Consider the following 57292-nt stretch of genomic DNA (forward strand, 5'->3'; position numbering starts at 1 on the left):
TACTACCTGCTCAAGCTGACACCCGCCAACTGACCCTTGCTTCCTTGGGCCTTGGGCCTTGGGCCTTGGTCCTTGGGCAGCTCATTGCCTTGGCGCCAGGACTGCCTTGCTAACCTGTGATCTGCGCAGGACGTGTCTCACGACCGTCCTGCGTTGTCGTTTTTGTGTCTGGCCGGCGCATCTCGCATCGCAAGCCGATGACCCGTCGGCGTCTCCCTGCACGCAACACGTAAACTCGCCATACATTATCCGCTTTATCCGGATTAACCTTGCGGGTGAGGGCTGTTTTTACGACAAGGCCAGAGAGTTAACATGCTGTCATCGCATCACGGCAAGGCCTTTCAGCGCTGCCGTGACTGACATGATCTTTAGGAGAGACTCTGATGAAAGCCATTGGTTACTACGCTGCCGGTTCCGTTGATCGTGACGACGCCCTGGTCGATATCGAACTCGAGACACCGGTCGCCACCGGTCACGACCTGCTGGTCAAGGTTGCCGCGGTGTCGGTGAATCCGGTGGATTACAAGATTCGTGAGAGCCGCGAGCCGGCCGCAGGCGAAGCTGCCGTCATCGGATGGGACGCCGTGGGCGAAGTCGTCGCCATCGGTGACAAGGTCACGGCCTTCGCCCCGGGCGACAAGGTCTGGTATGCCGGTGATCTCACCCGCGCCGGCACCAACAGCGAATTCCACCTGGTGGATGAGCGCATCGTCGGCCATGCGCCCAAATCCGTGGCGGCCCATGAGGCGGCTGCGCTGCCGCTGACCACGCTGACCGGCTTCGAGATGCTGTTCGATCGTCTGCGTGTCACCGAGCCGGTGCCGGGTGCTGCACGTGCCATCCTGATCATCGGCGGGGCCGGTGGCGTGGGCTCCATCACCATCCAGCTGCTGCGTGAGCTGACCGACCTGACCATCATCGCCACGGCGTCACGTCCCCAGACCCGCGAGTGGGTGAAGTCACTGGGCGCGCATCACGTCATCGACCACAGCCAGCCGCTGCCGGCCCAGATCGAGGCGCTGGGCATCGGTGCCCCGGCCTTCGTGTTCTCGACCAACTTCTCCGAGCACTACGCGCCGCAGGTCGCCGAATTGATCGCACCGCAGGGCCGGTTCGGCATGATCGATGACCCGGAGACCCTCGATGTGGTGCCGTTCAAGCCCAAGGCCGTTTCCATCCATTGGGAGCTGATGTTCACTCGTTCACTGTTCACCACCGCCGATATCACGCGTCAGGGCGAGATCCTCACCAAGGTGGCGGGTCTGCTGGACACTGGCAGAATCACCTCCACCGCGACGGAAACCTTCGGCACCATCAATGCCGAGAACCTCAAGCGCGCGCATGCCTTGCTGGAAAGCGGCAAGGCCAAGGGCAAGATCGTCCTCGAAGGCTTCTGATCGAAGCCACTGTTGAGGCGGTGATGTGAAAGGAGTGCGGCCGGGCAACCGGTCGCACTCCTTTTCGTGAAAGACACTCTCATTGCCACCCAGCACTTACAAGCCACCTTGTCTGCTGGTGAGTGCCGAGTGGCTGATACAATGATGGAACCCTGTCATGGGCATACAGCGCCTTGATCATGTGAACCTGCGAACCGGACAGCTGAGTGCCATGCTCCAGTGGTATGGCGATGTACTGGGGCTGCACAGCGGGCCGCGACCCGATTTCCCCTTCGCCGGTGCCTGGCTTTACGCCGGAGAGGTGGCGGTCATCCATCTCATCGACATCGGTTGCCTGCCAGCGATCAGCAGTGATGCCAGTCTCCGGCTTGAGCATTTCTCGCTTGCCGCCACGGATATCGAGGCATTCGAGGCGCGCCTGGCGGCGTCCCGTACGCACTATCAGCGGATCGCGCTCGCGGGGGGCGGGCTTGTGCAACTGCACATGCGAGACCCGGACGGCAATCATCTGCATCTCGATTTTGCCACCGCACCCTGCAGCGCCGTGGCCTGATCTGGCTCTTGGAAGTCATATTTGGCTCTAGGAGGTCATATCTGGCGCCAAGTGGCTGCCAGACTTGAGGAAAGCGTGTAGATCGTGCGTTATCCAACCGCAAATTGCGCCGCTGACGCGATAAGCTGATGGTAGGGAATGGCGATCTGGAACGCAGGGTGTCCAGCCGTCAGCAGGATGGCCTGAGCTGGACTCAGCACATCGCACGCATACGCAATCTGCCGAGGAGGCCAACATGGCGAAGCGGTCATTTGCGGTACTGACCCTGGTGTTGTCGTTGCTGGGTGCTGGCCTCGTGCAGGCTGACTCGGCGGGTGATGGCAATGATGACAAGGACGAGGAGCGTCTGCGCCAGAAGCATCATGATCTGGAAGGTCAGGTAAAGGCGCAGCGCGTTCAGGCGCAACAGATGCGGGAATTGAAGAAGATTCAGCACCAGGAAAAGCTGGCTGAGAAGAAAGCGGTGGCAGAGGCTTCGCCGGCACATGTCTGGAAGCGGGGCGGCAAGGTGCCGGACACAGTCGCCCGGGATGATGGCCTTCGGGTCGAGAACTGGCAGCAGCACAAGCTCTCGGAACCGGGCGCCAACCAGCGCTGGCTGCAGCTCAAGGATGCCTTCGTGCTGATGAATACCGAAAGCCAAGTCATTGATGAGATCGTGCTCGAGCAGTGATGCCTCGGGTAGCGATGACATTAACTATCACCGATGCAAGCTGTCCTCATCTGGCGACGCTCTGATGGGGCGCCCACCCCCTTGTGACCATGGAATGCGCAGGTATCAATGCTTGCCACGCGCCATGGTGCGCCATATCAGCCATTACGAATATCTGCTTCTCGATGTTGTCATTGCGCAACAAGGATGCGTCAACTGGCGACAAGTCGTTGCGAATTGTGCGCAAAAGTGGAGGTTGGCGCGCTGGCTTGCCGTGGCGAACACGAGGCGATAGTGTTCTCTCATACCGTTTGTTAACACTGTTTCTTAACTCTGTTTCATGACCCCGTTTCATGACCCTGTCTCATGACTCCGTTTCATGACCCTGATTCACAGCCTCGGCATCCCTTGATGCCGAGTACGACGAGGAGGCCAGACATGCGCAATCGCACCCTGACCGTAATGATGATGATCTTCACCCTGATGACCGCGTCGCTGGCGCAGGCATCGCCCAACGACCGCGATAATCGTGGCGGTCAACACAATAGCCAAGGCAACCAGCACAACAGCCACGGCAACGGGCATCAGAAGAAAAAGCAGCAGACGCGTTACGACCAGTCTCAGCGTCATAATCAGCAAAAGCATCAGGCGCAGGCCAGGCATCAAGGTCAGAAGTCACACAACTGGCGTCGCGGTGACCATGTGCCGCGCAGCTACTACTCCAACAAGCGTTACTGGGTGAGTGACTGGCGTGCTCACAAGCTGTCTGCGCCGCCGCAGGGGCATCGCTGGTTGAACATCGATGGTCGCTATGTGCTGGCGGCCGTGGCGGGCGGTGCCATTACCGCGATCATTCTCAATCATTGAGGACAGTCAGACTGTCCGCGTCATGAAAAAGGGGCCTCCATCTGGAGGCCCCTTTTGCGTTTTGCGCTCGGCCGCTGCTGAGCTAAGCCGTTGCTGTGGCAGCCATTGCTGCGGTCAGCCGTTGCTGCGCTAAGCCGGCACAGCACTATTGCGCGAGCAGTGTCTCCAGCGCCTGGGCGACGCGCAGCAGCGCCACATCCTGACCCTGAGGGCGCGACAGCATCAGGCCCAGCGGTTCTTCGTTCTGTGGTGCCGGCGCCGGAATCGAGATCGAGCTGGCATCCAGGTAGTTGAAGACGCTGGTGTTGCGCAGCGCGCGCTTGTTGAGCTGGGCGAAGAGCGCGCCATCCTGCTCCAGCAGGTCACGACGCGGGGCACGCATGGCAACGGTCGGCATCAGCACCGCATCGACGTCCTGCACCTGCTGAGCGAAGCGTTGCTGGATGGCGGTGCGCGGCCACAGGCGTGCCAGATACTCGCTGGAGGTGATGTCGCGCCCGCCGTTCAGGCGTTCGGCGATCAGCGGATCATACTGGGCTTCGTGGGCGGCCAGCAGTTCGTGATGCACGGCGGCCGCTTCCGGAATGACCAGCCCGCCGCGCTGATTGATGGCGTAAGCGGCCTCGATGGCCTCGACCGGCGCACGCTGGAGGCGAACCCCCAGCCCCTCGAGCCGTTCCAGCAGGGCGGCGAAGTCGGCGGCCACATCGGCGTCCACTTCACTGACCAGCTCGCTCTCCGGCACCAGCAGCGTCAGCGGGCGGGTGAGCGGCGTCGGGTCAGCGATCTCACCGCTCAGGACTTCCCACAGGCTGCGACAGCAGGCGACGCTGGGCGCGATGGGGCCGATGCAGTCCAGGCTGGGTGACAGCGGGAAGGCGCCATCTCCCGGCACGCTGGCCTGTGACGGCTTGAAGCCGGTCAGGCCACAGAAGGCCGCCGGAATCCGCAGCGAGCCGCCGGTATCGCTGCCCAGGGTCGCGGCTGCCAGTCCGAAGGCGACGGAGGCGGCGCCGCCGGAGGTCGAGCCGCCGGTGATGCGCTCGCCGTCGAAGGGGTTGGGCGGCGTGCCGACATGCGGGTTCAGGCCCAGGCCAGAGAACGCGAATTCACTCATGCTGGTGCGGCCGGCATGCAGGATACCGGCGGCTTTCAGGCGACTCAGCGCCACAGCGTCCTGTTCGGCTGGTTGGCTTCCTGCCAGTGCACGCGAGCCTGCCAGCGTCGTCATGCCGGTCTCGTCGAAGAGGTCCTTGATCGAGACCGGAACCCCTCCCAGCGGCAACGACGTCGCAGCCGCCTTGAGTTGCTGCTGAGCGGCAGCCTGCACGCTCATGCCTGCATCATCGCGGCTGATGATGCTGTGGCTGGCGCTCTCGCCCAGGGCCTGATGGCGCTCGGCAAGCACCGTGGCGGTCTGCTCGGGGCCGAAACTGCCTGTCTGATAGGCCTCCAGCAACTGCGTCAAGCTGCGCTGGCGGGGCGGGCGCGCCCAGAATTCACGCGCCTGTTCAAGGCGCTTGTTCTCATCACTCATGCCACCACCTCAAGTTCTTCCACCTCGTAACGGTGCTCGATGCGACGACCGGTCTGCGGGTCGATCAGGCGCATGGTAAAGCTCGGGCTGGGGCGGATGCCACCGATTGCCGGCACGGTGCCGCACAGCAGCACGCTGTTGGGGGTCAGGCTGCCGTCCTTGGCGATGCCGGCCGGCAGGCGCTCCATCAGGGTGGCGACCGGCAGCAGCTCGGCGAGGGTGCCCTGCTGATAGCGCACGGTCGTGCCGGCGTCTTCGATCTCGCTTTCGATCTCGAGGCTGTCCCAGTGGTCGATGACCTCACTGAGCTTCCAGGCGTGGCGGGCAATCGGCTTGGCGCACAGCTGCTTGGATTCGGCGACGCCGACGGCTTCGAGCTTGCGGTCGGTGTGGTCCGAGGCGATCGTCACCCACAGGGTGCCTTCGGCGTCGCTGACCAGACAGGTCTCGACCTCACCGGAGCCTTCGCCGCCGAGCATCGCGACCTGAGAGGCCTGGGTCAGGGTCTCGCGGGTCACGCGATAGAACAGCGGGGTCTGGGAGGGCGGCGCCACGCCCAGCAGCTTGAGCTCGTCGATATGGTGCTGCACGCCCGCCTGGTCGCGTCCGGCCCAGCCGGCAATCGCGACGCGCTGGACATCAAGGGTGAATTCGCCGTTGTCATGGGTAAAGGTCAGCATGGGAATCGCTCCGTTATCGGGGGTTGTCGTTGTTCTGTGCAGGAAGTCTTGAATGAACGGTGTTGCGTCAATGACACCTGCCGGCTTGCCAGCAGGTGTCAGGCAAAAGCGGCTTTACAGTGCCGAAGGCAGCCACAGCGCGATCTGCGGGAAGGCCACCAGCAGCGCGGCCATCACCAGCATCGCGCCCAGATACGGCAGGGTGCCGATGATGACGTCGGCGAAGGCTTCGCCACGCCGTGAGGCCTGCACGATGTAGAGGTTAAGGCCGACTGGCGGGGTGATCAGTGCCAGCTCGACGAACAGGATCATCACGATGCCGAACCACACCTTGTCGTAACCGGCCGCCGCGATCAGCGGGGTGACGATGGGAATGGTGATGACCATCAGCGACAGGGTCTCGATGAAGAAACCGAGCACGATGAACAGTGCGATCACCGCCATCAGCAGCGCGAAGGGCCCCAGGTCATAGGCTTCGAGCAGACCGGTGACCTGCTGGACCATGCCGGAGGAGGCCAGCGCGAAGTTGAGGAAGGAGGCCGCCATGATGATGAACAGGATCATCGAGGTGGTCTTGACGGTGCCGTCCAGCGCGCGGCTGATCATCGCCATATTCAGCGAGCGGTTGATGGCGGCGAGGCCCAGCGAGGCCAGCACGCCGATGGCAGCGGCTTCGGTCGGCGTCGCCCAGCCCAGATAGATGGAGCCGACGATGACGATGAACAGCACCAGCAACGGCAGCAGGAATGACAGGCTCTTGATGCGAGTGCTCCAGCTGGCGCTCTGGCGCGGGCCGCCCAGTGACGGCTTCCAGACACACAGCAGCAGCGAGGCCAGCATGAACAGCGCCGCCAGGCCGAGGCCCGGCACCAGGCCGGCCATGAACAGCTTCGGGATGGAGGTCTCGGTCAGGAAGCCATAGACGATCAGGTTGATCGACGGGGGAATCAGGATGCCCAGGGTGCCGCCCGCGGCGATGCTGCCGCAGAACAACTTGGCGTCATAGCCGAGCTTCTTGCCCTGGGGGAGTGCCACGGTCGAGACCGTCGCCGCCGTTGCCACCGAGGAGCCGGAGGTCGCCGAGAACAGCGCCGAGGTGGTGATGTTGGCGTGCAGCAGGCCGCCCGGCAGCCACGACAGCCAGTGGTCCATGGCGCGGTAGGCCTTCTCGGCGATGCCGGCGCGCACGATGATCTCGCCCATCAGCACGAACAGCGGAATCGCGATCAGCAGGAAGGAGTCCGCGGCAGACCACAGGTTCTGGCCTAGCGCCTTGGTCAGCGGGAAGAAGGAATAGAACTGGTCGATCCCGAAGGCGAGCAGGAAGAGGGTGACCGCAACGGGAATGCCGGCCAGCAGCAGGGTGAGGATACCCACCGAAAGAAAGCCCAACATCAGCGAGTCTCCTTGGTCGTGGAGGCAGCCTGGGCCAGAGCCCCTTCGCTTTCTCCGTGATCGGGGCCGGCCAGTGTCTCGAGCGTGGTGGTATCACGCAGACAGGCGGCAACGAGAACGCGCAGTCCCAGCACGCTGGTGGTGATCGCGAACCAGGCATAACCGGACAGCCACAGCAGCTGCGGAATCCACAGCGGTGTCGCCAGCGGGGTGTTGGCGGTGGAACCGTTGCTCAACGACTTGCCGAGCACCGGCCAGGCATTGATCAGAATCACCCAGGCCACCAGGTTCAGCGCCAGCATCGCGAGGATATCCAGGGTGTGGCGCGAGAAGGCCGGCAGCTTGCCGTGCACGACATCGATACGGATATGGGCGCGCTCCATCAGGGTGTGGGAAAGGCCCCACGCCGAGAGCATCGCCAGCACATACCCGGCATATTCGTGCACGCCGGGCAGCGGATGATTGAACAGTTGGCGCATCAGGATTTCGGCGCCGATGAAGACCACGACGGCCAACAGCAACAGGCCCATCAGGCGTGCGGCGTGGCGTGATATCGCGCGTGTCAGTGACACGAGGACATCGAGTGCGTGAAGGAAGGAGTTCATGAGTCGGGTCCTGCTGGGGCGCTGAACGAAGGCCGCTTTCTCGAGAAAGCCTGCTTATGAAGCCTGCTTTTGAAAGCTTGCGCTTGAATACACAGGCGCGAGTCGTTCAGCGCTACGTCTCTGGGGAACATGTCTGCCACGTCGGGACAGGGCGGGGCTATCGGCACCTGCTCGCGAACAGGCTTCGGTGAACAGGTGCCGTTGGATCACTCCGCGCTAGCGGTCAGGCCGACGACCTTGCCGACGCTCTCGTTCCAGGTCTTGCGCGTCTCGGCATCGACACGCGCCGCCCAGGCAGGCAGGACGGTGTCTTCGAGCGCCGCACGAGCACGTTTGGCGTCGTCGTCGCTGAAGTCGACCAGCGTCATGTCGGCGCTCTCGCCCAGCGGGCAATCGCCTTCGCCGGTCAGGCAGGCCACGCCACGCGCGGTCTCGCCACGCGCGTTTTCCCACACCGGCGCGGTGAACTCGCTATCCACCTGCTGCTGGATCAGGGTCTGGGTCTCGGCGCCCAGGTCCTGCCACTTGTCCTGATTGATGGCGGTGATCACGTAATCCCAGCCGCCCAGCGGCAGCGGCATCAGGTGGCTGGACACTTCATGCCAGCCGGCACTGTAGCCGGAGAGCGAGCCGGTGACGGCGCAGTCGATGACGCCACGCTCCAGGGAGCCGGGCACCTCGTTGAAGGCGATGTTGAGGCTCTGTGCGCCCAGCGCCTCGATGAACTCACCGGTGGAGCGGCCGCTGGCACGCACCTTCTTGTCCTGCAGGTCATCGAGCCCATCGATCGGGGTGTTGCAGAACAGCACCTGAGCCGGATACGGCACGATCGCCAGCACGTGGCTGTTGAAGCGCTTGTTCATGGTGGACTCCGCCAGGGGGCGGAAGGCCTCGGCGACCTGCTGCGCTTCCTCGGCAGTGGGGGCCATCATCGGCAGATCCAGACCTTCGAGTTCCGGCGCATCGGACACGGTGTAGTCGGCCACGGTCATGCCGACATCGAAGACACCATCGCCCAGATAGCGATAGACGTCGGAGCCGGGGATACCCATCTGATCGAAAGTGGTCACCTGGGTGCTGAGCTCACCGCTGCTGGCGGCCGGAAGGGTCTCGCTCCAGAACGGCTTCTCGAACTGACGGTTGAGCTCCAGGCTGCTCCAGCTGCCTACCACGTTGAGGGTATCGGCAGCATTGGCGCTACCGGCGGCGGCGAGTGCGAGACCAAGGGCGGAGAGGGCAAAACGTGTCTTCATGGGAATCACCATTGTTGTTGTGCATCTGGTGTTATCGGAAAAGCTTGTTGGCTACATCTTTGCGGGGTGTGTCTTTCCCGCTGCCGTCCTGTGTGTTGCTGTGCTGTGTTTCGATTCGCGGTGCGTCCCTGCATTGCACCGGGCGTGATGAGTGCGGATTTCTCTCATGCCCGGCAGTACGCTCGGCAGCACGCTTGGCAGCAGGTCATCCGTACTTGAGACGATGATTGGGAATGTCGGTAATCAGCATGTGCCCCGGGCTATGCGCGATCGCCAATGGCAGTCGGGCATTCTCCAGCGCCAGTTGTGGCGTGACGCCACAGGCCCAGAACACCGGCATGTCACCTGTCTCAAGCGTAGGCGCATCGCCGAAGTCGGGGCTTTCGATATCGGAAATACCGATCAATGCGGGGTCGCCCAGATGGACGGGGGCACCGTGCACACGAGGCATGTCGGTGGTGATCTGGATCGCGCGAATGGCGTGCGCCGCCGACATCGGGCGCAGGGATACCACCAGGTTGCCGTGGAAACGCCCCGCACTGATCAGCGGAATATTGGTGCGATACATCGGCACGTTGCGCTTCAGGCGCGCATGGCGAACCTCGACACCCTCGTTGAGCAGCGCCTCTTCGAACGAGAACGAGCAGCCGATGGAAAACGCCACGAAATCGTCCTGCCACAGGGCGGCGATATCCTCGCGCGTTTCCTCACGCTTGCCGTGACGGTAGATGTGATAGGCCGGCAGGTCGTGGCGCAGGTCGATGTTCTCACCGAGCCCTGTCGGGGCGGGAGAACCGACGGCCGTGACATCCAGCAACGGACAGGCCTTGGGATTGGCCTGGCAGAATTGCAGGAATTCGCCGGCAGCCTCGGCTGGCAGGATGATCAGGTTGGTCTGGGCGTAGCCGGCAGCGATACCGCTGGTGTGGCTGGCCCAATGACCGCTGCGGATCTGCTCGCGCGCCTCGCGGGGGGACGACGCGGCACTGAGAAGTGTCTGGGGCATCGTGGGGGCTTCTTGTGAAGTTGTTGTTGTCTGTCTTCACCATAAGAAGCGCACCCGGATAAATCCAATCGATTTTTATCGAGTCAAGCCATCGGAAATTCCTTTCATGTGGTGCGGGTCAGTAGAGACATCATGGCCGAAAGGGACGCTGTGCAGGGTATGGAAGACCGAGAAGATCAGGCGATTCGTGAATGCGCCTCCTGATCCTGGCGGGCGATCTCGATGGCGAGTTCACACACGCCTTCGGCGAGGGCGCTTTCCATATGGGTCGGCCAGGAGGCGGTGAAGGTCAGTTCGGGGAGATCGCAGGGCAGGCTGAGCAGGGTGCCCCGGCGGATTTCCTCGGCGACGATACGTGGCGGGATGGCGCCGACGCCCAGGCCATCCAGCGTCATGCGCACGATGGTCCATAGCGAGCTGGAGCAATGCAGCTTCACGTCATCCAGCCCCATCTGATGGAGCATGGAGCCAAGTTCATGGTGCGGTCGGCTGTTGCGGGCAAACGAGATCAGCGGCAGAGAATTCAGGCGCCGCAACGAGAAATTGTCTTCGGTGAAGCCCAGCGCGGGGCTGATCACGAAGCCCATCGTGTAGTTGCAGAGAAAACGATTGAGCACGCTCTCTGCCGTCACCGGCCCCATCAAGAAGGCGAGGTCGATATCGCCGGCGGTAAGCATGGCAGCGAGCCCCGGGGAGCTGTCGACCTCGAGTTCCAGCGTGAGGTCCGGATAGCGGCGCGCCAGTTCGGCCAGAAAGCCGGGCAGCCAGCTATGCGCGACGGTCTCGACGACGCCCAGTCGCAGTACTCCCTGGAAGGGCGTATTCAACACCATCATGGACAGCGCTTTCTGGCGCGCTTCCAGTAGCGCCTCGGCGTGGCGATAGAATTCGCGCCCCTTGAGCGTCGGCTGTACCGGTCGGCGAGTGCGCTCCAGCAGGCGGGTTTCCAACGTGGTTTCCAGTTTGTTGATGCGTTCGGAAATCGAGGGCTGGGTCAGATGCAGGTGCTGAGCGGCCAGCCGGAACGACCCCAGGCGCGTGATCCACACGAAGGCTTCCACTTCCTTGAAATCGAACATGGCCAGATCCTGTCGTGATTGATGCCGCAAGCTTGAGGCTCACATTACCACTCGTTGAGAAATTGCGTTCTCGGTGGCGTACATTCCGGTACGATATGGAGCATCGAGAAATGCGTATTTTCATGAAAAGGAATGATGATGAAGTCTAGCGTGCGAGTTGTCAGCCTGGTGATGCTGAGTGCCCTTTTCGTGGCAGGGTGCAGTTATACACCGGCGCGGATCGATGCCGAGCCAATCATCGAGATCGGTGATGGACACCATGACCACAAGCGTGGAGGCGGTGACTTCTGCCCGCCGGGGCAGGCCAAGAAAGGTAACTGCTGATCACGTCGAACCAGAAGGAGCCGCTCATGCGGCTCCTTTTTCGTTGTCGATCGCTTCCCGATATGGGCCTCTGGAGTCGCTCGGTCTGCAAGGATACCCTGCGTGATCCGAGTCTTGCCTCTTTCTCCACTACTGCTGGCGGGTACTGTCTCCATGCTCAATCCCAAGGCGCTGACGGCGCTGAATGAAATCATCCGCCGGGGCTCACTGCGGCGCGCGGCGCGGCATCTGAATCTCGACCCTTCAGCGGTGAGCCGCCAGATCAAGCAGCTGGAAGAAGAGGTGGGTGTCGCGCTGTGCGAGCGCAGCGAGACGGGCATGCGCGCCACCCAGGCCGGGGTGTTGCTGCTGGATCACTTTCATCGCCAGCAGGCGGCGGAGGCGGCAGCGCTCTCGCAGCTGAGCGCCTTGCAGGGCCTGCGCAGTGGTGAGGTGAGAATCGCGGTGGGCGAAGGCTTCATTGCCGATCTGATCTCGCTGCCGTTGCAGAGCTTCATGGCACGTCATCCCGGCATCGAGGTCGTGGTGCGCATGGCGGGGGTGAATGAGGCGACTGAGCTGTTGCGCGACTTCGAGGTGGATATCGCGCTGCTCTACGCCCCGCCTGTCGATCCGATTCTTTGTTGTCATGTGGAGACCTGCCAGCCGCTGGATCTGATCGTGCCGGCGGAGCATCCGCTACTCGAGATCGCAGAGCCGTTGACGCTTTCGCAGGTAGCGCAGTGGCCGCTGGCGTTGATCGATGAATGCACCGGCATGCGCCAGATGGTCAATCAGGCGGCACAGCAGGAGCGAGTCTCGCTGCGCGCGCAGTTGCGCACCAATTCCGTGTCGGTGCTCAAGAATTTCGTGCGTTCGGGGATCGGCGTGACCTTCATGCCGGAGTTGAGCGTGGTGGAGGAGCTGCGGCGCGGCGATATCTGCCTGCTGCCGATGCAGCACCCAGCGCTGGCGACGACCCGTGCGCAGATGTGTACACGGCGTGGGCGCGAGATGACCGTCGCCGTCGAGGCCTGCGTCACCCATCTTCAGCAGGGCCTGCGATTCTTTACCGCGGATGCACCACGCCTGCTGGGCAAGTGATATTTGTTGCGTCCAGTCATTCGGGAGTCTCGTATCAGAAGTTGGACAGGGTGATATCTCATGACAACAATTTCTGATACGAGGACTTCCTCCGATGCTGAGCCCCCTCAAGAAAGCACTGGCGCTGGCAGCGCTTCCTTTCAGTCTGCAGGCCCAGGCCTATGAGATAGAACCTCTCGGAGAGGGGCTCTATCGCTTCATTGATGACAGGCATCGCTCAGTATTCATGATCACCGATCACGGCGCGCTGGTGACGGACCCGATGAATCACGCCGCAGCGACCTGGTTGAACAACGAGATCAAGCAACGCTTCGACACGCCGGTGCGTTATGTGGTGTATAGCCACAACCACAGCGATCACATCTATGGCGGAGAGGTCTTCGATACGCCGGATACCACCTTTATCGCGCACCGGCTGGCGGCTCAGGACATCGCCAAGACCAAGGCGCAGACCGTACAGCCGGATCTGGTCTTCGATGATGAAATGACCTTGCGACTGGGCGGCAAGGAAGTCCAGCTGCGTTATCACGGCCCGAATGACGGGCGCGGTGCGATCAGCATGTACTTCCAGGATCATGCCACGATGTTCGTGGTGGACTGGATCGTCATCGGGCGTATGCCGTGGCAGAAACTCTGGAGTTACGATATCCAGGGCATGATCAACTCGACGCGTGAAGTGCTGGAATACGACTTCGATACCTTCGTTGGCGGGCATGCCGAGGTGGGTGACCACGCGGATGTCGAACGTTATCTGGCGTATCTTGAATCGCTGTATTCCCAGGTGACGGACGGCATTCTCGCCGGCAAGTCACTGGAGCAGATTCAGCAGGAGGTCGATCTCTCCGAGTACAGTGATCTGGCTCAGTATGAGGAGTGGGTCGGCCTCAATATCGAGGGCGTGCATGAGCGCCTGATGGAAGAGTCCGGCATGGGCTGGCGCAGTGATCTCAAGGAAGAGCATACCCACTGACGATGTAGCGCCGCGTTCAGCACTGCTACGTTCAACACGGCCTCGCCGTGTCGTTGAAATGGCCCCGAAAGCTTCGGTTTTCGGGGCCATTGGCGTCTGTGGGAACGTCAAGGCAGAGTTGTGTCGGTCCGGCCCGGTGGGTGTGGACGAAAAAACAACACTCAGGCGATTGATTAGTCTACAGCGGCAACGCTACTTTCGAGGTGTGAAGGCGAAAGTCCCTCACCTTGACTGGCCGCAGGGCCACACTGACAAAGGCGGCGTCACTCCCGCCGCATACAACGAATATTTACAACAACAAAAGGGAATCCACATGTCCTTGTCCAAGACATCTCTGCTGCGCAAGACGCTCACCGGTTCCACTCTGGCGCTCAGCCTGCTGGCGGCCAGCGTTCAGGCCCAGACCATCAACCTCAGCTACAACGGTGCACCGGATGCCGACAAGAACGCGGTGCATGTCTTTGCCAGCAATCTGAAGACCCTGGTGGAAGAGAAGACCGATGGCGAGCTGGAACTCAAGCTCTATCCCAACAGCATGCTGGGCGAGGAGCAGGAGCGCATGGAGCAGGTGATCAGCGCCCCGAACCTGAACATCGCCTCCTTCGCGGGCATGGCCCCCATCGTGCCGGAAGTCTATGTCAGCGCGACGCCGTTCATGTTCGACGGCTTTGATGAGGCGCGCCGTTTCTTCGATGAAGGTCAGTATTGGCAGCAGGTGCAGCAGCTGTTCAGCGAGCGCACCAATGGCGCCGAGATTCTGGCCGTGGTGGAGGAAGGGGGCTTTCTGGCCTTTACCAACGACAAGCGCCCGATCACCAGCCCTGATGATTTCGAAGGCCTGCGCTTTCGCGCGATGGACCCAAGCCAGGTAGCGCTCTACGAGGCCTTCGGCGCCTCGGGCACGCCGATTCCGTGGACGGAGGTCTACATGGCGCTGCGCACGGGGGTGGCGGATGGTCAGATGAACCCGCCGATGTACATCCTGCTTGGCAGTCTGCAGGAAGTGCAGAAGTACCTGACATTGGCCAACATCCAGTATTCCGATCAGTTCCTGGTCGCCAATGGTCAGCTGCTCGAGAGCCTGTCGGACGAGGAGCGCACGGCACTTCTCGAGGCGGTTCAGGAAGCCAATGCCCAGGCCCGTCAGGACAACCAGAGCCAGGTCGAGTCACGTATCGCCTCGCTGGAAGAGCAGGGCATGCAAGTGATCCGTCCCAGTGAGGCTGATCTCGAGGCATTTCGCAGCAAGGGCCAGCCGGCCTACCTCGAATGGCTCAAGAGCCAGGACATCGCGCCAGAGCTGATCGACACCGCCATGAAGGATGCCGGCCTGTCCTCGTGATGGTCTGTTGCGATGGTCTTTCTAGATGGCTTGTCGCGATGGTCTGTTGCGATCGTCTGTTGCGATGACCTGACACGCTGACTCGGTGAAAGGCGAGTGACGCTCAAGTATCAGCGAGCATCCCGCTGCGGTACCCGGTGCCCGGGCAATGACAGTCCGGGCATCGAGGCTCTGAATTTCCCTCCTTGCTGGTGGATTGCGGTAAATGACTTCCATGACTCCTTCACGACAGTCTTCCCTGCGGGAAGGCCTGCTGCTTGCCTGTGGCCGCGTGACACTGGCGATAGCGGCGGTACTGCTGGCTTCCACGGTGCTGATCATGCTTTATGGCGTGGTGATGCGCTATGTACTGGGCGGCGCGCCCATCTGGGTCGATGAGCTGACCCGCTATCTCATCATCGCCAGTGTCATGCTGGCGATCGGCGTCGTCTGGGCGGAAGGGGCGCACATGCGCGTGGCGCTGCTGGAGCGGCGTCTGCCTCCGCGCATGGCCACGGCGCTGGTCCATTACCAGTGGTGGCTGACGCTCGTGCTGATGGCGGGCGCGACCTGGATGACCTGGCACTACGCCATGTCGGCGAGCATGTTCCGCACCATGGGGCTGGGCGTCAGCCGCAGCGTGCCGATGCTGTCGATGCCGATCGGCTTCGCGCTGATCACGCTGCAGGTTCTGTTGCATGGCCCACGGCCACTGACATCCCCGGCGCTTGAGATCACGCCGGACGCGGAGGTCGACGAGCCTGCGACACACGATGACAGGACAGGAGGGCCACGCACATGATCTGGGCAATGTTGGCCATCTTCGTCGTGCACGTGCTGCTGGGCCTGCCGCTGTTTCTCTCCCTGCTCGTCACCGCCGTGACCGGCTTTCTGTTCGTCGATATTTCGATGCTGGAGCGCCTCGGGCCGCAGCAGTTCTTCGGCGGCATCAATGCCTTCTCGCTGATGGCGATTCCGCTGTTCATTCTCGCCGGCAACCTGATGAACATCAGTGGCCTGACCGAACGCCTCATGCGTCTTGCACGCCTGATGGTCGGGCATCTGCGCGGTGGCATGGGCCATGTCAACGTCGTCTCCAGCGTGTTCTTCGCTGGCGTCAATGGCTCGGCGGTCGCCGATACCTCCGCGCTGGGCTCGCTGTTGGTGCCGGCCATGCGCAAGGAGGGCTATTCGACTTCCTTTGCCGCGGGTCTGACGGCGGGCAGCTCGTTGATCGGGCCGATCATTCCGCCCAGCATCTTCATGATCCTCTACGCCTCGCTGACCAATACCTCCGTGGGCAGCCTGTTCCTGGCCGGTGTCGTACCCGGTCTGGTGCTGGCGGTGGCATTCATGGCGATGAATGCCTGGTATGCCCGGCGTCATGGTCTGCAGGCACGTGGCCAGGCACCGGCACGTCGCGAAGTGATCGCGGCGATCATCGGGGCACTGCCTGCGCTGGTGGCACCGGTGATCATCGTCTCCGGCATCGTGCTGGGCATCGTGACCCCGACCGAATCCGGCGCCTTGATCGTGGCCTATGTGCTGCTCTGCGGCTTGTGCCAGGGGCCGCTCAAGCTTGTCGAGGTGTGGGGTGCCATCAAGGACACGGCCCGCCTGACCAGCGCCATCTTCGTGATCATGGCGGTGTCGTCCATCGTCAGCTGGCTGCTGTCCTATGCCCAGGTGCCCAATCAGTTCGTGGCATTGCTGACGCCCTATCTCGACAGCCCGATCCTGATCCTGTTGCTGCTCAGCGCCATCACCTTCGTCACCGGCATGTTCATGGAGGAAGTCTCGGCCTTGATGCTGCTGACGCCGATCTTCGTGCCCGTGGCCATGGCCGCCGGCATCGACCCCGTGCACCTGGGGGTCATCATCACGCTCAATATCACCATCGCGCTGATCACGCCGCCGATGGGCGCCTGCGTGTTCGTGGCCGCCGCGGTCAGCAAGCTCGAGATCACCTCGCTGTTTCGCACCATCTGGCCGTTCGTGCTGGTGGCGGTCGCGGTGCTGCTGATGCTGATCATCTTCCCGCCTCTTACCCTGTGGTTGCCGACCCTGTCTGGATAACAACTCATGACGTCAACATTGAATCGCCCAATTCCCCCCATCCCGAGTCATGACGAGCCGGACTGGACGCAGGTCACCCGAATTCCCGTCAAGGGCTGTGACAGTACTCTGGTGCCGACCAGCCTCGGGCCGTCATGTCTGAAGGTCTATCCCGCCTACGCGCGCCTCGGTATCCCGGGGGCGGTCAATGAATGTCTGGTGCGGCGCGCGGTCTATCAGCGCCTGTTGCAGGCCGCGCGCGCCTTGCCGCAAGGGCTGTCGTTGGTGGTGATGGATGGCTGGCGTCCCTGGCGGGTGCAGCAGTATCTGTTCGAGACTCTGTATCAGTCGCTCAAGACGCATGACCCCGAGCTTGATGAGGAGCAGCTGCTGGCGCGAACGCGCGAATTCGTCTCGCTGCCCAGCCGTGACCCGGATGCGCCGAGTCCGCATCTCACCGGCGGCGCCGTCGATGTCACCCTGTGTGACGCCGATGGCTTGCTGCTCGAGATGGGGACGCTGTTTGACGAGGCGACCCCCGAGTCCCACGCCGATCATTTCGAGCGTCATCCGCCTGCCAGCGATACGCCCCAGGCTGCGGCACGCGACAACCGGCGTCTGCTCTATCACGTCATGACCGAGGCCGGTTTCACCAATCTGCCCAGCGAATGGTGGCACTTCGATTTCGGTGATCAGCTCTGGGCCTGGTACCGCGGCGAACCCGATGCGCTGTTCGGCCCGGCGGAAATGGACAGCATCGAGAGTCTCTGGAAACGCTCACTGGCGTGAAGGTGTCAGAACATGCCTGACAGCCGCTGTCCTGCAAGACACGAAAGCCCCGCTCGATGGCGACTCGAGCGGGGCTTTCGTTTCAGCGGCTTATGCGATCAGCGTTCAGCGAGCCGTGGCTGATGCTCAGCTGACGATCTCGGCCTGATCGAGCATCGCATGGAAGAGCACGTTGCAGCCGGCGTGCAGGTCCTTGGGCGCGGCGTTCTCGATCTCGTTGTGGCTGATGCCGCCTTCGCAGGGCACGAAGATCATGCCGGCGGGGGCGATACGGCCCATGAAGATGGCGTCGTGGCCGGCGCCGCTTACGATGTCGAGATGCGAGTAGCCGAGCTGGCTGGCGGCATTGCGCACCGCGTTCACGCAGTTATCGGCGAAGTGTTCCGGCACGAAGTCGGCGGTGGGGGTGAGCTCGTAGGTCAGACGATGCCGCTGACTGACGGCTTCGACGACTTCTTTCAGCTCCGCGACCATCGCGGTGAGGGAGTCGGGTTCCAGCGAGCGCAGATCGATGGTCATGTTGACCTGTCCCGGTATGACGTTGCGCGAGCCCGGATGGACCTGCATCACCCCCACGGTACCGCGACCGTGCGGCGCGTGATCGATGGCGATGCGATTGACGGCGACGGTGATCTCGGCCGCGCCAAGCATGGCGTCCTGGCGCAGTGACATGGGCGTGGGGCCCGCGTGCGCCTCCTGACCGGTGAGGGTCAGATCGAACCAGCGCTGGCCCAGCGCGCCCATCACCACGCCGATGGTGGTCTCTTCATCTTCCAGAATCGGGCCCTGCTCGATGTGGCTCTCGAAGAAGGCGCGCACGTTCTCGCGGGGGATCTCATCGCTGCCGCGATAGCCGATGGCGTCCAGTGCCTCACCGGCGGTCACGTCGTCGCTGTCCTTCTGGGCGAGCATCTCATGCAGTGACAACTGGCCGGTATGCACGCCGGACCCCATCATGCAGGGCGCGAAGCGACAGCCTTCTTCATTGGTCCAGACCACTACCTCCACCGGGCAGCGGGTCTTGATGTCGTGCTGGTTGAGGCTGCGCAGGACTTCAAGCCCGGCCATCACCCCGAAGCAGCCATCGAACTTGCCGCCGGTCGGCTGGGTGTCGATGTGGCTGCCGGTCATCACCGCCGGTGCGTCCGGATCGGTGCCGGCGCGGCGCGCGAAGATGTTGCCGATGGCATCGATACGGATCGTGCAGCCCTCGGCCTTGCACCACTGAATGAAGAGGTCGCGCGCCTGGCGGTCCAGCTCGGTCAGTGCCTGACGGTTGACGCCACCCTTGGGCGTGGCGCCCAGCTCGGCCAGGGTCATCAGTGATTGCCACAGGCGATCGCTGTCGGTGCGCAGCTCGCTCAGGGTATTCGCGGGCGATGTGTCCATCTGGGCAGTGGTCATCGGCTTCATCCTCTCGTGGATATTGTTGTTGTGCTTCCGGTTCCGCTCTCGGTTCTGCTCTTGTATTAATTCCGCTCTTGTTTTGGGCTCCGCTCCTGTTTCGGTCCAGGCTTCGGCTTCGGGTCAGGCTCTACTGTCGGCCATCAGCTGCGCGGGGGTGACGAGCAACTGGTCGGCCATTTCCACCTCGAGTGCCGTCATGTGGTGCTCGGCATCCTGCATGTGTTCTGTCATGAGCTGTCTGACCTGCTCATGGTCCTCGTGGCGAAACGCCGTGATCAGGCCCGAGTGGTAATGCTGATTGGCCTGGTCGAACTGCTTGCGTTCCGGCAGGTAGGCCTTCTTGATGACGACCAGCTCATGCAGCATGTCGTTGAGGAACTGGCACATGAAGCTGAGCAGCGGGTTCGGGCAGGCGCGGGCCAGTACCTGATGGAATTCGATTTCCAGGAAGCGCTGGCGCCGCTGGTGCTCGTCCTGTGGCTGGTGGCAACTGCAGTCATGGACATTGTTCTCGAGCGCCACCAGGTCCTCTTCGCTGAGCAGGCCCACCACCGAGACCGCCATCTCGACTTCCAGCAGTCGGCGTAGCTGATAGACCTGGGCGCCATTGAGCGTCTTGAAATGCAGGAAGCTCCTCAGCATGCGGCTGGCCGGTTCCATGCTTGGCGCATTGAGCACGGCGCCGCCATTGGGCCCCGTCTTCAGGGTGATCAAGCCCTCGACCTCGAGAATCTTGAGGGCTTCGCGCAGCGTGCCCTTGGCGCAGCCGTACTGGGCCATCAGCGCCTTCTCGTTGGGCAGCCGGTCGCCTTCGCTCAACCCATCGCGCACGATGCTGCGCCTCAGGTCATCACTGATCAGCTCGGCCAGCTTCTGCCGCTTGGGCAGGTGGGCGCCGGAGGCGTTGGCACTGGTGCTGGCACGTGAAGTGTCCAGGGGGGAGGGCGATGTCGGCATGCGATGTCCTGAGCGGCAGCGAGTCAGTTATATTTATTCGTATAAATAAGCTTTAGTCGCGGACTCGAGTGCTGTCAAACCCCAAGGTGGCCTCAAGCGTTGCGCAGGCGATCACGCCAATGACGCGTCGCATCAAAGGCAGCGCATTGGCGAAGTCATGCGTGTCAGTCTTGAAAAGCGCCTGGTCTGACATAAGGTTTCTATATTCGACCCCGCTAAAGGAGGCCCCTATGGAAACGCATGATCCTCAGCGAACGCGCGACGCCGATATCGTCATCGTCGGTGGCGGTGCCGGCGGACTGGAGCTGGCGGTTCGCCTTGCCAAGGCAGGCCACAAGGACGTCTTGCTGATAGACCGCGACACCAGTCACGTATGGAAGCCACGACTGCATGAGATCGCGGCGGGCCTCGGGCGGCGTCAGGTCGATGAGCTGGGGTATGCCGGTCTGGCCGAGCAGTGGGGGTTCCGCTATGAGTGCGGCACACTCGAAAGCGTGGAGCCTGAACAGCGCCAGATCACCCTGGCCGCGATCCCGGGCAGGGAAGATCACGCGGGCGCCGAGGTGCCGGCGCGCGTCAGGGGCTATCGTCAGCTGGTGCTGGCCCTGGGCGGTGTGACGCCGGACATGGGGGTCGAGGGTGTGCTGGAGCATGCCTGCCTGCTGGATTCCCCCGACGACGCCGAGCGCATTGCCCAGCAGTACTCGCGTGGCCTGATGGCCAACCATGTGGCGATGGAAACAGCACCGACAGGCGATGCTGGCGTGTCAGCCACCCAGGGCGGCGCTCAGGTTGGCGCTGAGGGAAGCACGCAAGATAGTGCCAAGGAGTCCCCGGGGCGGCCGTATCAGGTAGTGATCGTCGGCTCCGGTGCCACCGGTGTCGAACTGGCCGCCTACCTGCATGAGGCGCGTGGCATGCATGACGCCCCTGCACCCAAGGGCGCGAAGGTCGAGATCACGATTCTCGAGGCCACCGATACCTTCATGCCCGGTGTCTCACAGGAACTGCGCGAGTCGATCCATCAGCGACTCGAGGAGCAGGGCATCAAGATCGAACTGTCTCGTCAGGTCGCCAAGGTGTCCTCCGGCAGTGTCGAGATCAGTGAAGGCGATGAGTCGGTGACGCGGGACGCGGATCTGGTGGTCTGGGCGGCAGGGCGTGTCGGGCCTGCCATCGTCGAGGAAATCGATGCCCTGGAAAGCAACAAGAAGCGTCAATTCACGGTGACCCCCGGGCTGCAATGTCTCGGCCACGACAGCATCTTCGCGCTGGGCGATTGTGCCAACATCGATGAGGCACCGCTGCCGCCCACCGCTCAGGTGGCCAGCGAGCAGGCCGAGTTTCTCGCCGATGAACTGCCGCGTCGCCAGCAGGGGGAGCCGGCTCAGGCCTTCGAGTTCAAGGACAGCGGTACCTTGCTGTCACTCTCCAGCGCCGGCAGCGTCGGTGAGCTCAGCGGCAAGTTGAGTGACAAGCTGGGCAATGCCCAGGGCAGCAAGGGCAATGATGATCTGCAGGTGAGAGGACGCTTCGCGCGTGCCGCCTATCAAGGGCTGCAGCGCCAGCACCAGTTCCTGCTGCTGGGGCCGTTGAAGGGCTCCGCCGAGGTGGTCAGCGATGTGCTGCGCCGAAGCATGGGACCGCGTCTCAAGGTGCATTGAGTCTTGAGCGGGTATTGAGAGGCTCTTGAGTGAGCCTTGAGAGAGTCGCCACCCAGTGATGACAGGCCGACATGTGCCGTGGTGGATTCCACTGCTGCATGTCGGCCTTGTGCTTTTCAGGGCGTTATTGCTGCGCCGTCGTGTTCAGGATGTCGCGCCCAGCGCGTCATGAGGTTCCTGGCGGCGTGATTCTCGCGCTGCTTCGGCTTCGCTCTGCGAGCTGGCCAGTGGATAGGTGCCGGGCCTGAGAATTCGCGCGTCCACGTCTTGGATATCACGCAGTCCGCACAGGGCCAGCGTGGTGTCGAGTTCCTTGTGGATGATCTCCAGGGACTTGGTCACGCCTTGTTCGCCCATGGCGCCGAGCCCATAGAGGAAGGCGCGACCCAGATAGACGCCCTTGGCACCCATCGCCACCGCCTTGAGCACATCCTGTCCGGAGCGGATGCCGCCGTCCATGTGGACCTCTGTCCTGTCGCCGACTGCCGCGAGAATGTCCGGCAGGGCGGAGATGGAGGAGGCGGCACCATCCAGCTGTCGTCCGCCGTGGTTGGAGACGATCACCGCATCGGCGCCTGCCTGCACGGCCAGCTCGGCATCTTCCGGCTCCATGATGCCCTTGATGATCAGCTTGCCGCCCCAGCGGTCCTTGATCCACTTGATGTCATCCCAGCTCAGGCTCGGATCGAACTGGCTGGCGGTCCATTTCGAGAGGGAGCTCAGGTTCTCGGCATCCTTCACGTGGCCGGCGATATTGCCGAAGGTGTGGCGCCTGGTCTTGAGCATGCCGGCGCACCAGCGCCACTTGGTGGCCAGGTCGAGCACGGTTGCTACGGTTGGGCGAGGGGGCACGCTCAGGCCGTTGATCAGGTCCTTGTGGCGCTGGCCGATGATCTGCAGGTCAGCGGTGAGTACCAGCGCGGAACACTCCGCGGCCTTGGCGCGGTCGATCAGTCGTCCGATGTAATCCTTGTCGCGCATCACGTAAAGCTGGAACCAGAAGGGCCGTGAGCTGACCGACGCGACGTCCTCGATGGAACAGATGCTCATGGTCGAGAGCGTGAAGGGGATACCGAAGTCACTCGCCGCGCGCGCGGCCAGCATCTCGCCATCGGCATGCTGCATGCCGGTCAGGCCAGTCGGCGCGATCGCCACTGGCATGGCCACCTCCTCGCCGAGCATCTTCGTGCGCAGAGTGCGATTGTCCATGTTGACCATCACCCGTTGGCGCAGTCCGATCGCGGCGAAATCGGCCTCGTTGGCCCGATAGGTGGACTCCGTCCACGAGCCGGAATCGGCATAGTCGTAGAACATCTTCGGCACGCGGCGTTTCGCCAGGCGTTGCAGGTCATTGATGCAGGTGATGGTCATGCGGGTCTCCATCCGTGGTGGGTCGCGCGGGGGCTGGCAGGGTCGCTTGCGCTACTGTCACCGAATCCGGTCTTGTCCAGCTATAGGCGATACGTCTAGGGGGAAGCGTTCGGGTGGTGGAATTCAATGAAAAAACCGCGCTTCAGACCGGCCGACCACCGACAAGACAGTCGATTCCTCCAGCGCGTGTCGCGGATTGTCATCTTTGCGTGGAATACTATGGAATTGGGATGATTTTCGAGTGGATGGAGAGATGGCATGGATCAGGCCTGGCCTGAAAGCACGCGCGACAACCTTCGATTTCTGTGTTCGGAAGTGGATAGCCAATATGGCTGGCTGCAGGCGTTCGTGTCCGCGCCGACGGCGGCCATGGCGCGCAAGCTGCTGGAGCGCCAGGGGTACGCAGAGAACCTCTGCCAGCGTATCGAACAGGCATGCCCTGAAGCCCGAAACCACAAGCGCTCGCACGCGCGGGCCCGCTTCCAGCAGAGCCTGGTCGAGGTCGCCAGTGGTCTGGCACGGCTCAGTGAGCTGGCGCGCAGTTGTCTGGAGCAGCTGATTCGCGTCGATGATGTCCAGCTGGTCGATGATGTCGTGCTGGTCAAGTCGCTGCGCCGTGTGCGTCGCGGCATTCTGCGCAGCGAGATGTCGCTGGAGAACGGCTCCCTGTCCCTGGCCCTGAAGCTCGCGCGCAGTCGCGAGAAGCTGAAGCGGGACAGTGAAGGCCGCATCCGGGCACTCACTGGCCAGCTCAAGAAGAAGCGCGCTCCCGCCGAAGACCTGACACATCTGCTGTTCGTGGCCCGGGAAATCAGCCAGATGGGCGAGGTGCTGGGGCAGCTGGGTGAGGCGGTCATCTCGGCAACCCTCGGTCAGTCACTCAACTTCGAGCGCTATGCCTCGCTGACGCACCTGGTCAATGAACTCGGTGATGGCAGTCAGACGGCGGGCGAGATGCGCGTCGACACTTTGGCCGAGACACGTTCCGGCAGCCGGATCTCGGGGATTGCCAGCGAGAAGCCCAATGAGAGGGCTGTCGAGAAGGTCAGTGAGAAGGGTAATGACAAGGGCAAGCCGGCCAACGACAAGCAACAGGGCAGCAAGGCTGGCGAGTCAGGGGGCAGCAAGCAAAAGGGCAGCAAGTCAAAGGACCGCAAGACTGACGCGAGCGAGTCAAAGGGCAGCAAATCCAGGGACCGCAAGCCAACCGGCGATCTGCCGCTGACCTCGCCGGAGTATCTGGCCATCTTCAAGGATGGCCTGGGGCGCAAGGTCGAGGAGGAGCGTCAGGGCGTTGAGCGCTGGCACGACATCTATCCCGGCATCGCCCCCCGCATCCTCTCGCACCATCAGCAGGGCGACAGCGCGGCACTCTTGATCGAGCACCTGCCGGGCATGACCCTCGAGCATCTGTTGATCAACGAATCGTCACGCCTCAATCGTACCGCCCAGCAGGCGCTGGTCGAGACGCTACACTCGGTGTGGACCACCACCCGCCGCGACAAGCCGGTCACTGCAGGGCACATGCGCCAGCTGCTCAAGCGGCTGAGTGATGTCTATCAGATCCATCCGGAATTTCGCCACTGCGGTGCCTCGCTGTGTGGGCGCGAGATGCCCTCGCTGGAAGCGTTGATCGAGCAGGCCGCAGGTCTGGAACGTTCGCTCGAGGCCCCCTTCGCCGTCTATATCCACGGCGACTTCAATGTCGACAACATCCTCTTCGATCCGGTGAAGCAGAGCATCCGCTTCATCGATCTTCACCGCTCGGCCTATCAGGACTATGTGCAGGACGTGTCCGTGCACATGGTGTCCCATTACCGTCTGCAATTGACGGATGCGGCGCTGCGGGCCCGTATTCTGGCGCTGGCCCTGAGTTTCGGTCAGCAGATGCGTCGCTTTGCCCATGAGCAGGGCGATACCACCTTTGAAAGGCGTCTGGCACTTGGCCTGGCGCGCTCCTTTGCCACCTCGACACGTTTCATCCTCGATGCCGGGCTGGCAGGGCGCATGTTCAACCGCGCACGCTTTATACTCGAGCATGTGCTTGGCGCCGACCCTGAACGGCCGGCCGATTACCGTATTCCCCTGGAGGAGTTGTTCGTTGACTGATTTCAAGATTGGCGTCGTGGGTATTCCCGGCAAGTGGTCGACCGAAGTGCTGGCGGATGCCATCGAAGCACGGACAGGCTTTCGTCTCGTGATCGACATGGCGGCCGTCTCGCTGGACCTGACCCGCAACTGCCTCGAATTCCGTGACTCTGCCGGGGTGCGTCATGACCTGACCGAGCTGGATGCCCTGATCGTCAAGAAGATCAGCGCGGAATATTCCCCGGGCAGCCTGGACCGCCTGGAGCTGCTGCGCGTCGCCGAAGCCAGGGGCGTGCGCGTCTTCAGCAGCGCGGAAAGCATGATTCGCCTGATCGACCGCCTGAGCTGCACCGTCACGCTGGCCAATGCCGACATCCCGATGCCGGCCACGCTGGTCACCGAAGACGTGACGGCGGCCTGTGAGGCCGTCAAGCGCTTCAAGGCCGCCGTCTTCAAGCCGCTTTTCTCCACCAAGGCGCGGGGCATGTGCATCATCGAGGACACCGGCGATGATGCCGCGCTGGAAGCTGCCGTGCGTGAGTTCGCCGCCGAGCACCCGATGATGTATCTGCAGCAGCGCCTCGACCTGCCGGGGCAGGATTACGGCATGGTCTTCGTCGGTGGCCGTTATTTGTGCAGCTACGCCCGTGTCAGTGGGGGCGATGCCTGGAATACCACCATCCATGCCGGTGGCAAGTACGCACCCTTCGAGCCCTCCGAGGAGCTGATCGCGCTGGCGCAGCGTGCCCAGGCGCCGTTCAAGCTCGACTTCACCACCGTCGATGTCGCGCTGACCGCCGATGGCCCGATCATCTTCGAAGTCTCGGCCTTCGGTGGCTTCCGCGGGGCGCTGGAAGGTGCTGGTGTCGATGCGGCAGCCGCCTATCTCGATCACGTGATGGAGTGTCTGGCATGAACGCGACGACCTGTGACAGCCCGGCCACCCTTGCCACGCTGCCCTTTGCAGAGTGGACGGCCGCCGCCTGCTTCACGGCGCTGACGCCGTCGCGCCAGTGCCTGAGCGAGGCGCTGCTGTTCGAGGTGGATGACTTTCGCCTGTGCGTGAAGACGGACATGCCACGGCTGCTGCAACGTCTGGCGACATATTTCCGCCATTGCGCGCGCATCGTGGCGCTCGACAATGTGCCGGGGGGAGCCAGGCTCGTGCATGTGCTCGAGGCGCCGGCCCTCAAGGACACGCCAGCGGCAGCGAGACTCGGCATCGTGCCCGAGGCCTTCGTCGATTGGATGCCGGAGCCCGGCAAGACACGCCGCAAGGACGCCATCATCGACCTGGCCGACGGGCGCCTGATCCACAAGGTGCGCACGGGCATGGCCTTTCTGCGCAGCAACGACCACAACCTGGCGTTCGGGCCCTGTGAAGACAACGAGAGCCAGGTGATCAACTTCCTGCTCAATCTGCACATGTCGCATCTGCAGCAGAATGACGGCTTGATCTGTCACGCCTCGGCGCTGTCGAAGGGCGATCGCGCGGTGGCCATCGCCGCCTTCTCTGGCGGCGGCAAGTCCACCACCATGGTGAAGGCACTCGACAATCCCAAGTTCGACTTCATCAGCAATGACCGGCTGTTCCTGGACCGGCCGGGGCGGGAGGGAACGCTGCGTGCCCGCGGCGTCGCCAAGTTGCCTCGCATCAATCCCGGCACCATGCTCAACAATCCGCGTCTGCGCCCGCTGCTGGACCCCGCACGTATCGCAGGCTATGAAGCGATGCCGCAAGAAGCGCTGTGGGATCTCGAAGAGAAGCACGATCTGATCATCGAGGACGTCTACGGCCCCGGGCGTATCCGCGCCAGCGGCGAGCTTGCGGCCATGGTGATACTCAACTGGACGCGCGGCAGCGAGGCGCCGCTCGAGGTGCGCGAGGTCGAGGTCAGCCGCAGCGAAGCGCTGATACGCGCGGTGATGAAGACACCGGGGCCCTTCCATCAGCAGCGGGATGGCCGTTTCGTGCCCAATGGCGCAAGCCTTGATCCCGCGCCGTATCTGGAGCGCCTGGCGGGAACCCGCGTGCTTGAGGTGACCGGGCGCGTGGACTTCGCCGCGCTGGTCGAGAACCACCTGACCCCCTTGCTGGAGGCTTGAACATGCGTCGTGAACTGCTGTTGATGCGCCACGGAAAGTCGGACTGGTCAGTGGCAGCTGACGACTTCCATCGACCCCTCAAGGAGCGCGGCAAGCGGGGCGCCCAGCGCATGGGAGCCTGGCTTGCCCAGGAGGCACTGGTGCCGGATGCCATCCTGAGCTCGCCGGCCCTTCGCGCGCGCGCCACGGCGGAAAAGTGCGTGAAGTCGATGGGCCTCGGCGTCGACATGATCGAGCTCAAGCCTGCGCTTTACTGCGAGGACGAGGCGCCGCTGCTCAAGACGGTGCGCGCCTGCCCGGACAGCGTGCAGCGACTGATGATCATCGGCCATAACCCGGCATTGGAAGATGCGCTGGTCTGGCTGACCGGCAAGCGGCCGCGTCCGCCCAAGGAGACCAAGCTGCTGCCGACGGCGGCGGTGGTCAAGCTGACCTTCGAGGGGCGCTGGGAAGACCTGCGCTCCGGCCAGATGAGCCTGGAGCTGATCCAGCGCGTGCGTGCCTTACCGGATGGCTTTCCCTGGCCATTCCCGGCCGGTGAGGAGCGCCGCGAACGCCCCGCCTATTACTACCGCCAATCGGCCGTCCTGCCCTGTCGTCTGCAGGGGGAAGGCGACGATGCCCAGTGGGAGGTGCTGTTGATCGGCTCTTCCTCCAACCGTCACTGGAGCCTGCCCAAGGGGATCGTCGAGCCAGGCATGAGTCCGCTTGAGTCCGCGCTCAAGGAAGCCCGCGAGGAAGCGGGCATCGAGGCGGAGGCGCTGGACCACGCAGCGCTGGAATTCAGTTACGAGAAGTGGGGCGCTCCGGTCGCGGCCAGTCTGCACGCCGTGAGAGTCGTGCATGAGCAGGAAGAGAGCGAGCGGGAGGAGCCGCATCGCAGTCGGCGCTGGGTGGCGGCGGAGGTCGTGCCGAGCCTGTTGAAGAACCACGAGATGGGGCACGCCGCCATGGCGCTGCTGGCACGGCTTGAGCAGTCGCGTCAGGCGACGTGAGCGCGGGAGACTGGCGCCATTAGCTCCATTAGCTCCATTAGCTCCATTGGCGCCACTAGCACCGTACGTGTCGACGCATGGCGAGGACCGCCAGCATGAATCAATACCGAGTGAAGACGGGAAGAGCGACGGCCGATGACTGATGAACCGACAATCCGACGTGTGGCATTGATTCGTCATGCCGACTATCACCAGCAGATTGATACCCCGAGCGCACTGCAGCCGTTTCCCTTGACCCGTCGCGGTGAGCGTCAGGCGCGTGAGGGAGCCGAGGAAGTGCTGACGCTGTGTCAGGCACATGGCTGGCAACCGGCCAGCACGGTACATGCCTCCAGCCTGTTGCGTGCCTGGCAGACGGCGCAGGTGATGAACGAGGTCATGGGAGACAGGACAGGGCGTGAGTTCTCGCTCATGGCACATGATGCCCTGTGGGAGCGCAGTCTGGGCAGCGCCGCCAATCTGACCACGGCACAGATCGCCGAAGCAGTGCGTCATGACCCGCGCGTGGATTTCCTGCCGGCCGACTGGAAATCCAACAGCCACTTTCGCCTGCCGCTGCCGGGGGCTGAATCCCTGATGCAGGCCGGTCAGCGGGTGGCCGACTTCATTGCTTCGCTACCGGCTTCCTCATCACCTTCTGTCTCGGCTCCCACATCACCCCCCACATCGGGCGCCTCGCTGACACTGGTCGTCGGCCATGGCGCGGCGCTGCGGCATGCGGCGCATCTGCTGGGCGTGCTGGACTTCGACCAGATTGCCGGGCTGAGCATGCACCATGCGCGGCCGGTGGTCATCGAGGAAACTCCGTCAGGGTCATGGCGGCATGTGGCTGGCGAGTGGAAGGTGCGCCAGCGTCACGAGCCCGCGCAGGACTGAGTTGGCGGCTAGCCGGCGGGGTACTGAAGTGCCGTGAGCGGGCGGGGGGGCTGGAGAGCTGGAGAGCAGGGGATGGGCGGAGTCATTGACAGCAGAGAAGCAGGCCAGCGCATCAGCGTGATACGGGCCTGTCATCTTTCTGTGATCAAACGGTCATAAGCTTGTCGCCCTGTGCTCGTGACCTCATTCCACATTCCGCATGCCCCCGGATGGTCCCCAAGGAGCGGCAAGGCGCTTGCTTGCCACAAGCCGGTGAGTTCAACGAGGCAAGCAGATGCCACAAGGAGATAGCCCAATGACCCTCAGTCCCCCCATGAGCGACGCCGTACCGCGTTACCGAGGCCCGACGCGTTATCTGAAGGCGCTGCCCAGTCACGCGGCTCAGTGGCCCGAGACACATCAGCACCTGCGCGCCGGTGACAAGGTGTCCCGCGCCGCTCGCAAGCTGGGCAGCAAGGACTGGCCACGCCGCGATGTCATCTTCATCTCCGATGCGCATGCCGACGCGGAAGCCTTCATCGCGTCTCTGGTGGCCAGTGGCGGTGTGCGCCTGACCTCGCGGGACAACCTGGTGTTGACGGCACGGGGCAAGCGCAGTGTCTTCGTCATCGGCGGTGACTGCCTCGACAAGGGCCCCAGCAATCTGGAACTGCTGGAAGCCCTGCGCACCTTGATGCGCAGTGGGGCACGTCTCAAGTTGCTGGCGGGCAATCACGACATGCGGCTGATGCTGGCGCTGATGCGGCTGAGTCATGATGATTCGGCGAGGACCGATCATCTGTTCGTGCGCATGGGCGCCAAGGGCCTGGCGCTGCTCAAGGAAGTCTTCGATCACTACCTGGCGGACAGACCGCGGGCGATGAAGAGCATTCCCTCGCGAAGTGAATGCCGTCGGCGCCTGTACCCGGGGCCGGACTGGGCGGAACAGTTTCGCAAATCGGCAGGCCATGTGCTCAAGGGGGAGGCGCTGGAGAAGGAGGTCACTCGCCTGAGCGCCAAGGCCGATGGCTTCGAGCATGCCTGTGAGAAACACGGTCTCTCGTTGCGCCAGACCTATGCCGCCGCGCTCAAGGCCCACGAGCTGTTTCTCAAGCCCGGCGGGCGCTTTGCCTGGTTCTTCGACGAGATGCGCCTTGCCTATCGCAGTGGCGCCTTCCTGCATGTCCATGCAGGCGTGGATGATGCCTTCGCCAGACGACTCGGCCGCCAGAAGGTCTCGCAGGTCAATCAGGAATTCCGGCGCATCCTGCGCGAAGACCCGTTCACCTTCTATTACGGTGAGCTGGCCAATGTACTGCGCACCAAATATCGCAAGAGCGACATGGTGCTGAGCGCCGCAGGCGTCAAGCGCCTGCACAAGGTCGGCATTCGTGCCGTGATGCATGGTCACGTCAATCATCAGGCGGGCCAGCAACTGGGCTGGCGCCACGGGCTTCTGCATATCGAGGGCGACGTCACCCTGGATCGCAATTCACGCCGCAAGGAAGGGCTGGATGGCGTGGGCATGGGGGCGACGCTGATAGAAGCCTGTGGACGCATCGTCGGCATCAGCAATGACCATCCCGAGGTCAAGGTCTACGCGCCCTGAAACACGTACAGGAGAGGCTGGTGAAAGACGACAAGCAGGACAAGTCGCTGTTCCGACATGAATCATTGCAATCCATCGATGGCGTTCAGGACATTCTCAAGGCCATCATCAAGGGGCTGGGCAAGGGCCTGCTGTCATTTCGCGATGAGGACGGCGAGATACGGCTGGCACCGCGCGGCCTGATGACCCTCAAGGTCACGGCGCGGCGAGAGGATGATCATCATCGCCTCGATATTCGCCTGTCATGGCATGCCAAGCCCGGCGCCAAGCGCAACAAGACGCTCAAGGTTCTCGATGAGTGAGGGCATCGTGCGCTGGCATTGACCCAGATCAAGTCTCTGCCAGTCCGCGGCCCGTAGTGAGATGGCCGGCATGTCCGCGCTTAAGCGGCTATGGTACATGTAGCATGCTGCATATTGGTTGTGTCTGCTGCGACACGACCGCTCCCCATGATCAGGACATGTCATTGATGCCTTCATCCCCTCAGCGCCTGTGCGGTGCCGATCACCGCTCGTCTCCATTGCACTCTTCCAGCCTTGCGGTAAAGCTTGCTGTCAGGCCTTCAAGGTGCTGGAAACAGTGGCTGGCCGCCGCCGCGCTTGCCTGTCTGCCGCTGGGCGCACAGGCCGCTGACAAGCCGCTCTCGGCGTCGGCCATTCAGGACATCGAATCAGAGGTCGGCGCGCGAATCGGCGTCACTGTTCTGGATACCGCCGATGGCACCCGTTTCAGCTGGCGGGGGAATGAGCGCTTCCCCATGAGCAGCACTTTCAAGGTGCTGGCCTGTGGTCATCTGCTCTCTCGGGTGGACGAAGGCCAGGAATCGTTGTCACGCAAGGTGGCGATTCGCCCGGCGGATCTCGTGACCTACTCCCCCATCACCGAGAACCACACCCAGGATGGCGGGCTGACGCTTGAGGCGTTGTGCCATGCAACTATCACGACCAGCGACAATACCGCGGGCAACCTGATTCTCGACACCCTGGGCGGTCCTGCTGCACTGACGGCCTATCTGCGGCGCCTGGACGATGACAGCACGCGGCTGGATAGACGTGAAACGGCGCTCAATGAGGCCACTCCCGGTGACCCGCGCGATACCACCACGCCGCACGCGATGGCGGCCACCCTGCAGCGATTGCTGGTGGGGGATGCGCTGAGCGAGCCATCGCGCCTTGCCCTGCAGGGCTGGATGCTGGCCAACACCACCGGCGATGACAAGCTGCGGGCGGCCTTGCCCGATGACTGGCAGATCGCGGACAAGACCGGCGGCGGGGGGTATGGCACCAACAATGACGTTGCCATCCTGTGGCCGCCGTTGCGTGCCCCGTTGATCGTGGCGGTCTATCTGACCGAAAGCGAGGCGGAACTGGCAGCACGCAATGCTGCGATTGCCGATGTCGGGCGTCTGCTGGTCAAGGAAGTGCTGGAGGACGAGGCGAGTCGCTGATGGTGGGGCGCTTATGGTGAGGCGCTGGCAGGGCGTGCGTGAAGCATGGGCAACTCAGCGTTGCCGTCATCACGGCCAACCTGCGCTTGTGGCGCCTCCCCAGTGCCCGCATTGTGCTTGCACTGCATCGGCTTTGGCAGCACGGACCATCTCGACATGTTCGCGCCTGCGCCTTGCCGAACCCGCCCTGTCTGCATCCAGAGGAACTCCATGTCCACACTGTTTTCATCGCTCACCCTCGGCCCGCTCACGCTGGACAATCGCATCATCATCGCACCCATGTGTCAGTACTCCGCCGAGGAGGGCCAGATGCAGGCCTGGCATGATCAGCATCTTGGCAATCTCGCCCAGTCCGGGGCTGGGCTGTTGATCTTCGAGGCCAGCGCCGTCGCACCGGAAGGGCGCATCACCCACGGCGATGTCGGACTCTACGATGAGGCTTGCCAGCAAGCCATGCAGGGGGTCGTCGAGCGTATCCGCCGCTATTCGCCGATGCCGCTAGCGGTGCAGATCGGTCATGCGGGACGCAAGGCATCCTGCCAGAAGCCTTGGGAGGGCGGTGCTGCCATCGCGCCCGGCAACGACAATGGCTGGCAGGTACTCGCTCCCAGCGCGATTCCCTTCAGCGAAGGCGGGCCGCTCCCCGAGGCGATGAGTGGCGAGCAGATCCGCCGCACCATCGCGGACTTCGTGGCGGCGGCACAGCGCGCCGTCGAGCTTGGCCTGGACGGCATCGAGTTGCATGCGGCGCATGGTTATCTGCTGCACGAGTTCCTGTCGCCGTTGAGCAATCAGCGCGATGATGACTACGGTGGCTCGCTCGAGAATCGCATGCGTCTGACGCTTGAGGTCTTTGACGCCGTGCGGGCCGCGATCCCGCAGCACGTGATGCTGGGCATCCGGATCAGCGCGACGGACTGGGTCGAGGGCGGCTGGGACCTCGAGCAGAGCATCGAACTTGCCAAGGCGCTGGACGGTCGTGGCTGCCACTATCTGCATGTCTCCAGTGGCGGGCTCAGCGCGCAGCAGCAGATTCCGGTAGCGCCCAACTATCAGGTGCCGCACGCCGAGGCCCTGAAGGCGCAGGTGAAGATGCCGGTGATTGCCGTTGGCCTGATCACCGAGCCGCAGCAGGCCGAAGACCTGCTGGCGAACGAGCGTGCCGATGCCATCGCGCTGGCGCGTGGCATTCTCTACGACCCGCGCTGGCCGTGGCACGCGGCTGCTGCGCTGGGTGACACCGTCAAGGCCGCGCCCCAGTACCTGCGTTGCCAGCCGCATGGCCTGAAGTCGCTGCTGGAGAATCAGCAGGACTGAGCCGTGTGAAGAGATATTGAGGACTGACGCCCGCGTTCACGAGCTCGCGCTCGGTGATCGAGGGCGTCTTGCTGTGCGAGGCTTGCCTTGAAGTTCTGGCTTTCCTTGACGTTCAGATTCGAGCGCGCCGGGCGCCTGACGCCATATCTTTCGTCTAACAAGAGCGCTGCCAGCGCATCACTCGAGTGCCGGATAGCGTGGCCTTGCGCCATCATGGGGGGTTCTGAAACGCGTCTTTGCGGCAATCGCGCCTGTTTCACCTCAAGCGCAGGGTGCAAGACTTGATGGCGTGATGGTGGGACGATGCCACCGATGATCAAGCGGACCCGCTGCCTGCCGTGGGTTGATGTTGCAGCGCGATACGCGCTTGATCCTGGCCGCCAGACCGTCTGGTGAATGTGACTTGAAAGACCAAGGGGGCTTGAGTGGAAAATATGCGTGGCAGTGTTTTCATGGTCATCGCGATGGCAGCATTCGCGGTGGAGGATCTGTTGTTCAAGTTGGCGGCGGGGCATACCTCGACCGGTATCACCCTGATGCTGTTCGGTCTCGGCGGCATGCTGGTCTTCATGCTGTTGACCTGCCTGCGCGGTGAGTCCCTCATGCCTGCGGCGATCTTCTCGCGTCCGATTCTGGTGCGTGTCATCTGTGAGATCATCGCCCGCAGCAGCTTCGCTCTCGCCATCACCCTGATGCCGCTTTCCACTGCCTCCACCATCCTTCAGGCGACGCCGCTGGTCGTGGTGGCCGGGGCGGCAATGTTCTTCGGGGAGCGCGTCAGCCGCAAGCGCTGGCTGGCAATCGGTGTCGGCTTCATTGGCGTGTTGCTGATCGTGCGCCCTGGCCTCGACAGCTTCAACATGACCTCACTGTTTGCGGTGATCAGCACGATCGGCTTCGCCGGACGGGACCTGGCGACGCGCGGCGCGCCGGCGTCGCTGTCCAACGTTCAGCTCGGCATCTATGGCTTTCTCGCCCTGATCCCGGCGGGGGGGCTGATCGCTCTCTACCAGCAGACCCCGCTTGCGTATGCGCCCGAGGCGACCTGGCTGATCGTGGGTGCCGTGATACTCGGGGTCATCGCCTACAACGCCTTGACGATTGCCATGCGCAAGGGCGAGGTCTCGGTGGTCACGCCATTTCGCTATACCCGCGTCCTGTTTGCCTTGGCGCTCGGGGTCATGGTGCTGGGGGAAAGCCTCGATGCCATGACCCTGCTGGGCGCCGCCATCGTGGTTGCAAGCGGTATCTACATCGTCACCCAGGGCAAGCAGCGCCCGCCAGTGGCGAAGGTGGCTTCGTTGTGACCCCCTCGCTGCCATCAGCTTGGCAGCGGCTGGCTGTCATCACCGCTGACGCCAGCTTGCACCATCGACCAGATGACACATGTGAAAGGAGAGGCGCTTGCGCCTCTCCTTTTGTCGTTGTGGCGCGCATGTTTCCTCCAGAACAGTGCGGTGACGGCAAAACCCCTCGATCAAGGCATTGGCAAGGCGATGAGGGAGCAGGGGAGCACGTGACGGTTGGCAGTAGTTATACGAGTGTGTAATAGTGAGGGTAAATCCATGGCAACCCACTCGCTGCCAGTCGTGTCACAAGGAGAGCCAATGCCAAGCCAAGCCCCGATTCTGGGTGTCTATCTGAGTGAGTCCCTGGACCTGGACAGCGTCTACGGTGAAGCGCTGCGCCAGCTGGGCGACGATGTCGTGCTGCGTCATCCGCATGAGATCGAGGACCCGAGCGCGGTGCGGTTCGCCATCTGCTGGCAGCCGGGGGAGGACGCCTTCACGCCGTACCCGAATCTTCGGCTTGCCATGTCGATCGCGGCGGGGGTGGACGCCCTGCTGGGGCATCCGGGGCTCTCGGCCGAGGTTCAGGTCGCACGGGTGCGCGACCCGCATCAGGCGTATCTGATGGCCGGTTTCGCCGCTCACGAGGTACTGCATCGCGAGCGCGAGTTTGCCGTCATGGCCGACAATGCCACGCGTGGCGAATGGCAGCCCTTGGCAATGCGTGCGCCAGAGAAGGCACAGGTGGCAGTACTGGGCCACGGCAGTATGGGGCGCGCCGTCGTCACTTCGCTGTTGACCCTGGGCTTCTCGGTGACGGTCGCCTGTCGCAGCGAACCGGCCGCGCCGGTGCCGGGTGTGCGTTACCTGACCGGTGAGGCTGCCGTCATGGCGGCGGCTGACGGTGCCGATTATCTGATCAATATCCTGCCGTTGACCCCGGCGACCGAGAACGTGTTGAACGCTGCCTTGTTCGCCCGGCTGCGCCGTGGCGCCTGGCTGGTGCAGATCGGTCGCGGCGAGCACCTGGTGGAAGCGGACCTTGAAGCCGCGCTCGACGCCGGGCAACTGGCAGGCGCGACGCTGGATGTCTTCCGCGAGGAGCCGCTGGCGCCCACTCACCGCTGGTGGCAGGACGCGCGCCTGCGCATCACGCCGCACGTGGCCAGTGACTCGCTCCCCGAGGTGGTGGCCGAGCAGGTGGTGGCCACGGCGCGTGAGTTGCACGATGGCCTGCCGCTCACGCTGGGCGTGGATCGCCAGCGCGGCTATTGAGGGCCGCAGCGATTGAGGCTCGCGTCGCTTGAACCCCGAAGGTGGACGCTTCAATGCTTCTCAAGGCTCAGCCGAGCCTTTCTCGACCCCAGACAGTGACATTGTGACCACAGGAGACAGCAACATGCCGGCATCGACCATGAGTGACGCGGAGTGGCAAGCACGCCTGGACCTGGCGGCCTGCTACCGGTTGGCAGCGCACTATCGCATGACCGACCTGATCTACACCCACATCACCGCGCGGGTGCCGGATGAGGAAGGGCATTTTCTGATCAATCCCTACGGCTGGCGCTGGGAGGAGATCACGGCGTCCTCGCTGGTCAAGATCGACGTCAACGGCCAGAAGGTCGATGACAGCGCCGCGCGGGTCAATCCGGCCGGTTTCACCATTCACTCGGCGATTCATGCGGCAAGTCACTCAGCCAGCTGGATCATGCATACCCATACCCGCGCCGGTGTGGCGGTGTCGAGCCTGGAAGAAGGGCTCTTGCCCCTGAATCAGATCGCCCTGCAGTTCCATGGCCGCGTCTCCTACCACGATTACGAGGGTATCGCGCTGGATCTGGATGAGCGCGAACGCATCGTGGCGAGCCTTGGCGACAATCCGGCGCTGATCTTGCGCAATCATGGCCTGCTGACCACCGGCGCTTCTGCCGCCGAGATGTTCAACAACATGTTCTATCTCGAGCGCAGCTGCGAGATCCAGGTCGCGACCCTGTCCATGGGCCAGCCGGTGCGCCGCCTCTCGCCCGAGATCTGTGAGCATGTGGTCGGTCAGTACGATATGGCCATCCACGAGGAGGGAGATCTGGCGCTGGAGTGGGAGTCTCATCTGCGACTGCTGGAGAGCCTTGGCTGTGATTATCGTTGTTAATAGCAGGCGCGCTGTTGAAAGCATCGTCGTTGATCAGCCCATCGAGTGCATGATGCGCGGGCCCGCGACCGGACGGGAGACATCACGATGAGTCGCAAGGCATTCCAGCGGCTTTCCCAGGATCAGCGTCGTCGCGACCTGCTGGAAGCCACCCTGAGCTGTGTCGCGCAGCACGGTCTGGCCGGCGCCAGCGTGCGCCGCGTGGCGGAGGCTGCCGGAGTCTCGCCCGGACTGATTCGCCACCATTTCGGCACCAAGGACGACATGGTGCGGGCCGCCTACGCCTACATGATGGGCCAGTTGACCTCCGATATCGCCGATGCCAGCCCGGCCAGTGATGAACCCCCGGCGTGTCGTCTGGCGCGCTTCATCGCGGCGAGCCTCACGCAGCCCAACCTGGCTGCCCACAAGATCTCCCTGTGGGCGACCTTCATTGGCCGGGTGCGCCACGATGCCAGCTATTCGGCGGTGCACCAGGAAACCTATCGTGAGTTTCTCGATCTGCTCGCACAGCTGGTCCAGCCGGTGTTGAGTGCCCACGCGCTGCCCGCCACCGAGAGCGAATGTCAGGAACAGGCGATCGCCCTCAATGGCTTGATCGATGGCCTGTGGCTGGAAGGCGGGCTGGAACACGGCCTCTATCCGGTCGAGCGGCTGCCCGCGATCGCCATGCGGGCGGCAGAGGGCATTCTGCGGCTGCCACAGGGCACCTTGCTTGAGCACGTCGCTATCACGACATCACCCCCACCTCACAGGAGTTGAGCATGCGCTACGCCACCATTACCGAACGACTGAGTGATCTGGGCGGTGACAAATGGGCCGTTCACAGCGCTGCCCGCCAGCGTATCCAGACCGGCGAGCCGATCATCGAGCTGACCATCGGCGAGCCGGATATCGCCACGCATCCGGCCCTGGTCGAGCACTGTGTCGAGGCGCTGCGCGCCGGTCGTACCCGCTACTCTGATGGCCGTGGCGAGCCGGGGCTGGTCGCGGCGCTGGCCGAGCGCTACGCCGCGCGCATGCCCGAGATCAGCGCAGACAACGTGCTGTGTTTCCCCGGCACGCAGACGGCGCTGTTCGCGGTGATGCTGGCGCTGGTGGAGGAGGGGGCCGGCGTACTGACCGGCGACCCCTACTACGCCACCTATGAGGGCGTGATCCGCGGCGCCGGCGGTGACCTGCAGCCGGTACCGCTGCGCATGGAGCATGGCTTCGTGTTGCAGCCGGAAGATCTGGCCGCAGCCATCACGCCGCAGAGCCGTGTGTTGCTGCTCAATACCCCGCACAACCCCACCGGGGCGGTGATGGACCGGGCGACTCTCGAGCACATCGGCGCGCTATGTCGCGAGCATGATCTGTGGATCGTCTGCGATGAGGTCTATGAAGCGCTGATCTTCACGGGCGAATTCGTCTCGCCGCTGGAAATCGAGGCACTGCGTGAGCGCACCGTGGTGGTGTCCTCCATTTCCAAGAGTCACGCCGCTACCGGCTTTCGCAGTGGCTGGGCCATCGGCTCGGCGGAATTCTGTCGTCGGCTGTTGCCTGTTTCGGAAACCATGCTGTTCGGCAACCAGCCCTTCATCGCCGACATGACCGAGGCCGCGCTGCGCGGCGATTTCGATACCACCGAGCGTCTGCGCGAATCACTCGGGCGCCGCGCGCGTCTGGTTCACGAGACGCTGGCGGCCATCCCGCAGCTGTCCTCCAGCCTGCCCCAGGGCGGCATGTTCCTGATGGTCGATGTCTCACGCACCGGCCTGGACGGTGAGCAATTCGCCTGGCGGCTGCTGGAACAGCAGCAGGTGGCGGTAATGCCCGGCAGCGTCTTCGGCGATTGCGGTACGCCGCTGGTACGTGTCGCCCTGACCGTGCCGGACGACAGCCTGCTGGAAGCGGTGCAGCGCATGGCGCGGCTGTGTGACCAGCTGGAAGCCGAGGTCGTGGTCTGAGATCTTTTCTCAGCGACTTGCGGTCAGTCTCGAGGCCAGCCAAGGACAGTCAAGGTCAGACAAGATCAGGCATCACCCCGTCTCATCTTCTGTTGCGTAGACGCAGAAACGCCGCCCTTGGGCGGCGTTTCTGCGTTCAGCGATGCTCATGTCAGGTCATCATTTCCAGCCCGTCATTTCCAGCCCATCTGCCAGACATCATCTGCCTTGAGCTCGCGCCAGGCGAGGGTGTAATCCCTGCGTGTCAGCACCGCCTGCAACACGACCTGGATCACATGTTCGTCCTGCTCATCGCGAATCAGGCGCGTGACGATGAAATGGCGCTCACGCTCCCGGGGCGACACGGCGGTCCATTTGCTCTGCAACAGCTTGTCGGGGTTGATGCGATTCATGCTGATTCCTCAAGAAACGGTTGGCAGGTGCGTGCTGGTCGAGTCAGTGCCCGGCAGATGCGTGAGCGCCAGGCGGGCCTACACCGAAGGCGGGCTCTCGTTGAGTAGTTGCCACAGCGACTCGGTCGCCGCGCTGTGCTTGCCACGGCGGCAATAGCAGGCCACCTCGAGGGTCGGGCCGCCCAGATCATCCAATAGCGATACCAGTCTGCCGCTCTCCAGATCATCCTCGATCAGGCCATGGGGCAGCCAACCGACTCCCAATCCGGCCATCACCAGTTCACGAATGCCCAGCGTGAAGGACGTCTCGCAGATGATGTCGATGTCCTGGGCGCGCTGCAGGTCCATCAGGTAGGGCGAGGCCAGAATCTGGCCCAGAAAACTCTCCGGATCATAGGCGATCAAGGGCAGGCGCTGGTCACTGCGCGGTAGGTGCAGGGGGCGCCCCTGGGCGTCCGGAGCACACACCGGCAGCAGCCGCTCCAGCCCCAGCGAGATGCGCTGGGTGTCGCCGTTGTCATCGAAGATCGGCGCCCCCTGCAGTTCGGAGCACAGCAGCAGGTCTGCCTGGTCATGCTCGAACAGTTGCAGGCATTCGCTGCGATCCAGTGATTTCACCTGCAGTCCGGCTTCGGGGGAGTTGTGCCGGAAATAGCGCAGCAACCGCGGCAGGTAGCTGACGGTGAGGGTGTGCTGGGTGGTGATGATCGCCTTCGGCCCCTGGCGGGCCTCGCTGCGCAGACGGCTGCGCAACGTGTAGAGCCGTGCCAGCCATTCCCGCATTTCCTGCTCATATTCCAGCGCGTGCTCGGTGAGGATCATGCGCTGCGACTGACGATAGACCAGCTCGACGCCCAGCCACTCTTCCAGCTGCCGTATCCGGCGCGAGAAGGCGGGTTGCGTCACGTTGCGTCGCTCGGCTGCCAGCGAGAAGGTCCCGGCCTCGATCAATGCGAGAAAGTCTTCGATCCATTCGATCTTCATGCGTCGCCTGAGGAGATGTCGGTTTTTGTTGGAGGTCGGCCATCATGCACCGAGTGCTTGTTGGGGTGAAGCCCGCACGCACACCCCGGGTGCATGACATATCAATAGTTCGTCAATGGTGCCTCAGCGCCGAAGGGCCAGGGCCGACAGGCAATGGATATGACTGCCGGTCGGCGTTGCGGGCATGACGATCTTCTGGATGCCTGAGTCGGACCAGAGCAAAGAGCTGGTCATGCAGAAAAGTAACAAACTTTGAGAAACATGGCATTGGGACTGGCGAGAATCGCGGCTTACTGTTGAGAAGACCGCTCGGCGGCGTGCCGGAGTGATGTCACACATTCGACGAACGTCGTTATGAGAGTAACCCCCTATGACAACAATGACTCGCCTGGAGGCTCGTATGCATCTGTCCCGTTTTCCCCGTGTTCGCCTTGGTCACCTCTCGACTCCGCTGGAGCCGATGGACAACCTGAGCAAGCTGTTGGGTGGGCCGCGTCTCTGGATCAAACGTGATGACTGCACCGGGCTTTCCACCGGTGGCAACAAGACCCGCAAGCTGGAATTCTTGATGGCGGATGCGCTGGAGCAGGGCGCCGACACCATCATCACCCAGGGCGCTACCCAGTCCAACCACGCGCGTCAGACCGCTGCCGCTGCCTGCAAGCTGGGCCTTGAGTGCCACATCCTGCTGGAAGACCGTACCGGCAGTGACGACCGCAGCTACAACTACAACGGCAACGTCTTCCTCGACCAGCTGCATGGCGCGACAGTCGCCAAGCGTGAAGGCGGTGCCGACATGGCCGCCGAGATGGAAGCGCTGGCCGACAAGCTGATCGGCAAGGGCAAGAAGCCCTACATCATCCCGGGTGGTGGCTCCAACGAGATCGGCGCGCTGGGTTACGTGAATGCCGCCCTCGAACTGCTGTCCCAGGCCAACGACATGGGCCTCAAGATCGATCACCTCGTGCACGCCACCGGCAGCGCCGGGACCCAGGCGGGTCTGGTGACGGGCCTGACCGCCTGCAACTCCGGCATTCCGGTACTCGGCATCGGCGTGCGGGCCCCGAAGGACAAGCAGGAAGGCAATGTCTTCGCGCTGGCACAGAAGACCGAAGCCAAGCTGGGCCTGTCTGACGTGGTCAAGCGTGAAGATGTCGTCGCCAATTGCGATTACGTCGGTGAAGGCTACGGCATTCCGACCGAAAGCATGGTCGAGGCCGTCACGCTGCTGGCTCAGCAGGAAGGCATCCTGCTGGACCCGGTCTACTCCGGCAAGGGCATGGCCGGTCTGATCGATCTGGTGCGCAAGGGGCACTTCAAGGAAGGCGAGAACGTGGTCTTCCTGCACACCGGCGGTGCCGTGGCCCTGTTCGGCTACCCGGATGCCTTCAACTTCGCGGATTACCAGGCCTGATAGCGTTTGCGGCCAGTGATGCGTCCCGCCTGACGACAGCGGCGTGACTGACGCATCCCGTAACGACACGCTCCCGGGCCCAGCTGGCAAGGGAGCGTGATGATCACAGCAGTTTTCGGGGAATCACAATGACAATCAAACACCTCAAGCTGGCTGAAGCAGCCGACGGCGTGGCAGAGGAAGATCAGCGCACCACGGCCATCGTCCAGGACATGCTGCAGGACATTCGCTCGCGTGGTGAAGACGCCGTGCGCATGTATGCCGAGAAGTTCGACAACTGGAGCGGCGATTTCGTCATCAGTGAGGAAAAGCTGGCCACGCTGATCGAGAGCGTGCCGCAGAGCGTCAAGGACGATATCGATTTCGCCCATCGCCAGATCCGTCGTTTCGCCGAAGCGCAGCGCGACAGCCTGACGTCCTTCGAGATCGAGACCGAGCCGGGTGTCGTGCTGGGTCAGCGCGTGCTGCCCATCGATGCCGCGGGTTGCTACGTGCCGGGCGGACGCTACGCGCATGCCGCCTCGGCGCTGATGAGTGTCGCCACGGCCAAGGCCGCCGGCGTCAAGCACATCACGGCCTGTTCGCCACCGCGCGGTGACAGCATCAATCCGGCGGTGGCCTATGCCATGCATGTGGCTGGCGCCGACCGCATCCTGGAGATGGGCGGCGTTCACGCGGTCGCCAGCATGGCCTTCGGCCTGTTCGGCGGGCGTGAAGCCGACATCCTCGTCGGCCCGGGCAACGCCTTCGTGGCTGAAGCCAAGCGCCTGCTGTTCGGGCAGGTCGGCATCGACGTCTTCGCTGGCCCCACCGAATCAGCGGTGATCGCCGATCACACGGCAGACCCGATGACCATCGCGGTGGATCTCGTCTCCCAGGCGGAGCACGGCCCGAACTCGCCGGTCTGGCTGTTCACCACCAGTGAAGAAGTCGCGCGCCGCGTCATCGAGCTGGTGCCGCTGGTCGGCAACGACATGCCCAACGCCGAGGTCATCCACGCCGCCTGGCGCGACTACGGCGAAGTCATCCTGTGCGACACCCGCGAAGAAGTGGTCCAGGTCAGTGATCAGTACGCCTGCGAACACCTGCAGGTGCTGTGTGAGGACCTGGAATGGTGGAAGCAGAACCTCAGCAACTACGGTTCTCTGTTCCTGGGCGAAGGCAGCACCGTCACCCACGGTGACAAGTGTTCCGGCACCAACCACATCCTGCCGACCAAGCGCGCCGGTCGCTACTCCGGCGGTCTGAATGTCCACAAGTTCATGAAGGTTCTGACCACGCAACAGCTCAGTGCCGAAGCCAACCTCAAGTTCAGTGCCATCGGTTCGCGCATCTCGCGCACCGAAGGGATGGAAGGCCATGCGCGTGCCTGTGACTGGCGCCTCACCAAATACTTCCCCGAGCAGGATTGGGATTTCCCCGTCTATGCCCAGAAGCGGTATTGAGGAGGCCACATGCGTCGTTTTGCCAAGTCATTCACCCAGCAGGAAGCCATCTCCGACACCGCCATCGAGGCTGCCGTCGCCGTGATGCGCAGTGGTCGCCTGCATCGCTACAACCTGGCGGAAGGCGAGCAGGGCGAAACGGCGCTGCTGGAGCAGGAATTCGCGGCGACTCTGGGCATTCCCCACGCGCTGGCCTGTGCCTCCGGCGGCTATGCCTTGCAACTGGCGCTGCGCGCCTGCGGACTCGAGGCCGGTGACAAGGTGCTGTGCAACGCCTTCACCCTGTCCCCGGTGCCCGGCAGCATCGTCGCCGCCGGTGGCGAGCCGGTGCTGGTGGACATCCTCGAGGACACCACGGTCGATCCGGAGGATCTGGCACGCGCGGCCGATCAAAGCGGGGCCCGCTTCTTCATGCTCTCGCACATGCGCGGCCATATCGGCGACATGCACGCGATCATGCAGGTCTGCGACAGCCGCGGCATCACGGTGATCGAGGATTGCGCGCATACCATGGGCGCGAGCTACGACGGCAAGCCCAGCGGCACCTTCGGCAAGGTCGGCTGCTACAGCACCCAGACCTACAAGCACATCAATTCCGGCGAAGGTGGCCTGCTGGCGACCGCCGATGATGAGGTGATGCGACGCGCCATCATCCTGTCGGGCTCCTACATGCTGTACGACCGCCACCTGGCGGCGCCGGCCGCGGAGAGCTTCGCCGAGACGCGCCTGCAGACCCCCAACATGAGTGGTCGCATGGACAATCTGCGTGCCGCCATCCTGCGCCCGCAACTGGGGGAGCTGGCAGAGCGTCGTGAGCGCTGGAATGCCCTCTATGCCCGCATGCAGGACCGGCTCGCGGCCATGGAGGGCGTCACGCCCATCCTGCGTGGCCCGCTGGAAGGCTACGTCGGAAGCTCCATCCAGTTCACGCTGGCGCAGTGCACCCACGAGCAGATCGCCGCCTTCATCGCAGGCTGTGAAGCGCGTGGGTTGCCGGTGAAATGGTATGGCAAGCTGCTGCCGGAGGATTACACCAGCCGCTACGACAGCTGGGCCTATCTGGGCAGCCATCGTGCTGTGCCCAATGCCGACCGGGTGCTGGCGACGCTGTGTGATCTGCGTCTCCCGCTGACCTTTGAATTGGCCGATTGCGATGATATCGCCACGCTGATTCAGGAGGCGCTGACGGATACCCGTGAGGCATCTTCCGTGGCATGAAAGAGTGCCCCTTCACCACAATGACCCGCGAGAATTTCGGCAAAGGGCTGACGCGCCTTGCCGCGAGATGTGAAGAAATGACAGAGATGGAATGGAAAATACGGACATCGACAGCTTCCAACAATGACAAGGCTTGAACGCTGCCATTTTTCTAGATGACCTTCTCTTGTCAGCAGGAGAAGGGGTATCCGCAACCCCTTGGAGTGATAACAATGTTCAATAAAACTCTTTTGGCAACCGCTGTAATGCTGGTAATGACATCCACTGCCCAGGCGAAGACCTTCAAGGTCGGTCTGGGAGACCCGATCGATTCTGACCAGGGCGCCTACGCACAGCGCTTTGAAGAACTGGTGGAGTCGCTTTCCGACGGTGAAATGCAGGTTGAGCTGTTCCCGGGCGGTCAGCTGGGCACCGAGACGGGCATGATTCAGGACGCACGCATCGGCAAGCTGGATTTTGCCATGGCAGGGATCGGCAATCTGACGCCCTACGCACCGCGCCTGGGGGCCTTGACCATGCCCTATGTGCTGCTCAGTCATGCGGATGCGGTCAAGGCCACCACTGGTCCGCTGGCGGATGAGTGGAACCAGATCGCCGAGAAGGAGGCCGGGGTTCATATCCTGGGCTGGCATTATTCCAACTTCCGTTACCTGACCAACTCCAAGCGCCCGGTGACGTCTCTGGAAGATCTTGAGGGTCTGAAGATTCGTGTGCCGCAGAACAAGATCATGCTTGCCACCTATGAAGCCTGGGGAGCGAATCCCATCAGCATGTCATGGCCGGAAGTCTTCACCGGCCTGCAGCAGGGCGTGATCGATGGTCAGGACAACCCGGACATCGTCAACTACACGATGAAGTTCCAGGAAGTGCAGCAATATCTGACCGAAATTCATTCTCAGTATTCTCTGCAGCCGATCATGATGGGAATGAGATCGTACAAGAAGCTGTCGGACGAGGAGCGCGAGATCATCGATCGTGCCGGTCTGGAAGCGCAACTGTACGGTCTGCAATTCCAGTTGACCGAAGCGGCAGAAGCACGTGCCGCCATGGAAGCGGAAGGGATGCAGTCCGCTCAGCTGACCGACGAGGACAAGTGGATCAGCATTGCCAAGGAAGAAGTCTGGCCGCAGTTCTATGAAGAGATCGGCGGCAAGGAATCCTTCGACGAATTGCAGAAAGCATTGGGCCACTGAGCCCGAGTGGGCGGGGTCGCTCGCGGCGTCAGCGTGAATGACGCCTGAGCGACCCCCGCTGCGTTCAATGCTATCGAGCAGGGATACCGGACAGTGCTGGTATCCCTCTCACAGTTCATCGTGAAGGAGGCTCGCATGTTGGCCAGATTGAACAATATCGAGGATTACGCCTGCCGCTTTCTGCTCGCGGTCTTCGTACTCCTGCTGTTTTCCCAAGTGGTATTGCGTGTCGTGTTCGGTATCGGCATGGCATGGATGGAAGAGCTGGCACGCTACGCCTTCGTCTGGTTCGTCTTCCTGGGGGCTGCGCACGCGGCTCACCTGAGTGCCCACAATCGGCTGCAGACCCATATCAATCTGCTGCCGCGCAAGGTGGCCAATGCCATCCTGCTGTTCGTCGACCTCATCTGGGTCGGCTTCTGTCTTACCCTCGCGTACAAGAGTCTTGACCTGATCAGCCTGTTGACGGAGTTCCCCTATGCCTCTCCCGCATTGGGCTGGTCGCTGGCCTATGTCTATTACATCTTTCCGATTGCCTTCACCTTGATGGCGCTGCGCGTGCTGCAGGTGCAGTACATGAAGCTGGTGCATGGCGTGGAACCGGGTGATGTCGATGCACAGGAAGTCGAGAAGATTACCCAGGGGGCTTCGCATGATGTCAATGCACCCTGCAATGCCAAGGCCGGGAGCTGATCATCATGGCTGCAACCATTCTCTTTTCCCTGTTCGGTGCGCTGCTGTTTCTCGGCTCACCCATCGTCGTTGCCCTTGGGGTGGCGTCACTGGCGGTCTATGTCGTCAGTGGTGATGACATCACCTCACTGGTGGAGCTGGCGTTCTCGGCGATCAACTCCTTCCCGCTGATGGCACTGCCGTCCTTCATTCTGGCGGGCGCCCTGATGGGCGACGCCGGCATCGCGCGGCGTCTGATTCGTATCGCCGAAGAGCTGGCGGGCCCCGCCGCAGGTGGCCTTGGGGCGGCAGCGGTGATGGCCTGCATGTTCTTCGGTGCCATTTCCGGCTCGGGTCCGGCGACCACGGCGGCCGTGGGCATGCTGGTGATTCCGGCGATGATCGAACGTGGCTACGGCCGCAGCTATCCGGCGGCGATCACCGCCACCGCTGGCGGACTGGGCGTCGTGATTCCGCCCAGCATGCCGTTGGTCATCTATGGGGTGACCGCCAACGAGTCGATCTCGGCGCTGTTCATGGCGGGTGTCATCCCGGGCATCATGCTGGGGGCGGCCCTGATGATCGCCAACTACATCACCGCCAAGCGCAACGGCTATCAGGCCCAGGGCGAGCCGTACGACAAGGCGCGTGTCTTCAAGGTGCTCAAGGAAGGCTTCTGGTCACTGATGGCACCGGTGGTCATCCTCGGCGGCATCTACAGCGGTCTCTTCACGCCGACCGAAGCCGCCGTCGTCTCGATCTTCTATGCGCTGTTCGTCGGTGTCTTCATTCACAAGGAGTCCTCGCTGCTGGGCTTGAATGAAGCCTTCCAGAACACGACCTGGCTGACCGGTCGCGTGCTGATCATCATGTTCACCGCTACCGCCTTCGGTCGCATCCTGGTGGAGCATCACATTCCGGCCATGATCGCCCAGGGCATCCTCAACATCACCGACAGCCTGTGGCTGGTGTGGGTGCTGGTGATCGCCTTCCTGCTGATCGTCGGCATGTTCATCGAGATTCTGGCCACCATCATGATCGTCACGCCAGTGTTGCTGCCGGTGATGGTGGAGCTGGGCGTCGACCCGGTGCACTTCGGGATCGTGCTGGTGGTGAGTCTCGGGATCGGCTTCTCGACCCCGCCGCTGGGCGAGAACATGTTCATCAGCTCCAGCATCGCCAACGTGTCCATCGAGAAGATCTCGGTGCGGGCGCTGCCGCTGGTCGGCACCATGGTGCTGATCGCCTTGCTGCTGGCCTTCGTGCCGCAGCTGACGATGTGGCTGCCGGACATGATGGGCTTCTAGCGGCGCAGCGGAGGGTAAACACAGCCCTTCGTGAACAGTGCCTCATGAAACAGTTTCTCGAGAGGATGCCGGCCACGTCGCCATCCTCTCGAGCCTTGATCTTCAGTGAGAGTTTTGTCGGAGAACGACCAATGAGAAGCTCGCATGACGCCTCGGGCGCAGAACATATCGTCGTGGGCGTGTTGGGCGGCATGGGGCCGGATGCCACGGTGGCCTTCATGCAGCAGGTGATCCAGGCCACACCGGCCGAGGACGACATCGACCATGTACACATGGTGGTCGACAACAATCCCAAGGTGCCGTCGCGTATCAAGGCTCTGCTGGAAGGGGGCGATGTCTCTCCGGGGCCTGCCATCGCGGAAATGGCCCAGCGACTGGAGCAGTCCGGGTGTGATTTTCTGGTCATGCCCTGCAACACCGCCCACTACTACTGGCAGGATGCGCAGGACGCCGTCTCGATTCCGGTGTGGCATATCGTCGAGCGCACCCTGGACCGAGTGGCGGCGCAGTGGCCGGGCGCACGTGTCGGCATGCTGTGTTCCCCGGCGCTGCGCAAGATTGGCCTTTACGAAGGCTTCATCGCGGCGCGTGGCCTGTCGCTGGCCTACCCCCAGGATGAGGACGCGATGCTGGAGGTGATCCGCAGCGTCAAGAAAGGCCAGGTGAGTGATGACGCCGTCGGGGGAGCCTTGCGTCAGGCCGCCGCTGACCTGGTGGCGCAGGAAGCCGATGTGCTGGTACTGGCCTGCACGGAGCTCTCCATTATCAGCCATCTGCTCGATGACCGGCTGCCGATCGTGGATTCCGTCGAAGCGCTGGCCGTCAGCGTGGCACAGGCGGCCACTCAGTAAGCGTCGCCGTCACGCGCCGCCCATGCCACTGCCCGAGCGGCGTTGCTCGCGTTCCTGCAGGTAGCGGGCGGGCGTGGTACCGAGCAGCTTCTTGAACATGCTGATGAAGGCGTTGACGGACTGATAGCCGACGTCTTCCGAGACGCGCTGCACGCTCATGCCTTCGGCCAGCAGGCGAATCGCCACCACCAGGTGCAGTTGCTGACGCCAGCGGCTGAAGCTCAGGCCGGTGTCACGCTGGATAAGCCGGGCGAGGGTGCGTTCGCTCATCGCCAGTTCGCCTGCCCACTCGGCCAGGGTGCGTCGGTCGTCCGGGGTCTTGATCAGCGCATCGCTGATGCGGGTCAGCCGCGGATCCTCTGGCAAGGGCAGATGCAGACGTTCGCTGGGCATGCAGGCCAGCTCTTCCAGCAGCACACCGACCAGCCGCGCTGTCGGCCCCTGTTCAGGATATGGCTGGGGCAGCTCCGCCAGGCGCAGCACCAGCTCACGCAGCAGGGGCGAGATCGACAGCGTGCAGCTGTGGCTTGGCATCTCGAGCGCACCGGGCTCGATGAACAGGTGGCAGACGCGGCCGCCACGGGTCAGATGATTGCTGTGGGGCAGGTTGCCGGGAATCCAGACCCCGCTGTGCGGCGGCACCATCCACAGACCTTCCGGTACGCGACTGGTCACCACGCCATGCAGGGCGATCACCAGCTGTCCCTTGCGATGCTGGTGGATCGGCACCTCCATCACCTGCTGGCCGGTCTCGACATGCAGGGCGCTGGCCGGAATCTCGTAGATGTCCGGGTCGTGCTCGCAGACGCTGCTGGAGAAAGGCACCTGATCGGGGCCACGGGTGCTGACCTCGGGCGATGACGGTAGGACGGGTATGGTCACTGACATGGCGGCTCGCAGATTGTCTGATTTCAGTGATCTGATGTCATGATGGCTCAATTCTGCAGTGGGCGAGGGGATTAAGCTAGCCTCACTCTGTGCGCGGACTCATCTCTTGGGTGTCGTCCCGCCATTACCCCGTTTCACGATCGCTGCGAGCGCCTCATGACTGAACTCTGCCACTCGTCTCCTGTCCGGCGACTGAGCCATCCGGCCGTATTGATCGCCGGTATCTTGTTGATCGCCATGAACCTGCGTGCGCCCTTCACCAGTATCGCGCCACTGCTGGAGCGCCTGCAGGCGGCGCTGGGCTTCAATGCCACGGCGGCTGGCCTGTTGATGATCCTGCCGCTGCTGGCCTTCGTCATCGTCTCGCCCTGGGTGCCGCGCCTCGCCAGAGGGCTCGGGCTTGAACGCAGTCTCTTCCTCGCCTTGGTGGCAATCGCCGCAGGCATCGCGCTGCGGGTCCAGGGCAGCATGCTGGCCCTCTATCTGGGTATCGGCCTGATCGGAGCGGGTATCGCCGTGGGCAATGTACTGCTGCCCAGTCTGGTCAAACGCAGCTTTGCGCAGCATGTCGCGCTGCTGACCTCCTGCTATGTGCTGACCATGGGCATCATGGCCGCCATCGCCTCGGCGCTGATGGTGCCGTTGGCACAGGGCAGCAGCGCTGGCTGGCAGTACGCGATGCTCATAGTGGTCGTTTTGCCATTGGTGACGATGGGGGTGTGGTGGCCGCAGTTGTCACGTCGCTCCCTGCCGGCGGCGGCGAAGGAAGCCGAGAAGGGTGCCGAGAAGGACGTCGAGAAGGGTGCCGTGCGTCCGGTGCGTCAGGCAGCCGTGTGGCACTCGCCACTGGCCTGGCAGGTGACGCTGTTCATGGGCATCAATTCGCTGCTGTTCTATACCGTCAACAGCTGGCTGCCGAGCATGCTGGCGGACAATGGCTTCTCGGCCGAGAAGGCGGGCTCGCTGCATGGTCTACTCCAGCTGGCTTCGGCCTTGCCGGGATTGATTCTGGTGCCCCTGATGCCGCGCCTGAAGGATCAACGCCTGATCGCCTTCGCGACGCCTTGCATGTCGCTGGCGGGATTCATCGGGCTATGGCTGATGCCGGAGTGGGCACTGGTGTGGGTGCTGTTGCTGGGCGCGGGCTCCGGAGCCAGCTTCATTCTCGCCTTGTCATTCATGGGGCTGCGGGCGCGCGATGCCATGCAGTCGGCGTCGCTGTCGAGCATGGCGCAGACGCTTGGCTATCTGCTCGCGGCCATGGGGCCGCCGCTGATCGGCGCGCTCTACGATATGCAGGGCAATTGGCAGCTGGCACTGATGGTCTGCGCCTTTCTCAGTGTGCTGATGGCGGGTGTCGGCTGGCTGGCGGGCAGGGACCGCCAGTTGCCTGAGGCGTCGGCATCTGAATAATGGAGCGCTGCCCCCAAGGGGCACTGGCACATCCCCCCATGACAAGGAAGTGAGAGATGGCGAATGCTTCATCGGCTAGCGAAGATCAACGGGCGTCTGACTCGCCAGCTGTTGCGCAGCATCCTGGGCGTCAGCGCAAGCCACGTCTACGGGCAGCCATCCTTGGCCTGGCCAGTCTCGGAGGTATCTTCATGATCGCTCAGCCAGCCAATGCCGCGACGCTGTCACTGCGCGTGATCGAGACCACCGACATCCACGCCAACGTGATGGATTACGACTATTACAAGGACCGTCCCAGCGTGCGCATCGGCCTGGTACGCGCGGCGAGTCTGATCAAGCAGGCGCGTGCCGAGGTGGCCAACAGCGTGTTGCTGGACAATGGCGACCTCATCCAGGGCAGCCCGATGGGCGATTACATGGCGGCAGAAGGTCTAGAGGAGGGCGATGTCTTCCCGGCCTACAAGGTCATGAATCAGCTGGATTACGATGTCGGAAATATCGGCAATCATGAATTCAATTACGGGCTCGAGTATCTCGATCGGGCGCTGTCCGGCGCGCAGTTCCCCTATGTGAACGCCAACCTGCTGGACGCCGCGACAGGCGAGCCGTACTTCACGCCCTACCAGATCACCGCCCATGCCTTCACCGACAGTGAGGGCAACGCTCAGACATTGAAGATCGGCTATATCGGCTTCGCGCCGCCGCAGGTGATGACCTGGGACCGCAAGCACCTCCAGGGCCGCCTGACGGCCGAGGACATCACCGAGAGCGCCAGGCGCTGGGTGCCCGAGATGCGCCGGGCGGGCGCGGATGTGGTGATCGCCATCCCGCACTCCGGCATCTCGACCGACCCCTACCGGGTGATGGCCGAGAATTCGGTGTATTACCTCTCGCAGGTCGAGGGCATCGATGGCATCGCCTTCGGGCATGCCCATGCCGTCTTCCCCAGCGAGGAATTTGCCGAGGTACCGGGGGCCGATATCGCCAGGGGCACCCTCAATGGCGTGCCGGCGATGATGCCGGGGCATTGGGGCAGCCATGTGGGCGTGATGGATCTCGAACTGAGCAATGCCTCGGGCCAGTGGCGGGTAGTGAGCGGCCAGACAGATGCACGCCCGATTCAGGTGGGTGGCGAGGCACAGGTGGCGGAAGATGCCGAACTGGCGGCGCTGATCGATCATGAGCACGATGCCACGCGCGAGTACGTCAATCGCAGCATCGGCCGCGCCAGTGCGGCGATGAAGAGCTATCTGGCGCTGGTGCAGGACGACCCGACGATCCAGATCGTCAATCGCGCCCAGGCCGATTACGTCAAACGCTTCGTCGAAGGCGACCCGGACCTGGAAGGCTTGCCGATTCTCTCGGCGGCTGCGCCGTTCAAGGTCGGCGGCCGTCACAATGACCCGACCCAGTTCACCGAGATGGAGGCGGGCGAGCTGAGCTTCCGCAATGCCGCCGATCTCTATCTCTATCCGAATACGCTGGTGGCGCTCAAGGTCACCGGCAGGGAAGTGCGGGAATGGCTCGAGTGCAGCGCCGGCCAGTTCCATCGCATTGATCCGGCGCTCACCACACCCCAGCCCTTGATCAACTGGGAGGGTTTCCGCAGCTACAACTTCGACGTGATCGACGGCGTCGACTACCGGGTGGATGTCACGCAGCCGGCGCGTTACGACGGCAATTGCGCGCTGATCGACGCCGATGCCCACCGTATCCAGGGCCTCACCTATGAGGGCGAGCCGGTCAAGGACGACGATGTCTTCCTGCTCGCGACCAACAACTATCGCGCCTACGGCGAGGACTTCCCCGGCACCGGAGAGTCGCATGTCGCCTTCGCGTCACCGGATGAAAATCGCAGCATTCTGGCCCAGTACATCTCGCGCCAGACGCAGCAGCAGGGCGCGGTGGACCCCGCGGCGGATCACAACTGGCGGCTGGCCGCGATCGACACCGATACCCCGCTGGACATTCGCTTCACCACCGCCCCCGGCGCGGATGCGCAGCAGTTCATTGATGCCCAGGCGGTCTACCCGATGACGTTGGTGGATCAGGACGAGATGGGCTTTGCCCGTTATCGCGTCGGGCTGGACCGGATGAAATAGCCAAGGCAGTACATTGTCGAGCACGTCGTTACTGGCCTGGATTCAGGTGGGAAAAAACGCCAGTCAGCAATTGCTGACTGGCGTTTTTTTGGTCGTCAGGCGCTACCCGCTATCTGTCTCATTATCCGCTTTTGCGTCAGATTCTTGAGCGCAGTCCCATTGCGGGTCAGCGCCAGGGCGCGTGCAAGGCGATGCTCAGCAGTACGCGTTTGCCGCGCTCGATGCGGCTGACGCTGTGTTCGTGAAGGTCGGGGCGAAACAGCACCACGCGGTCCGCGAGGCGAAAGAGGCTGCCATCGGTCTCGAAGACACCGCCCTGGCGGGGCTTCTTGAGCACGATATTGAGCTTGTAGTAGCTGCCGCTGCCCATCGGGTCGTTGTGGCGCATCACGCTGTGGCCTTCGGGGTAGGTCACCAGGTTGATGGTCAGGCGGCGAAGATCGAGCAGACTGCGGTTGATGACACGGGCCATGGGCGTTTCCCTTGAATTTGATGGGGCCATTAAAGCGTATTTTGAGCAATCAATCAAAATCGTGCTTGAGTGATCACTCAGGAATCCGTAAGGTGGTCCCACGTTCACGGTAACACCGCGATATAGCACTGTTTCGCCAGGCCGTGATTGAGTATTCATCAAGCGAAGAGGTCAGCAATGAGCCACGACAACGTGACAATGGAAGCCCTGGAAACCCGTTATGCGATGATCGAAGGTCACCGCATTGCCTACAAGGAAATGGGTGAAGGTCAGCCGCTGTTGTTGATTCACGGCATTCCGACCAACAAGCTGATGTGGCGTGATGTGATGCCGGAATTGGCCAGGCATTATCGTGTCATCGCCCCGGACATGCTCAACTATGGCGAGTCGGACATGCCGGTGGATGCTGACGTTTCCATCAATGCCCAGACACGCATCTTCATCAAGCTGATGGATTCACTGGGTGTGGCGAGTGCGGATGTCGTCTCGCATGATATCGGCGGGGGCATCGGTCAGCTGATGGCCGTCAATCATCCCGAGCGTGTTCGCCGTCAGGTACTGATCGACAGCGTATGCTTCGATTCCTGGCCGATTCCGGAGTTCAAGCAGCTGCTTGAGCCGGGCGTCGAGGAAGCGACCAGCGTCGAGGAATTCATCAGCACCATGCGCGGCTTCATGCCCAGTGGTGTGCATGATCCGGCCGTCGCGACCGAAGAGATGGTCGAGCGTTATGTGTCCCAGTGGAACAGCGAGCAAGGCAAGGCGGCTTTCTTCCGCAACATGCGTCGTCTCAACAAGGAATACACCCAGGCCATCGCCGGTGAGCTCAAGAATATCGAGATCAAGACTCTGGTGCTGTGGGGCGACAAGGACAACTTCCAGAAGCCGGATTACGCCCCGATGCTGACAGATGCCATTCCGGGTGCTGAGCTGATCTGGGTGAAGGATGCCGGTCACTGGGTGACGGATGAAAAGCCGCAGGATACCGTGCGCTATATCCTGGACTTCCTCGCCCGCTGAGGAGGCGCCCATCAGCCATCAGCGCAGTAAAATCTTACCCCTGATGGTGAATGAGCCCTGAACGACAATGCCCGGTCATAGGACCGGGCATTGTCGTTTTTCCAGGTTGTTCAGCGCCGATAAGTCCTGGTGTGGCCGAATGATATGGCGGTTAGTCGGCTAGCCAAGTGTGTGATGTTTCAACAACATGTCTTGTGTCAGATGACATGGCTAGAAAACTACCGGTTGCTTGGCCTCCATTGCTCTCTCTAGAGCTGTTTGCGGGTCCTTCCCGATGTTCCAAGGGCGAGGTCATGAGGGTGTCTCGCCATTAACTAAATGAGTGCATTCCTATATGCTGTGCAGCCTGGCCAAGAGCCAAGGACGGTCAGCCGTAGCCAGGCCATCTTCTACATTAACTGCCAGGGATGCAGAATATGTCAGATTCATGGGTACTCGACGCCTTGCTGTCGTCGTTTGATGTCTCTCTGAGTCAGAACGAGCGCCTGCTCACGCTTGAGATGAGCGGCGCGGACTTCATCCCGCATCGCCTGGTGGGGGAAGAGCGCATGTCGCGTCCCTTCGCCTACACCCTCGACTGCATCTCCCAGAATGGTGATATCGAACTCAAGACCCTGATGGCGCAGCCGGCGGCGCTCTCGGTGCGTCAGGCCGATGGCAGTTACCGCAAGCTCTCGGGGCTGGTCGAGTCCGCCGCGCTGCTCGGTGAGGATGGTGGCGTCTTCTATTACCAGCTGACGCTGGTGCCGTGGATGGCGATGCTCAAGCTCGGCCGTGACAGCCGTATCTTCCAGGACCTCACCGCCGTCGAGGTCATCGAGTCGGTGTTCTCGAACCACGCCATCGCGCAAGGCGAAGCCCAGGGCGGCTGGCGGTTGGATCTGCGCCGCGAGTATCCGGCACGCAGCTACTGCGTGCAGTATCGCGAGAGCGATTTCCACTTCGTCAATCGCCTGATGGAGCAGGAAGGGCTGTTCTACTACTTCGAACACGCCTCTGACGACAGCGACTTCAATGGCCACCGCCTCGTCATCACCGATGATGTCGCGACCTGTGCGCCGGTTGAGCCACAGGTGATCCGCTTCCACCGTCAGGACGCCACCGAACTGGAAGACTCCATCACCCAGTGGAGCGGCCGTCGTCAGCAGCAGCCAACACGAGTCAGCCTCGGCACGTTCGACTATAAACAGCCCGGCCTCGAGAAGCGCTCCGGCCAGGACACGCGCAGTGACCAGGGCAACCTCAGCGAGCAGGAAGTCTACGACTACCCCGGTGAGTACTACTTTGATGACCACTCACGCGGCGAACGCCTGACCGTCAATCGCCTCGAAGCCCATGAATCACGCGCCAAGCGCTTCTACGGCGCCGGTGGTGCACGTCAGCTGGAAGTCGGCCGCTGGTTCGAACTCAGCCAGCACGCCCGTCATGAAGACGGCGATGCCAGCGAGCGCGAATTCCTCGTGCTGGGCCTGACTATCTGTGCCGAGAACGCATTGCCGGTCTCCGCGCACCTCAAGGCGCTACCGGGTAGCCTGCAAGCGCACATGATCGAGGCGCGCAAGGCACACGGCCTGGAAGACGCCGCCGATGAAGACTACGACGGTGTTGGTACTGGCCAGTATCTGATCGACTTCGAGAGCCAGCGCCTCAGCCAGCCGTATCGTCCGTCTCTTGATCATCCGCGGCCGAACCTCGGCGGCCCGCAGACCGCGATTGTCGTCGGCCCCGAGAACGAAGAAATTCACACCGATTCGCTCAACCGCGTGCGCGTACAGTTCCACTGGGACCGCAGCGAGAAGGGCGCCGCCGACGCCAGTTGCTGGCTGCGTGTCGCCCAGCCCAACGCCGGTGCAGGCTGGGGCAGCGTGTTCGTGCCGCGTATCGGTCAGGAAGTCATCGTCGATTTCCTCGAAGGCGATGCCGATCGCCCGCTGATTACCGGGCGGGTCTACAACGGCGACCAGACGCCGCAATGGCACTCCAACGGTCTGCTCTCCGGCCTCAAGAGCAAGACCTATCGCGGCAACAAGTACAACGAGCTGGTCTTCGATGATGCGACCGATCAGGAGCGTGTGCGCCTGAATTCGGAGCACGAGAAATCCCAGCTTAACCTCGGCTATCTGATCCACCAGCAGGGCAACACGCGTGGCAGCTTCCGCGGTACCGGCTTTGAGCTACGCTCGGATGCCTATGGTGCGATACGCGCGCATCAGGGCCTGCTGCTGACCAGCTGGGGCCAGATCGCCGCCAGTGGCGAACAGCTCGATCTCACGCCCGCTCAGCAGCAATTGGCCAGCGCCTATCAGCTTTCCAATACGCTCAGCGAGAGTGCCACCAGTCATGAAGCGGAAGCGCTCGCTGCCCTCGATAACCTAAAGCAGGCCAGTGAAGATGCGCAGGGGCGCTATGGCGCTGAAGATAGCGGCAGCGACTTCGATGGCAGTTCTGCCACAAGCGCCACTGCGGGCGGGCGTGGTGAAGCCGCACGTCTCGACGCCCCTTGGCTGCATGTCAGCTCACCGGCGGGCATCGCGCTGAGCACGCCGGAATCCACCCATATGGCGCAGGGCAAGTCACTCAGCATCACCAGCGGCGAAGACATCAACCTGGCTACCGGGCGTAGCCTGATCGCCTCGCTCTCCGAGAAGTTCTCGCTCTTCGTGCAGCAAGCGGGTATGAAGCTGTTTGCCGCACGCGGCAAGGTCGAAGTTCAGGCGCAAAGTGATGCGATGGAACTGACGGCCGAGAAGGATGTGACCATCACGTCGGTAGGGGATGTGGTCACCATTGCGGCGGCCAAGGAGATCGCCGTGGTCTGCCAGGGCGCTTACGTGCGGATCAAGGATGGCAATATCGAATTGCATGCGCCCGGCAAGGTAGAAATGAATGGTGCGCAGCACAGCTTTGGTGGGCCCGCGACACAGTCATACTCATTGGCGAATCTGCCGGAAACCTCGCCGTCAAATATGGATCTGCTGCATACCTACGCCAATGATGAGCCAGTGCCGGGTGCGGCGTATCGTGCGACCTTCGCCGATGGCAGCGTGCGCTCTGGTGTATTGGATTCACAGGGGCGCGCGGCACTGACGGATGTGCCATCCCCGAGTGCACAGGTCGAGTACTTCAACGATCCGCGCGATATCGGGCTAGAG

General features: G+C 62.7%; 52 protein-coding genes (2 of these 52 cut by a window edge). 38 read left to right on the top strand and 14 right to left on the bottom strand.

Going from position 1 to position 57292, the window contains the following annotated elements:
- The 5 genes from R2R70_RS12485 to R2R70_RS12505 form a co-directional block, all read left to right on the top strand.
- Positions 1–33 carry the final stretch of an L-dopachrome tautomerase-related protein gene (locus R2R70_RS12485; protein ID WP_410978164.1) on the top strand. It extends 1134 nt beyond the left edge of the window, so only the last 33 of its 1167 coding nucleotides appear in the window; its start codon lies off the left edge, out of view; it ends in the stop codon at positions 31–33.
- 350 nt (positions 34–383) lie between these two features.
- Entirely contained in the window at positions 384–1397 is a 1014-nt protein-coding gene (locus tag R2R70_RS12490) for a zinc-binding alcohol dehydrogenase family protein (protein ID WP_107334950.1), read from the top strand.
- A gap of 157 nt (positions 1398–1554) precedes the next feature.
- Positions 1555–1950, top strand: a complete 396-nt coding sequence (locus R2R70_RS12495; protein WP_054555976.1) for a VOC family protein — start codon at positions 1555–1557, stop codon at positions 1948–1950.
- 235 nt (positions 1951–2185) lie between these two features.
- On the top strand, positions 2186–2623 hold the full coding sequence (locus tag R2R70_RS12500) for an RcnB family protein (protein WP_410978165.1): 438 nt from the start codon (positions 2186–2188) through the stop codon (positions 2621–2623).
- 417 nt (positions 2624–3040) lie between these two features.
- The gene (locus tag R2R70_RS12505) at positions 3041–3469 is read left to right on the top strand and encodes an RcnB family protein (RefSeq protein WP_410978166.1); all 429 of its coding nucleotides are present in this window, start codon (positions 3041–3043) and stop codon (positions 3467–3469) included.
- 145 nt (positions 3470–3614) lie between these two features.
- On the opposite strand, the gene R2R70_RS12510 is transcribed toward R2R70_RS12505, so the two are convergent.
- The 7 genes from R2R70_RS12510 to R2R70_RS12540 form a co-directional block, all read right to left on the bottom strand.
- Complete coding sequence (locus R2R70_RS12510) at positions 3615–5006, bottom strand: amidase family protein (RefSeq protein WP_410978167.1); 1392 nt, start codon at positions 5004–5006, stop codon at positions 3615–3617.
- Positions 5003–5686, bottom strand: a complete 684-nt coding sequence (locus tag R2R70_RS12515; protein ID WP_410978168.1) for a DUF2848 domain-containing protein — start codon at positions 5684–5686, stop codon at positions 5003–5005. The genes R2R70_RS12510 and R2R70_RS12515 overlap by 4 nt, the downstream gene beginning before the upstream one ends.
- 114 nt (positions 5687–5800) lie before the next feature.
- Positions 5801–7081: a TRAP transporter large permease gene (locus tag R2R70_RS12520; RefSeq protein WP_410978169.1), complete on the bottom strand. Its 1281-nt coding sequence runs from the start codon at positions 7079–7081 to the stop codon at positions 5801–5803.
- Complete coding sequence (locus R2R70_RS12525; protein ID WP_054555982.1) at positions 7081–7686, bottom strand: TRAP transporter small permease subunit; 606 nt, start codon at positions 7684–7686, stop codon at positions 7081–7083. The genes R2R70_RS12520 and R2R70_RS12525 overlap by 1 nt, the downstream gene beginning before the upstream one ends.
- A 206-nt stretch (positions 7687–7892) precedes the next feature.
- A complete protein-coding gene (locus tag R2R70_RS12530; RefSeq protein ID WP_410978170.1) occupies positions 7893–8939 on the bottom strand; it encodes a TRAP transporter substrate-binding protein in 1047 nt (348 codons plus the stop codon).
- A gap of 205 nt (positions 8940–9144) precedes the next feature.
- Positions 9145–9945 (bottom strand): putative hydro-lyase, encoded by an 801-nt coding sequence (locus R2R70_RS12535; RefSeq protein WP_410978171.1) that lies wholly within the window; start codon positions 9943–9945, stop codon positions 9145–9147.
- A 176-nt stretch (positions 9946–10121) separates the two neighbouring features.
- Positions 10122–11024 (bottom strand): LysR family transcriptional regulator, encoded by a 903-nt coding sequence (locus tag R2R70_RS12540; protein WP_410978172.1) that lies wholly within the window; start codon positions 11022–11024, stop codon positions 10122–10124.
- A gap of 138 nt (positions 11025–11162) precedes the next feature.
- Between R2R70_RS12540 and R2R70_RS12545 the strand changes: the two genes are divergently transcribed.
- The 7 genes from R2R70_RS12545 to R2R70_RS12575 all read left to right on the top strand — a co-directional run bounded on the left by R2R70_RS12545 (position 11163) and on the right by R2R70_RS12575 (position 17566).
- Positions 11163–11348, top strand: coding sequence for a hypothetical protein (locus R2R70_RS12545; RefSeq protein WP_035160197.1), 186 nt, complete (start codon positions 11163–11165; stop codon positions 11346–11348).
- Between the two features lie 102 nt (positions 11349–11450).
- The gene (locus R2R70_RS12550; RefSeq protein WP_234368199.1) at positions 11451–12431 is read left to right on the top strand and encodes a LysR family transcriptional regulator; all 981 of its coding nucleotides are present in this window, start codon (positions 11451–11453) and stop codon (positions 12429–12431) included.
- A gap of 94 nt (positions 12432–12525) precedes the next feature.
- Positions 12526–13401: an MBL fold metallo-hydrolase gene (locus R2R70_RS12555; protein WP_410978173.1), complete on the top strand. Its 876-nt coding sequence runs from the start codon at positions 12526–12528 to the stop codon at positions 13399–13401.
- 313 nt (positions 13402–13714) lie between these two features.
- A complete protein-coding gene (gene dctP, locus R2R70_RS12560; protein WP_054555987.1) occupies positions 13715–14743 on the top strand; it encodes a TRAP transporter substrate-binding protein DctP in 1029 nt (342 codons plus the stop codon).
- 205 nt (positions 14744–14948) lie between these two features.
- Positions 14949–15524, top strand: a complete 576-nt coding sequence (locus R2R70_RS12565; protein ID WP_410978174.1) for a TRAP transporter small permease — start codon at positions 14949–14951, stop codon at positions 15522–15524.
- On the top strand, positions 15521–16798 hold the full coding sequence (locus R2R70_RS12570; protein ID WP_410978175.1) for a TRAP transporter large permease: 1278 nt from the start codon (positions 15521–15523) through the stop codon (positions 16796–16798). The genes R2R70_RS12565 and R2R70_RS12570 overlap by 4 nt, the downstream gene beginning before the upstream one ends.
- A 6-nt stretch (positions 16799–16804) precedes the next feature.
- Positions 16805–17566 (top strand): M15 family metallopeptidase, encoded by a 762-nt coding sequence (locus R2R70_RS12575; protein WP_410978176.1) that lies wholly within the window; start codon positions 16805–16807, stop codon positions 17564–17566.
- Between the two features lie 126 nt (positions 17567–17692).
- On the opposite strand, the gene R2R70_RS12580 is transcribed toward R2R70_RS12575, so the two are convergent.
- Complete coding sequence (locus R2R70_RS12580) at positions 17693–18970, bottom strand: Zn-dependent hydrolase (protein ID WP_410978177.1); 1278 nt, start codon at positions 18968–18970, stop codon at positions 17693–17695.
- Between the two features lie 123 nt (positions 18971–19093).
- Positions 19094–19930, bottom strand: a complete 837-nt coding sequence (locus tag R2R70_RS12585; RefSeq protein WP_410978178.1) for a FadR/GntR family transcriptional regulator — start codon at positions 19928–19930, stop codon at positions 19094–19096.
- 230 nt (positions 19931–20160) lie between these two features.
- Between R2R70_RS12585 and R2R70_RS12590 the strand changes: the two genes are divergently transcribed.
- Positions 20161–21594: an NAD(P)/FAD-dependent oxidoreductase gene (locus tag R2R70_RS12590; protein WP_410978179.1), complete on the top strand. Its 1434-nt coding sequence runs from the start codon at positions 20161–20163 to the stop codon at positions 21592–21594.
- Positions 21595–21738: 144 nt separating this feature from the next.
- Here R2R70_RS12590 and R2R70_RS12595 read toward each other — a convergent pair whose 3' ends face one another.
- Positions 21739–22965, bottom strand: a complete 1227-nt coding sequence (locus tag R2R70_RS12595; protein WP_205741712.1) for an alpha-hydroxy acid oxidase — start codon at positions 22963–22965, stop codon at positions 21739–21741.
- Between the two features lie 258 nt (positions 22966–23223).
- On the opposite strand from R2R70_RS12595, the gene R2R70_RS12600 reads away from it, so the two are divergent.
- From R2R70_RS12600 to R2R70_RS12665, 14 genes are all read left to right on the top strand, one after another.
- On the top strand, positions 23224–25074 hold the full coding sequence (locus R2R70_RS12600; RefSeq protein ID WP_410978180.1) for an aminoglycoside phosphotransferase family protein: 1851 nt from the start codon (positions 23224–23226) through the stop codon (positions 25072–25074).
- Positions 25067–25969: a GAK system ATP-grasp enzyme gene (locus R2R70_RS12605; RefSeq protein WP_107334933.1), complete on the top strand. Its 903-nt coding sequence runs from the start codon at positions 25067–25069 to the stop codon at positions 25967–25969. The genes R2R70_RS12600 and R2R70_RS12605 overlap by 8 nt, the downstream gene beginning before the upstream one ends.
- A complete protein-coding gene (locus R2R70_RS12610) occupies positions 25966–27159 on the top strand; it encodes an HprK-related kinase B (protein ID WP_410978181.1) in 1194 nt (397 codons plus the stop codon). Before R2R70_RS12605 ends, R2R70_RS12610 begins: the two co-directional genes overlap by 4 nt.
- A 2-nt stretch (positions 27160–27161) precedes the next feature.
- On the top strand, positions 27162–28154 hold the full coding sequence (locus R2R70_RS12615) for an NUDIX domain-containing protein (RefSeq protein ID WP_192838152.1): 993 nt from the start codon (positions 27162–27164) through the stop codon (positions 28152–28154).
- Positions 28155–28289: 135 nt separating this feature from the next.
- Positions 28290–29030, top strand: coding sequence for a histidine phosphatase family protein (locus R2R70_RS12620; RefSeq protein ID WP_410978182.1), 741 nt, complete (start codon positions 28290–28292; stop codon positions 29028–29030).
- A 295-nt stretch (positions 29031–29325) separates the two neighbouring features.
- A complete protein-coding gene (locus R2R70_RS12625) occupies positions 29326–30618 on the top strand; it encodes a metallophosphoesterase (RefSeq protein ID WP_172978651.1) in 1293 nt (430 codons plus the stop codon).
- A 20-nt stretch (positions 30619–30638) separates the two neighbouring features.
- The gene (locus R2R70_RS12630; protein WP_054555998.1) at positions 30639–30920 is read left to right on the top strand and encodes an amphi-Trp domain-containing protein; all 282 of its coding nucleotides are present in this window, start codon (positions 30639–30641) and stop codon (positions 30918–30920) included.
- Positions 30921–31087: 167 nt separating this feature from the next.
- Positions 31088–32065, top strand: coding sequence for a class A beta-lactamase (gene bla / locus R2R70_RS12635; RefSeq protein WP_082388568.1), 978 nt, complete (start codon positions 31088–31090; stop codon positions 32063–32065).
- Positions 32066–32275: 210 nt separating this feature from the next.
- Positions 32276–33382, top strand: coding sequence for an NADH:flavin oxidoreductase/NADH oxidase (locus R2R70_RS12640; protein WP_410978183.1), 1107 nt, complete (start codon positions 32276–32278; stop codon positions 33380–33382).
- A gap of 434 nt (positions 33383–33816) precedes the next feature.
- Positions 33817–34689: a DMT family transporter gene (locus R2R70_RS12645; RefSeq protein ID WP_410978184.1), complete on the top strand. Its 873-nt coding sequence runs from the start codon at positions 33817–33819 to the stop codon at positions 34687–34689.
- Between the two features lie 300 nt (positions 34690–34989).
- Entirely contained in the window at positions 34990–35946 is a 957-nt protein-coding gene (locus R2R70_RS12650) for an NAD(P)-dependent oxidoreductase (protein ID WP_410978185.1), read from the top strand.
- A gap of 124 nt (positions 35947–36070) precedes the next feature.
- A complete protein-coding gene (locus R2R70_RS12655) occupies positions 36071–36820 on the top strand; it encodes a class II aldolase/adducin family protein (protein WP_197738731.1) in 750 nt (249 codons plus the stop codon).
- An 87-nt stretch (positions 36821–36907) separates the two neighbouring features.
- Positions 36908–37582, top strand: coding sequence for a TetR/AcrR family transcriptional regulator (locus R2R70_RS12660; RefSeq protein ID WP_410978186.1), 675 nt, complete (start codon positions 36908–36910; stop codon positions 37580–37582).
- 2 nt (positions 37583–37584) lie between these two features.
- Positions 37585–38769: a pyridoxal phosphate-dependent aminotransferase gene (locus R2R70_RS12665; RefSeq protein ID WP_410978187.1), complete on the top strand. Its 1185-nt coding sequence runs from the start codon at positions 37585–37587 to the stop codon at positions 38767–38769.
- Between the two features lie 173 nt (positions 38770–38942).
- Here R2R70_RS12665 and R2R70_RS12670 read toward each other — a convergent pair whose 3' ends face one another.
- Both R2R70_RS12670 and R2R70_RS12675 read right to left on the bottom strand, forming a co-directional pair.
- On the bottom strand, positions 38943–39161 hold the full coding sequence (locus R2R70_RS12670; protein WP_410978188.1) for a TIGR02450 family Trp-rich protein: 219 nt from the start codon (positions 39159–39161) through the stop codon (positions 38943–38945).
- Between the two features lie 78 nt (positions 39162–39239).
- Positions 39240–40145 carry a LysR family transcriptional regulator gene (locus tag R2R70_RS12675; RefSeq protein WP_043332806.1) on the bottom strand — a complete coding sequence of 302 codons (906 nt, stop codon included), beginning with the start codon at positions 40143–40145 and terminating at the stop codon, positions 39240–39242.
- Between the two features lie 400 nt (positions 40146–40545).
- Between R2R70_RS12675 and R2R70_RS12680 the strand changes: the two genes are divergently transcribed.
- The 7 genes from R2R70_RS12680 (at position 40546) to R2R70_RS12710 (ending at position 48245) form a co-directional block, all read left to right on the top strand.
- A complete protein-coding gene (locus R2R70_RS12680; protein WP_054556003.1) occupies positions 40546–41559 on the top strand; it encodes a D-cysteine desulfhydrase in 1014 nt (337 codons plus the stop codon).
- A 128-nt stretch (positions 41560–41687) separates the two neighbouring features.
- The gene (gene hisD / locus R2R70_RS12685) at positions 41688–43004 is read left to right on the top strand and encodes a histidinol dehydrogenase (RefSeq protein ID WP_410978189.1); all 1317 of its coding nucleotides are present in this window, start codon (positions 41688–41690) and stop codon (positions 43002–43004) included.
- 9 nt (positions 43005–43013) lie between these two features.
- A complete protein-coding gene (locus R2R70_RS12690) occupies positions 43014–44222 on the top strand; it encodes a DegT/DnrJ/EryC1/StrS family aminotransferase (protein ID WP_410978190.1) in 1209 nt (402 codons plus the stop codon).
- Positions 44223–44467: 245 nt separating this feature from the next.
- Positions 44468–45415 (top strand): TRAP transporter substrate-binding protein, encoded by a 948-nt coding sequence (locus tag R2R70_RS12695; protein ID WP_410978191.1) that lies wholly within the window; start codon positions 44468–44470, stop codon positions 45413–45415.
- Between the two features lie 135 nt (positions 45416–45550).
- Positions 45551–46108 carry a TRAP transporter small permease gene (locus R2R70_RS12700; protein WP_410978192.1) on the top strand — a complete coding sequence of 186 codons (558 nt, stop codon included), beginning with the start codon at positions 45551–45553 and terminating at the stop codon, positions 46106–46108.
- Between the two features lie 5 nt (positions 46109–46113).
- Positions 46114–47394, top strand: a complete 1281-nt coding sequence (locus R2R70_RS12705; RefSeq protein WP_054556007.1) for a TRAP transporter large permease — start codon at positions 46114–46116, stop codon at positions 47392–47394.
- Between the two features lie 131 nt (positions 47395–47525).
- Complete coding sequence (locus R2R70_RS12710; protein ID WP_107334921.1) at positions 47526–48245, top strand: aspartate/glutamate racemase family protein; 720 nt, start codon at positions 47526–47528, stop codon at positions 48243–48245.
- A 9-nt stretch (positions 48246–48254) separates the two neighbouring features.
- Here the strand turns inward: R2R70_RS12710 and R2R70_RS12715 are convergent, their stop codons facing one another.
- Positions 48255–49133, bottom strand: a complete 879-nt coding sequence (locus tag R2R70_RS12715) for a helix-turn-helix domain-containing protein (RefSeq protein ID WP_107336573.1) — start codon at positions 49131–49133, stop codon at positions 48255–48257.
- Between the two features lie 156 nt (positions 49134–49289).
- Between R2R70_RS12715 and R2R70_RS12720 the strand changes: the two genes are divergently transcribed.
- Both R2R70_RS12720 and R2R70_RS12725 read left to right on the top strand, forming a co-directional pair.
- Positions 49290–50546, top strand: coding sequence for an MFS transporter (locus R2R70_RS12720; protein ID WP_410978193.1), 1257 nt, complete (start codon positions 49290–49292; stop codon positions 50544–50546).
- A 191-nt stretch (positions 50547–50737) separates the two neighbouring features.
- A complete protein-coding gene (locus R2R70_RS12725) occupies positions 50738–52648 on the top strand; it encodes a bifunctional 2',3'-cyclic-nucleotide 2'-phosphodiesterase/3'-nucleotidase (RefSeq protein WP_410978194.1) in 1911 nt (636 codons plus the stop codon).
- 166 nt (positions 52649–52814) lie between these two features.
- On the opposite strand, the gene R2R70_RS12730 is transcribed toward R2R70_RS12725, so the two are convergent.
- A complete protein-coding gene (locus R2R70_RS12730) occupies positions 52815–53120 on the bottom strand; it encodes a hypothetical protein (RefSeq protein WP_084208808.1) in 306 nt (101 codons plus the stop codon).
- A gap of 177 nt (positions 53121–53297) precedes the next feature.
- Between R2R70_RS12730 and R2R70_RS12735 the strand changes: the two genes are divergently transcribed.
- The gene (locus R2R70_RS12735) at positions 53298–54140 is read left to right on the top strand and encodes an alpha/beta fold hydrolase (protein ID WP_225347979.1); all 843 of its coding nucleotides are present in this window, start codon (positions 53298–53300) and stop codon (positions 54138–54140) included.
- Positions 54141–54556: 416 nt separating this feature from the next.
- Positions 54557–57292, top strand: partial view of a type VI secretion system Vgr family protein gene (locus R2R70_RS12740; RefSeq protein WP_410978195.1) — the 5' portion only. Its footprint extends 96 nt past the window's final position; only the first 2736 of its 2832 coding nucleotides appear in the window; its start codon is at positions 54557–54559; its stop codon lies off the right edge, out of view.

It is taken from the genome of Cobetia sp. SIMBA_158 (genome assembly GCF_046566945.1).
In the GTDB taxonomy this organism is placed as follows: Bacteria; Pseudomonadota; Gammaproteobacteria; order Pseudomonadales; family Halomonadaceae; genus Cobetia; species Cobetia amphilecti.

Bases quoted from the DNA above. Each gene is read 5' to 3' on its own strand.
- R2R70_RS12590 (WP_410978179.1), top strand. From the start codon at position 20,161: ATGGAAACGCATGATCCTCAGCGAACGCGCGACGCCGATATCGTCATC.
- R2R70_RS12540 (WP_410978172.1), bottom strand. From the start codon at position 11,024: ATGTTCGATTTCAAGGAAGTGGAAGCCTTCGTGTGGATCACGCGCCTG.
- R2R70_RS12690 (WP_410978190.1), top strand. From the start codon at position 43,014: ATGCGTCGTTTTGCCAAGTCATTCACCCAGCAGGAAGCCATCTCCGAC.
- R2R70_RS12580 (WP_410978177.1), bottom strand. From the start codon at position 18,970: ATGACCACTGCCCAGATGGACACATCGCCCGCGAATACCCTGAGCGAG.
- R2R70_RS12510 (WP_410978167.1), bottom strand. From the start codon at position 5,006: ATGAGTGATGAGAACAAGCGCCTTGAACAGGCGCGTGAATTCTGGGCG.
- R2R70_RS12515 (WP_410978168.1), bottom strand. From the start codon at position 5,686: ATGCTGACCTTTACCCATGACAACGGCGAATTCACCCTTGATGTCCAG.
- R2R70_RS12520 (WP_410978169.1), bottom strand. From the start codon at position 7,081: ATGTTGGGCTTTCTTTCGGTGGGTATCCTCACCCTGCTGCTGGCCGGC.
- R2R70_RS12565 (WP_410978174.1), top strand. From the start codon at position 14,949: ATGACTTCCATGACTCCTTCACGACAGTCTTCCCTGCGGGAAGGCCTG.
- R2R70_RS12530 (WP_410978170.1), bottom strand. From the start codon at position 8,939: ATGAAGACACGTTTTGCCCTCTCCGCCCTTGGTCTCGCACTCGCCGCC.
- R2R70_RS12490 (WP_107334950.1), top strand. From the start codon at position 384: ATGAAAGCCATTGGTTACTACGCTGCCGGTTCCGTTGATCGTGACGAC.
- R2R70_RS12640 (WP_410978183.1), top strand. From the start codon at position 32,276: ATGTCCACACTGTTTTCATCGCTCACCCTCGGCCCGCTCACGCTGGAC.
- R2R70_RS12670 (WP_410978188.1), bottom strand. From the start codon at position 39,161: ATGAATCGCATCAACCCCGACAAGCTGTTGCAGAGCAAATGGACCGCC.
- R2R70_RS12680 (WP_054556003.1), top strand. From the start codon at position 40,546: ATGCATCTGTCCCGTTTTCCCCGTGTTCGCCTTGGTCACCTCTCGACT.
- R2R70_RS12545 (WP_035160197.1), top strand. From the start codon at position 11,163: ATGAAGTCTAGCGTGCGAGTTGTCAGCCTGGTGATGCTGAGTGCCCTT.
- bla (WP_082388568.1), top strand. From the start codon at position 31,088: ATGCCTTCATCCCCTCAGCGCCTGTGCGGTGCCGATCACCGCTCGTCT.
- R2R70_RS12730 (WP_084208808.1), bottom strand. From the start codon at position 53,120: ATGGCCCGTGTCATCAACCGCAGTCTGCTCGATCTTCGCCGCCTGACC.
- R2R70_RS12620 (WP_410978182.1), top strand. From the start codon at position 28,290: ATGACTGATGAACCGACAATCCGACGTGTGGCATTGATTCGTCATGCC.
- R2R70_RS12695 (WP_410978191.1), top strand. From the start codon at position 44,468: ATGCTGGTAATGACATCCACTGCCCAGGCGAAGACCTTCAAGGTCGGT.
- R2R70_RS12585 (WP_410978178.1), bottom strand. From the start codon at position 19,930: ATGCCGACATCGCCCTCCCCCCTGGACACTTCACGTGCCAGCACCAGT.
- R2R70_RS12610 (WP_410978181.1), top strand. From the start codon at position 25,966: ATGAACGCGACGACCTGTGACAGCCCGGCCACCCTTGCCACGCTGCCC.
- R2R70_RS12600 (WP_410978180.1), top strand. From the start codon at position 23,224: ATGGATCAGGCCTGGCCTGAAAGCACGCGCGACAACCTTCGATTTCTG.
- R2R70_RS12710 (WP_107334921.1), top strand. From the start codon at position 47,526: ATGAGAAGCTCGCATGACGCCTCGGGCGCAGAACATATCGTCGTGGGC.
- R2R70_RS12625 (WP_172978651.1), top strand. From the start codon at position 29,326: ATGACCCTCAGTCCCCCCATGAGCGACGCCGTACCGCGTTACCGAGGC.
- R2R70_RS12715 (WP_107336573.1), bottom strand. From the start codon at position 49,133: ATGTCAGTGACCATACCCGTCCTACCGTCATCGCCCGAGGTCAGCACC.
- dctP (WP_054555987.1), top strand. From the start codon at position 13,715: ATGTCCTTGTCCAAGACATCTCTGCTGCGCAAGACGCTCACCGGTTCC.
- R2R70_RS12555 (WP_410978173.1), top strand. From the start codon at position 12,526: ATGCTGAGCCCCCTCAAGAAAGCACTGGCGCTGGCAGCGCTTCCTTTC.
- R2R70_RS12665 (WP_410978187.1), top strand. From the start codon at position 37,585: ATGCGCTACGCCACCATTACCGAACGACTGAGTGATCTGGGCGGTGAC.
- R2R70_RS12735 (WP_225347979.1), top strand. From the start codon at position 53,298: ATGAGCCACGACAACGTGACAATGGAAGCCCTGGAAACCCGTTATGCG.
- R2R70_RS12525 (WP_054555982.1), bottom strand. From the start codon at position 7,686: ATGAACTCCTTCCTTCACGCACTCGATGTCCTCGTGTCACTGACACGC.
- R2R70_RS12645 (WP_410978184.1), top strand. From the start codon at position 33,817: ATGCGTGGCAGTGTTTTCATGGTCATCGCGATGGCAGCATTCGCGGTG.
- R2R70_RS12570 (WP_410978175.1), top strand. From the start codon at position 15,521: ATGATCTGGGCAATGTTGGCCATCTTCGTCGTGCACGTGCTGCTGGGC.
- R2R70_RS12720 (WP_410978193.1), top strand. From the start codon at position 49,290: ATGACTGAACTCTGCCACTCGTCTCCTGTCCGGCGACTGAGCCATCCG.
- R2R70_RS12615 (WP_192838152.1), top strand. From the start codon at position 27,162: ATGCGTCGTGAACTGCTGTTGATGCGCCACGGAAAGTCGGACTGGTCA.
- R2R70_RS12495 (WP_054555976.1), top strand. From the start codon at position 1,555: ATGGGCATACAGCGCCTTGATCATGTGAACCTGCGAACCGGACAGCTG.
- R2R70_RS12575 (WP_410978176.1), top strand. From the start codon at position 16,805: ATGACGTCAACATTGAATCGCCCAATTCCCCCCATCCCGAGTCATGAC.
- R2R70_RS12595 (WP_205741712.1), bottom strand. From the start codon at position 22,965: ATGACCATCACCTGCATCAATGACCTGCAACGCCTGGCGAAACGCCGC.
- R2R70_RS12675 (WP_043332806.1), bottom strand. From the start codon at position 40,145: ATGAAGATCGAATGGATCGAAGACTTTCTCGCATTGATCGAGGCCGGG.
- R2R70_RS12705 (WP_054556007.1), top strand. From the start codon at position 46,114: ATGGCTGCAACCATTCTCTTTTCCCTGTTCGGTGCGCTGCTGTTTCTC.
- R2R70_RS12505 (WP_410978166.1), top strand. From the start codon at position 3,041: ATGCGCAATCGCACCCTGACCGTAATGATGATGATCTTCACCCTGATG.
- R2R70_RS12655 (WP_197738731.1), top strand. From the start codon at position 36,071: ATGCCGGCATCGACCATGAGTGACGCGGAGTGGCAAGCACGCCTGGAC.
- R2R70_RS12660 (WP_410978186.1), top strand. From the start codon at position 36,908: ATGAGTCGCAAGGCATTCCAGCGGCTTTCCCAGGATCAGCGTCGTCGC.
- R2R70_RS12535 (WP_410978171.1), bottom strand. From the start codon at position 9,945: ATGCCCCAGACACTTCTCAGTGCCGCGTCGTCCCCCCGCGAGGCGCGC.
- R2R70_RS12725 (WP_410978194.1), top strand. From the start codon at position 50,738: ATGATCGCTCAGCCAGCCAATGCCGCGACGCTGTCACTGCGCGTGATC.
- R2R70_RS12500 (WP_410978165.1), top strand. From the start codon at position 2,186: ATGGCGAAGCGGTCATTTGCGGTACTGACCCTGGTGTTGTCGTTGCTG.
- hisD (WP_410978189.1), top strand. From the start codon at position 41,688: ATGACAATCAAACACCTCAAGCTGGCTGAAGCAGCCGACGGCGTGGCA.
- R2R70_RS12700 (WP_410978192.1), top strand. From the start codon at position 45,551: ATGTTGGCCAGATTGAACAATATCGAGGATTACGCCTGCCGCTTTCTG.
- R2R70_RS12650 (WP_410978185.1), top strand. From the start codon at position 34,990: ATGCCAAGCCAAGCCCCGATTCTGGGTGTCTATCTGAGTGAGTCCCTG.